Annotated in this window: 48 protein-coding genes (2 of these 48 running past the window's edge); 34 read left to right on the top strand and 14 right to left on the bottom strand. The window is 36.7% G+C overall.

Features of this window, described 5'->3' with window-relative positions; all coding sequences use genetic code 11:
• The 3 genes from ACL9RH_RS12020 to ACL9RH_RS12010 form a co-directional block, all read right to left on the bottom strand.
• Nucleotides 1-589, bottom strand: the 5' portion of a protein-coding gene (locus ACL9RH_RS12020; protein WP_422693603.1) for an endonuclease. The gene continues 944 nt to the left of window position 1, outside the view; the window shows 589 of its 1,533 coding nt (coding positions 1-589); its start codon is at nt 587-589; the stop codon falls past the left edge of the window.
• Between the two features lie 196 nt (nt 590-785).
• Entirely contained in the window at nt 786-1,319 is a 534-nt protein-coding gene (locus ACL9RH_RS12015; RefSeq protein WP_422693602.1) for a DUF4136 domain-containing protein, read from the bottom strand.
• Nucleotide 1,320: 1 nt separating this feature from the next.
• The gene (locus ACL9RH_RS12010; protein WP_047434227.1) at nt 1,321-1,503 is read right to left on the bottom strand and encodes a DUF5522 domain-containing protein; all 183 of its coding nucleotides are present in this window, start codon (nt 1,501-1,503) and stop codon (nt 1,321-1,323) included.
• A 39-nt stretch (nt 1,504-1,542) separates the two neighbouring features.
• Here ACL9RH_RS12010 and ACL9RH_RS12005 point away from each other — a divergent pair, with 39 nt between their 5' ends.
• The 7 genes from ACL9RH_RS12005 to ACL9RH_RS11975 all read left to right on the top strand — a co-directional run bounded on the left by ACL9RH_RS12005 (nt 1,543) and on the right by ACL9RH_RS11975 (nt 9,370).
• Nucleotides 1,543-1,869: a hypothetical protein gene (locus tag ACL9RH_RS12005; RefSeq protein ID WP_422693601.1), complete on the top strand. Its 327-nt coding sequence runs from the start codon at nt 1,543-1,545 to the stop codon at nt 1,867-1,869.
• A 270-nt stretch (nt 1,870-2,139) separates the two neighbouring features.
• Nucleotides 2,140-3,048, top strand: coding sequence for a 1-aminocyclopropane-1-carboxylate deaminase/D-cysteine desulfhydrase (locus tag ACL9RH_RS12000; protein WP_422693600.1), 909 nt, complete (start codon nt 2,140-2,142; stop codon nt 3,046-3,048).
• 15 nt (nt 3,049-3,063) lie between these two features.
• A complete protein-coding gene (locus tag ACL9RH_RS11995; RefSeq protein WP_422693599.1) occupies nt 3,064-4,122 on the top strand; it encodes a glucosaminidase domain-containing protein in 1,059 nt (352 codons plus the stop codon).
• 59 nt (nt 4,123-4,181) lie between these two features.
• The gene (hemL, locus tag ACL9RH_RS11990) at nt 4,182-5,471 is read left to right on the top strand and encodes a glutamate-1-semialdehyde 2,1-aminomutase (protein ID WP_422693598.1); all 1,290 of its coding nucleotides are present in this window, start codon (nt 4,182-4,184) and stop codon (nt 5,469-5,471) included.
• A 202-nt stretch (nt 5,472-5,673) separates the two neighbouring features.
• Nucleotides 5,674-7,008 carry an amidohydrolase gene (locus ACL9RH_RS11985; protein ID WP_422693597.1) on the top strand — a complete coding sequence of 445 codons (1,335 nt, stop codon included), beginning with the start codon at nt 5,674-5,676 and terminating at the stop codon, nt 7,006-7,008.
• A gap of 196 nt (nt 7,009-7,204) precedes the next feature.
• Entirely contained in the window at nt 7,205-8,050 is an 846-nt protein-coding gene (locus ACL9RH_RS11980) for an AraC family transcriptional regulator (protein WP_422693596.1), read from the top strand.
• 81 nt (nt 8,051-8,131) lie between these two features.
• On the top strand, nt 8,132-9,370 hold the full coding sequence (locus ACL9RH_RS11975) for an amidohydrolase (protein ID WP_422693595.1): 1,239 nt from the start codon (nt 8,132-8,134) through the stop codon (nt 9,368-9,370).
• 341 nt (nt 9,371-9,711) lie between these two features.
• Here ACL9RH_RS11975 and ACL9RH_RS11970 read toward each other — a convergent pair whose 3' ends face one another.
• Both ACL9RH_RS11970 and ACL9RH_RS11965 read right to left on the bottom strand, forming a co-directional pair.
• Nucleotides 9,712-11,121, bottom strand: coding sequence for a hypothetical protein (locus ACL9RH_RS11970; protein ID WP_422693594.1), 1,410 nt, complete (start codon nt 11,119-11,121; stop codon nt 9,712-9,714).
• 46 nt (nt 11,122-11,167) lie between these two features.
• Nucleotides 11,168-13,957 (bottom strand): TonB-dependent receptor domain-containing protein, encoded by a 2,790-nt coding sequence (locus ACL9RH_RS11965; RefSeq protein ID WP_422693593.1) that lies wholly within the window; start codon nt 13,955-13,957, stop codon nt 11,168-11,170.
• A 324-nt stretch (nt 13,958-14,281) separates the two neighbouring features.
• Here ACL9RH_RS11965 and ACL9RH_RS11960 point away from each other — a divergent pair, with 324 nt between their 5' ends.
• The 12 genes from ACL9RH_RS11960 (at nt 14,282) to ACL9RH_RS11905 (ending at nt 30,956) form a co-directional block, all read left to right on the top strand.
• Nucleotides 14,282-14,956 carry a response regulator gene (locus ACL9RH_RS11960; protein ID WP_292012013.1) on the top strand — a complete coding sequence of 225 codons (675 nt, stop codon included), beginning with the start codon at nt 14,282-14,284 and terminating at the stop codon, nt 14,954-14,956.
• 48 nt (nt 14,957-15,004) lie between these two features.
• Nucleotides 15,005-16,036, top strand: coding sequence for a sensor histidine kinase (locus ACL9RH_RS11955; protein ID WP_422693592.1), 1,032 nt, complete (start codon nt 15,005-15,007; stop codon nt 16,034-16,036).
• Nucleotides 16,037-16,170: 134 nt separating this feature from the next.
• Nucleotides 16,171-16,770: an IS1096 element passenger TnpR family protein gene (locus ACL9RH_RS11950; RefSeq protein ID WP_422693591.1), complete on the top strand. Its 600-nt coding sequence runs from the start codon at nt 16,171-16,173 to the stop codon at nt 16,768-16,770.
• Between the two features lie 139 nt (nt 16,771-16,909).
• Nucleotides 16,910-18,259: an alpha-amylase family glycosyl hydrolase gene (locus ACL9RH_RS11945; RefSeq protein ID WP_422693590.1), complete on the top strand. Its 1,350-nt coding sequence runs from the start codon at nt 16,910-16,912 to the stop codon at nt 18,257-18,259.
• Nucleotides 18,260-18,404: 145 nt separating this feature from the next.
• Nucleotides 18,405-18,851, top strand: a complete 447-nt coding sequence (locus tag ACL9RH_RS11940) for a hypothetical protein (protein ID WP_422693589.1) — start codon at nt 18,405-18,407, stop codon at nt 18,849-18,851.
• Nucleotides 18,852-18,988: 137 nt separating this feature from the next.
• On the top strand, nt 18,989-19,783 hold the full coding sequence (locus tag ACL9RH_RS11935; RefSeq protein ID WP_422693588.1) for a thymidylate synthase: 795 nt from the start codon (nt 18,989-18,991) through the stop codon (nt 19,781-19,783).
• 102 nt (nt 19,784-19,885) lie between these two features.
• Nucleotides 19,886-21,325, top strand: a complete 1,440-nt coding sequence (locus ACL9RH_RS11930) for a hypothetical protein (RefSeq protein WP_422693587.1) — start codon at nt 19,886-19,888, stop codon at nt 21,323-21,325.
• 133 nt (nt 21,326-21,458) lie between these two features.
• Nucleotides 21,459-21,710: a hypothetical protein gene (locus tag ACL9RH_RS11925; protein WP_422693586.1), complete on the top strand. Its 252-nt coding sequence runs from the start codon at nt 21,459-21,461 to the stop codon at nt 21,708-21,710.
• A 25-nt stretch (nt 21,711-21,735) separates the two neighbouring features.
• Nucleotides 21,736-24,246, top strand: a complete 2,511-nt coding sequence (locus ACL9RH_RS11920; RefSeq protein ID WP_422693585.1) for a M1 family metallopeptidase — start codon at nt 21,736-21,738, stop codon at nt 24,244-24,246.
• Nucleotides 24,247-24,577: 331 nt separating this feature from the next.
• Nucleotides 24,578-25,906: a hydroxymethylglutaryl-CoA synthase family protein gene (locus tag ACL9RH_RS11915; RefSeq protein ID WP_422693584.1), complete on the top strand. Its 1,329-nt coding sequence runs from the start codon at nt 24,578-24,580 to the stop codon at nt 25,904-25,906.
• 556 nt (nt 25,907-26,462) lie between these two features.
• Nucleotides 26,463-29,315, top strand: a complete 2,853-nt coding sequence (locus tag ACL9RH_RS11910; protein WP_422693583.1) for a SusC/RagA family TonB-linked outer membrane protein — start codon at nt 26,463-26,465, stop codon at nt 29,313-29,315.
• A 12-nt stretch (nt 29,316-29,327) separates the two neighbouring features.
• The gene (locus ACL9RH_RS11905) at nt 29,328-30,956 is read left to right on the top strand and encodes a RagB/SusD family nutrient uptake outer membrane protein (protein ID WP_422693582.1); all 1,629 of its coding nucleotides are present in this window, start codon (nt 29,328-29,330) and stop codon (nt 30,954-30,956) included.
• A 69-nt stretch (nt 30,957-31,025) separates the two neighbouring features.
• On the opposite strand, the gene ACL9RH_RS11900 is transcribed toward ACL9RH_RS11905, so the two are convergent.
• Nucleotides 31,026-31,952 (bottom strand): AraC family transcriptional regulator, encoded by a 927-nt coding sequence (locus ACL9RH_RS11900; RefSeq protein WP_422693581.1) that lies wholly within the window; start codon nt 31,950-31,952, stop codon nt 31,026-31,028.
• Between the two features lie 181 nt (nt 31,953-32,133).
• Between ACL9RH_RS11900 and ACL9RH_RS11895 the strand changes: the two genes are divergently transcribed.
• From ACL9RH_RS11895 to ACL9RH_RS11885, 3 genes are all read left to right on the top strand, one after another.
• The gene (locus ACL9RH_RS11895; RefSeq protein WP_422693580.1) at nt 32,134-33,663 is read left to right on the top strand and encodes an aldehyde dehydrogenase family protein; all 1,530 of its coding nucleotides are present in this window, start codon (nt 32,134-32,136) and stop codon (nt 33,661-33,663) included.
• Between the two features lie 259 nt (nt 33,664-33,922).
• Nucleotides 33,923-34,957 carry an alcohol dehydrogenase AdhP gene (adhP, locus tag ACL9RH_RS11890; RefSeq protein WP_422693579.1) on the top strand — a complete coding sequence of 345 codons (1,035 nt, stop codon included), beginning with the start codon at nt 33,923-33,925 and terminating at the stop codon, nt 34,955-34,957.
• Between the two features lie 79 nt (nt 34,958-35,036).
• On the top strand, nt 35,037-35,420 hold the full coding sequence (locus ACL9RH_RS11885) for a DUF779 domain-containing protein (protein WP_422693578.1): 384 nt from the start codon (nt 35,037-35,039) through the stop codon (nt 35,418-35,420).
• Between the two features lie 9 nt (nt 35,421-35,429).
• On the opposite strand, the gene ACL9RH_RS11880 is transcribed toward ACL9RH_RS11885, so the two are convergent.
• Nucleotides 35,430-35,942 carry a hypothetical protein gene (locus ACL9RH_RS11880; RefSeq protein WP_422693577.1) on the bottom strand — a complete coding sequence of 171 codons (513 nt, stop codon included), beginning with the start codon at nt 35,940-35,942 and terminating at the stop codon, nt 35,430-35,432.
• 26 nt (nt 35,943-35,968) lie between these two features.
• The gene (locus ACL9RH_RS11875; protein WP_422693576.1) at nt 35,969-37,168 is read right to left on the bottom strand and encodes a dicarboxylate/amino acid:cation symporter; all 1,200 of its coding nucleotides are present in this window, start codon (nt 37,166-37,168) and stop codon (nt 35,969-35,971) included.
• 93 nt (nt 37,169-37,261) lie between these two features.
• Here ACL9RH_RS11875 and ACL9RH_RS11870 point away from each other — a divergent pair, with 93 nt between their 5' ends.
• From ACL9RH_RS11870 to ACL9RH_RS11860, 3 genes are read left to right on the top strand one after another with little or no spacing between them, the layout of a single operon-like run.
• On the top strand, nt 37,262-38,179 hold the full coding sequence (locus tag ACL9RH_RS11870; protein WP_422693575.1) for a DnaJ C-terminal domain-containing protein: 918 nt from the start codon (nt 37,262-37,264) through the stop codon (nt 38,177-38,179).
• 3 nt (nt 38,180-38,182) lie between these two features.
• Nucleotides 38,183-38,485 carry a chaperone modulator CbpM gene (locus ACL9RH_RS11865; RefSeq protein WP_422693574.1) on the top strand — a complete coding sequence of 101 codons (303 nt, stop codon included), beginning with the start codon at nt 38,183-38,185 and terminating at the stop codon, nt 38,483-38,485.
• A 34-nt stretch (nt 38,486-38,519) separates the two neighbouring features.
• Nucleotides 38,520-39,047, top strand: coding sequence for a hypothetical protein (locus ACL9RH_RS11860; protein ID WP_422693573.1), 528 nt, complete (start codon nt 38,520-38,522; stop codon nt 39,045-39,047).
• A gap of 88 nt (nt 39,048-39,135) precedes the next feature.
• On the opposite strand, the gene ACL9RH_RS11855 is transcribed toward ACL9RH_RS11860, so the two are convergent.
• On the bottom strand, nt 39,136-40,134 hold the full coding sequence (locus ACL9RH_RS11855; RefSeq protein ID WP_422693572.1) for a PLP-dependent cysteine synthase family protein: 999 nt from the start codon (nt 40,132-40,134) through the stop codon (nt 39,136-39,138).
• Nucleotides 40,135-40,264: 130 nt separating this feature from the next.
• Complete coding sequence (locus ACL9RH_RS11850; protein WP_422693571.1) at nt 40,265-41,494, bottom strand: ABC transporter permease; 1,230 nt, start codon at nt 41,492-41,494, stop codon at nt 40,265-40,267.
• 4 nt (nt 41,495-41,498) lie between these two features.
• Here ACL9RH_RS11850 and ACL9RH_RS11845 point away from each other — a divergent pair, with 4 nt between their 5' ends.
• Nucleotides 41,499-42,695 carry an exo-beta-N-acetylmuramidase NamZ family protein gene (locus ACL9RH_RS11845; protein ID WP_422693570.1) on the top strand — a complete coding sequence of 399 codons (1,197 nt, stop codon included), beginning with the start codon at nt 41,499-41,501 and terminating at the stop codon, nt 42,693-42,695.
• Here the strand turns inward: ACL9RH_RS11845 and ACL9RH_RS11840 are convergent, their stop codons facing one another.
• The 3 genes from ACL9RH_RS11840 to ACL9RH_RS11830 are packed head-to-tail and all read right to left on the bottom strand — an operon-like array spanning nt 42,696 to nt 44,724.
• Nucleotides 42,696-42,902 carry a hypothetical protein gene (locus ACL9RH_RS11840; RefSeq protein WP_422693569.1) on the bottom strand — a complete coding sequence of 69 codons (207 nt, stop codon included), beginning with the start codon at nt 42,900-42,902 and terminating at the stop codon, nt 42,696-42,698.
• A gap of 4 nt (nt 42,903-42,906) precedes the next feature.
• Entirely contained in the window at nt 42,907-43,533 is a 627-nt protein-coding gene (locus ACL9RH_RS11835; RefSeq protein WP_422693568.1) for a DUF3575 domain-containing protein, read from the bottom strand.
• A gap of 15 nt (nt 43,534-43,548) precedes the next feature.
• Complete coding sequence (locus ACL9RH_RS11830; protein WP_422693567.1) at nt 43,549-44,724, bottom strand: thioredoxin family protein; 1,176 nt, start codon at nt 44,722-44,724, stop codon at nt 43,549-43,551.
• A gap of 350 nt (nt 44,725-45,074) precedes the next feature.
• On the opposite strand from ACL9RH_RS11830, the gene ACL9RH_RS11825 reads away from it, so the two are divergent.
• The 5 genes from ACL9RH_RS11825 to ACL9RH_RS11805 all read left to right on the top strand — a co-directional run bounded on the left by ACL9RH_RS11825 (nt 45,075) and on the right by ACL9RH_RS11805 (nt 54,863).
• Nucleotides 45,075-46,658, top strand: a complete 1,584-nt coding sequence (locus ACL9RH_RS11825; protein WP_422693566.1) for a histidine kinase — start codon at nt 45,075-45,077, stop codon at nt 46,656-46,658.
• Between the two features lie 111 nt (nt 46,659-46,769).
• Nucleotides 46,770-49,355 carry a zinc-dependent metalloprotease gene (locus ACL9RH_RS11820; protein WP_422693565.1) on the top strand — a complete coding sequence of 862 codons (2,586 nt, stop codon included), beginning with the start codon at nt 46,770-46,772 and terminating at the stop codon, nt 49,353-49,355.
• A 6-nt stretch (nt 49,356-49,361) separates the two neighbouring features.
• Nucleotides 49,362-52,694, top strand: coding sequence for a SusC/RagA family TonB-linked outer membrane protein (locus ACL9RH_RS11815; RefSeq protein WP_422693564.1), 3,333 nt, complete (start codon nt 49,362-49,364; stop codon nt 52,692-52,694).
• A 12-nt stretch (nt 52,695-52,706) separates the two neighbouring features.
• A complete protein-coding gene (locus tag ACL9RH_RS11810; RefSeq protein WP_422693563.1) occupies nt 52,707-54,026 on the top strand; it encodes a RagB/SusD family nutrient uptake outer membrane protein in 1,320 nt (439 codons plus the stop codon).
• Nucleotides 54,027-54,101: 75 nt separating this feature from the next.
• Nucleotides 54,102-54,863, top strand: a complete 762-nt coding sequence (locus tag ACL9RH_RS11805) for a LytR/AlgR family response regulator transcription factor (RefSeq protein ID WP_422693562.1) — start codon at nt 54,102-54,104, stop codon at nt 54,861-54,863.
• A 560-nt stretch (nt 54,864-55,423) separates the two neighbouring features.
• On the opposite strand, the gene ACL9RH_RS11800 is transcribed toward ACL9RH_RS11805, so the two are convergent.
• The gene (locus ACL9RH_RS11800; protein ID WP_422693561.1) at nt 55,424-55,636 is read right to left on the bottom strand and encodes a hypothetical protein; all 213 of its coding nucleotides are present in this window, start codon (nt 55,634-55,636) and stop codon (nt 55,424-55,426) included.
• A gap of 49 nt (nt 55,637-55,685) precedes the next feature.
• On the opposite strand from ACL9RH_RS11800, the gene ACL9RH_RS11795 reads away from it, so the two are divergent.
• The 3 genes from ACL9RH_RS11795 to ACL9RH_RS11785 form a co-directional block, all read left to right on the top strand.
• Nucleotides 55,686-56,129 (top strand): helix-turn-helix domain-containing protein, encoded by a 444-nt coding sequence (locus ACL9RH_RS11795; protein ID WP_422693560.1) that lies wholly within the window; start codon nt 55,686-55,688, stop codon nt 56,127-56,129.
• A 71-nt stretch (nt 56,130-56,200) separates the two neighbouring features.
• Nucleotides 56,201-57,106 carry an ATP-binding cassette domain-containing protein gene (locus ACL9RH_RS11790; RefSeq protein ID WP_422693559.1) on the top strand — a complete coding sequence of 302 codons (906 nt, stop codon included), beginning with the start codon at nt 56,201-56,203 and terminating at the stop codon, nt 57,104-57,106.
• Nucleotides 57,103-57,671, top strand: partial view of an ABC transporter permease gene (locus ACL9RH_RS11785; RefSeq protein ID WP_422693558.1) — the 5' portion only. 217 nt of this gene lie beyond the right edge of the window; the window shows 569 of its 786 coding nt (coding positions 1-569); the start codon lies at nt 57,103-57,105; its stop codon lies beyond the right edge, outside the window. Before ACL9RH_RS11790 ends, ACL9RH_RS11785 begins: the two co-directional genes overlap by 4 nt.

The raw sequence follows: 57,671 nt of genomic DNA, 5'->3' as shown, positions 1-57,671 counted from the left end.
GGTAGCGCGTTACAAAATAGAAAATCATACGGGCTACATCACCTTTAAACTCATCAATCGGTTCAAAAACAGTTCCCGAATATCCTGAAGAAGCAGAAGAACCCAGTTTTGATCCGTTTTTAGAAGTAAAAGTAGCACTTCCCACTTTACCGTAAGGATAGTTGCTTCTCATTCCGTTGACCTTCCCGTCAGTTGCTCGGATAAAGTGAATATCAGCCACCATTGGTGATGCTTCATTGAAGAAACTTTGGGGAATGACGTGCTCTCTGTTGTAGCAGTTTCCTTCAGTGGAATACGTTCCACACTGATTGGTTCCGGGAGTGTACTTATAAGGATCTGCGCCTATTGGTTTTTCAGAATAAATATCAAGAATAGAACCGTCATTTTCATAGTCCCGATCAATATCTGTTGTTTTATAAGCTGTCCACAATCCATTGTACCCTTTGTCCTGGTGACCGTTTGTGATAATCGTGCTTAATGCCGTTTTCAACGCCGCGCCACTCAATCCGTTGGCGGCATTGTAGTATCCTGCAGGAGCCTGTGCATGGGCCAATCCAGCAAATACTGAAAATAAGATGATTTTTTTCATGTCAATACAAGTTTCAGCAAGAATACTACATTTTTATCAATAAGAAATTACATTATTGTTAATTTTAAATGCAACCCATTCAATAATAGGTGAAAAATAAACGGTGGATGATGCATTATGAATACTAGAGTTATGGTCTTCAATAAAAAAGCCGATACAAAAAAATGTACCGGCTATATAATGGATGATTTAAATCTTATTTCTTCTGTGGCTGTGGCGGATAATTTTTCATAATTTCGGCCATGATTTCAGGAATCTGTCTTTGTTTAGATTTTGGAGAATCTACAGATATACCACTTCCGATACCCTGCCATACCAACTTATTGGTTTTAGCATCAATCAGATCCACAATAAGGGCTCCTTCGTTGTAGTTGCTCGTCCATGTTCTGTTCATACCAACACCCCATCCGAATGGGCCACCCCAGCCCCACATTCCGTAAGGAGAAGTTGTATTGATGTCGGTAATTTTCTTATGGTTTGCTTTTACGTTGATAATCAGATCAGGGTTTTCTCCGGATTGAAGTCCTTTACTTTGAAGCTGTCTCGACAGTTCATTCAAAACTCTGTCTTTATCAATATCATTCAGTTTTAGATCATCAATTCTAATCTTATATGTTTTGTAAGAATTGAAATTGGCTGTTTCAGCATAATCTGAGCGTATCTGAAAAGGGCTACAAGAAGTTAATCCCAGTGTAGCAGATGCCAACAAAATAAAAATATATTTTTTCATTTTATTTATTTTTTTTATCACTTTTAATGAATGTATCAGTCTTTTTATCGTACCCGTAAGGACAGTGTCTGCAGCCGCTTTTACAGCAATAACCTCTTTTCAGATGGAACTTTTCTGTAAAAACCTTGTACCCCTGTTCATTATAGTAAAAGTCTTCACCTTCTTTGATATCATAATGGGCCATAAGTTAAATGCAAGTCAAAAAACTTTTTATATTTGTTATATGATAATTGTATGCCAAAAGCCTTTAAAAAAATTAAAAATTAACGGCATTGCTCTTTTTCCCTTTATCTTCATTAGGAGACCCGAAGATAAGGAAAATAATATACTTATCAATCACGAAAAGATCCATTTGCGCCAACAGCTGGAAATGCTCATTATTTTCTTCTACCTATTCTATGTAATCGAGTATTATTACTGGGTTTTTAAGCTTAAAAACGGTGATCTTGCTTACAGGAGAATCTCATTTGAAAGAGAAGCTTACACTAATGAAAATAATCTTAATTATCTCAAAAAAAGAAAATTCTGGAACTTTAGAAAATATTTTTAATATCATAAATTGTGTGTCTCTCATTGTAAAATTTGCATACAGCTTTATGAATTTCAATATTCTATATATAATATACATAAGAATAAAATTTATCAGTGATCCAATAACCCAAAATACATATAATTTTATTCCAATCTAAGAAAGCATAATCTCAAAACCAATCATCTGCGAAAATCTGCGTCATCTGCGGTCAAAAAAGAAACCCTTCGCAACATCAAATCTTTTTCTACTTTTGCAAAGAATAAACCTTCAGTAGTTCAAAAAATCAGAATGCTATTACAACTTCCTACAGAACCTATTCCCATTCAGGAAATTCCTATTCATAAAAATGTAAGACTTTTCATTAAAAGAGAAGACCTTATCCACCCTCAAATTTCAGGAAACAAATACTGGAAGCTTTTCTATAATATCAACCGTTATTTGGAGGGAAATCCTGAGAAACCTTATATCATTACTTTTGGCGGCGCATTTTCCAATCATATTGCGGCTGTTTCTGCAGTAGGAAATCTGGCGGGCGTTCCAACATTGGGAATCATAAGAGGAGAAGAACTGGAGCATAAATGGCGCGATAACCCAACATTAGTTTTTGCGAAAAGAAACGGAATGAACCTGAAATTTGTCACCCGCGAAGAATATCGGCATAAAGAAAAACTGACGGAATTCCTTCAGGATGAGTTCCCGCAGGCTTTAGTGGTTCCGGAGGGAGGCACCAATGATGAGGCTGTAGCAGGGGTGAAAATGATGCTCAATGAACAAACAAAAGATTTTGACTATCTTTGCACCGCAGTCGGAACCGGAGGAACCGTTGCAGGGATTTCAAAGTTTTGTGAAGATAATCAGAAAGTTATAGGATTTAAAGCCGTTGATGATGCTTCACTGGAAAGTAAAATTTTTGAATTAACTTTGAAACAGAACTTTAATCTAATAGATTCAAGTTTTGGTGGTTATGGTAAAATAAGTGATGAAAATATCCATTTTATCAATGATTTTAAAGAGAAATACAATATCCCTTTAGAACCGATTTATACAGGAAAGATGATGAAGAAAGTTTTTGAACTGATTGATGAAGATTATTTTCCTGAAAACAGCAGGATTTTGTGCTTTCATACAGGCGGTTTGCAGGGGATTGAAGGAGCTAATCTGCTTTTAGAAAAACAGAATAGAAATTTAATTATATAAGTAAAATTGAAAAACATGAAAAGACTTTTTCTATCCATAAGCCTTTTAGTTTTATCAAAATTTTCAGCCCAAAGTTGGGCAACCGAAGATCAGTACATTCAGAAATTTGCAAAGTATGCAGTAGAAGAAATGGAAAAATATAAAATTCCGGCTTCTATTACTCTTGCCCAGGGACTTCTGGAAACAGGGGGAGGGCAAAGCAGACTGGCACTGGAAGGTAAAAACCATTTCGGAATCAAATGTAAAGAAGATTGGACGGGGAAAACAATGAAACACACAGATGATGCTCCCAATGAGTGCTTCCGTGTCTATGAAGATCCAAGACAGTCTTACGAAGATCACTCTATATTCTTATCCACCAGAAAGTATTACGCCAATCTTTTTAAACTGGATATGAAAGATTACAGAGCATGGGCCACGGGACTGAAAAAAGCGGGATATGCAACCAATCCACGTTATGCGTCCATTCTGATCACTAAAATTGAAAAGTATAAATTATACGAATACGACAATACCAATTCTAATGAAGTATTGTATGCCGTTCTTAAAATGTATCCGGATCTGAAAGACGACAGAACTTTCATGGCACAGCTGGAACCGTCTAAAGCGGGAAGAAAAGTAAAAGAACCGGTTACCGTAGAAGTTCCTTACAAACAGACCTCTTATGCTCAGCAGCAGAAAAGAGTGGAAAGAATCAAAACGAAAGCGGAAATTCTTAACTCTATTCTTATCAAAAGCCACCCTAATGACGGTTTGAAATATGTCGTAATTCCTGAAGATACCGATATAAAATTCATTGCCAACAAATTTAAAGTTAGCGAAAGCCGACTGATGAAATGGAACGAGCTGGACAATGAAACGTTGAAGAAAAATGATATCGTCTTCCTTGAATCTAAAAACTCTACAGGAAATACAGCCACTTATAAAGCCGAATCTGGGGAAGATATGCATGATATTGCTCAGAAATTCGGAATTAAATTAAATAAATTATATGCTAAAAACAGAATGGATGAAGGACAACAGCCATCTGCAGGGCAACTGATTTACTTAATAGACAAAAAACCTCGAAACTAATTTTGTTGAGAACAGGTTATTATACATAATCGGCCTACCTCTCAATTTTTATATTATATATGAAGTATCAAAGAAGTTCGGCTTTATTTGATGAAGCCTACAAATACATTCCGGGAGGAGTAAACTCACCGGTAAGAGCATTCAAATCCGTAGGAGGAGTGCCTGTTTTTATGAAATCGGCAAAAGGAGCTTACCTTACCGATGCAGACGATAATACCTACATCGATTATATCAATTCTTGGGGGCCTGCTATCTTAGGGCATACACATCCTGAAGTATTGGAAGAGCTTAAAATCCAGGCAGAAAAAGGATTCTCTTTCGGAGCTCCAACAGAACTGGAGACAGAAATTGCCAAATTTATTATTGAAAATGTTCCGAATATAGACCAAATCAGAATGGTTTCTTCAGGAACAGAAGCTTGTATGAGTGCCATCAGACTGGCAAGAGGGTATACAGGAAGAGATAAAATTGTGAAATTTGAAGGATGTTATCATGGGCATTCAGATTCTTTCCTGATCAAGGCAGGTAGCGGTGCGGCAACTTTTGGAAATCCCAATTCTCCGGGAGTAACAGCAGGAACAGCAAAAGATACGTTATTGGCTCGTTATAATGATTTTGAGCAAGTTGAAGACTTGTTCCGTCATAATCAGGGAGAGATTGCTGCGGTAATTATAGAGCCTGTTGCAGGAAATATGGGATGTGTTTTACCTGAAAACGACTTCTTACAGAACTTAAGAAAAATCTGTGACGAAAACGGAGCTTTATTAATCTTTGATGAAGTAATGACCGGTTTCAGATTGGCATTTGGAGGAGCTCAGGAGCTTTTCAACGTAAAAGCAGATTTAGTGACTTACGGAAAAGTAATCGGAGGAGGACTTCCAGTAGGGGCTTTTGCAGGAAGAAACGAAATTATGGATCACCTGGCGCCAAAAGGAGGTGTATATCAGGCAGGTACGTTAAGCGGTAACCCTTTGGCCATGAGAGCTGGGTTAAAAACACTTCAACTGATTAAAAACGATCCTGAATTCTTCAACAGATTAAGCAAGACGACAGAAACCTTAGATTTTGAAATCGGGAAAATTTTAAATGAAAAAGGAATCGCTCATAAAATCAACAGAAAAGGTTCAATGATGTCGGTGTTTTTCCACATCAACAGAGTTTCTAATTTTGATGAAGCTCAGGAAGCTAACCATGCATTGTTCAACAATTTCTTCCATCAAATGCTGCAAAATGGAGTCTATCTTCCACCAAGCGGATATGAAACGTATTTCATCAGTGATGCGATCAAGGATAAAGAAATTGATATGACGCTTGAAGCGGTAAGAAAATTTGAATATTCTAACCTGTAAATAGAATAAGACCGGATTTTTGATCCGGTTTTTTTATGCAAAATAAAAAGGATGTTGAAAAGTTTCTCTTGGCAAAAACGGAACACCAATCAGAACGATCTGACTCATCATCAGGTTAAACTATAAATCATACAGATTTTGTAATAAACCATACACTTTATTGATGGCGGAACTTTATAATTTTGTCATAAATAGATTGGAAATGAAGACTTCAGACAATACCCTATCCCGCAAGGATTTTATAAGAAATTCAGCATTGGCAATGGCGGGGCTTACTTTAATACCCAGTATCATGACAGCATCCCCATTTTTTGAAGAGAAAAATAGTCTGGCAAAAGGAAAGCTAAGCCTTAAAAACGTTCGCCTTGAAACCGGTTTTACCTACGATGAAGGAGAAGTAGCTTCTACCAAAACTGATCTGTTTTATATAGAAATTGAAAACGGAAAGATTACTAAGATAGCTCCTAATCAGCCTAATTCCAAAGCAATAGATGCAAAAGGACTTTTGATGCTGCCTGCATTTAAAGACATGCATATTCACCTGGATAAAACCTTTTATGGAGATCATTGGCAAGCCGTGAGAAAAAGAACCGGAGGGGTAAAAGGAATGATCGAGCTGGAGAAGAAAATTCTCCCTGAAATGTTGAAAAACTCAACATCCAAAGCCGAGAAAATGATTGAATTACTGCAATCAAAAGGAACCTCCTTTGCAAGAAGTCATGTGAATATTGAACCAACTTCCAAACTGCAGTCTTTAAAAAATCTTCAAAAGGCTTTAGATAATAAAAAGAAAGGATTTGGAGCAGAATTGGTAGCATTCCCGCAACATGGTGTATTTTATACAGATTCAGTACCTTATCTTAAAGAGGCTGCAACCATGGATATCGATTTTATTGGTGGAGTAGACCCTTTCAATATAGATGGTGATATTGAAAAAGTAGTGGATTTTACCGTTCAGCTGGCTTTAGATAACAAAAAAGGGATCGATATTCATTTGCATGAAACTGCCGATTCCGGATTGAAAACAGTAGAATATCTGATTAAAAAGGTAAATGAAAATCCTGCATTAAAAGGAAAAACGTATTTGAGCCACTGTTTTATACTGGCCAAACTGGAAGCCGCAAAGCAGGAAGAAATAGCCGAAAAATTAGGAGAAGCACAGATCGGAATTGTTTCCACCATTCCTTTTGGAAGAATGATTATGCCAATTCCCACATTATACAAACATAATGTAACGGTTTTAACCGGTAACGACAGCATTGTAGATCACTGGAATACCTTTGGAACCGGAAGCGTACTTCAGAAAGCCAATCTGATGGCGCAGTTATATGGGTACTCCACCGAATTGATGCTGTCAAGAAGTTTGAAATTGGCAACAGGAAATATACTTCCGTTGGATGACAAAGGAACTCAGCAGTGGCCTAAGTCGGGTGATCAGGCAGATTTTGTTCTGATCGATGCAAGCTGTTCAGCAGAGGCTGTATCAAGAATTTCTGAAGTCAAGTCGCTGGTACATCAGGGAAATGTTGTTTTTTAATTGGAGATTCATAACGGTGAAAGCTTTCGTATTTCTTTTGAAATTCGGATTCTTGGAACGATACCTTTTTTGATTTTTCAAAACGAAATATAATTTAGTGAGTGTTTTTTAGCCACAAAGGGAATCGTAATTTCTTTTGTGGTTATTTTATTTTTTTCTCATAAATTTTATTAATTTTAGAAGAAATACAGGTTGCGTGAGCTATCATACAGAACATTTTCCGGTTTTAGGAATTCATGAGTTTAATGAAAATCAGCTGAAAGGCTGCCATTTGCTGTTCAATGAACTTCATGGTGCACGTTCTATTGATGATCCTCATAAACATGACTTTTTTATCATCAATCTTTTTGAGCATGGAGTAGGTTCACATACCATAGATTTTACAGAATATCAGGTGAAAGACTTCCAGATTCATCTTGTTTTTCCGGATCAGGTTCATCAGTGGGTCATTGAAAAAGAAACTGTGGGATATCAATTGATGATCAGTAGAGATTGGTTCGAAAGTTTTTTGCCTTCATTAAGATTTTCCGCTTCTTATTATCAGAATCACCCTGTTATTAACCTTTCTAAAGATGAGTTTGAGGTGTTCCTATATGAATTTCAGGCTATTCAGAAAGAACTGAATGGAGAGAATGTGTTTTGGGAGCTTATTCAGAAACGTAGCGAGATCATAGGTTTATTGGTAAGTAAAACGATGGAAGGAGCTTTTAAAGATTTTGAAGTCTACAACTCAAACCCTATCATTTCAAAATTTCTACAACTTATTGATCAACATTTCAAAACAGAAAGATCGGTCTCCTTTTATGCGAATAAGCTGAATATTTCTGCTAATTATCTGAATATTGTCTGTAAAAAAAATCTTAATGCTTCCGCTTCATCGCTTATTCAGGATCGTATTTTACTGGAAGCAAAACGTCTTTTAAAAGTTTCTGAAATGTCGGTGAAAGATATTGTGTACGATCTCGGTTTCTATGATCATGCGAGCTTTTCAAAATTCTTTAAAGCGCAGACTGGGATGACTCCTTCCCAGTTCAAGGAATAATTTATACAAAACAAGACATAATTGATACACCGGTTTTCTGATGAAGCCGATGTAATTTTGTAGGGTTAAAAAAGTAAAATCATGCAATTCCCTTATCAATCAGCTGCAAAAGGAAAATATACCCTGAAAAATGTCCGCCTGGAAACAGGTTTTGAATACGAGAATGAAGAGGTAATCGGTACAAAAACAGACCTTTTTAGTATCGAAATTGAAGATGGAAAGATAAAGATGATAAAAGCCAACGATCCTTCTTCCCATGCAATAGATGCAAAAGGGTATCTTATGCTTCCTGCTTTTCGGGATATGCACATTCATTTGGATAAAACATTATATGGACTTCCGTGGCAGGCACTTTCTCCGAAAAGAAGAACAGTAAAAGATATGATTGCCTATGAACAGGAAATTATTCCCAAACTGTTGGAAACATCCGTAGAAAGAGCAGAGCAGCTTATCAGTTTACAGCAACATTACGGGACTCATTTTGCCCGAACACATTTCAATATTGACCCGACTTCAGGCTTGAAGTCTCTTGAACACCTTGAGCAGGCTCTCGAAAATAAAAAAGATTCCTTTAAAGCAGAACTGGTTGCTTTTCCGCAGCATGGAGTTTATTATACAGAAACGGTTCCTTTAATGAAAGAAGCCGCTCAGCTTAAAAGTGTAAGCCTTATTGGCGGATTGGATCCGTTAAGCATTGATGGAAGCATTGAGAAAGTCATGGATTTTACAGTACAGCTTGCCCTGGACCATCATAAAGGAATTGATATTCACCTTCATGAAGTAGGAGAGTCCGGGATGAAAACCATCAATTACCTGATTGATAAAGCGATTGAAAATCCTGCTCTTCAGGGAAAAACATTTGTAAGTCATGCTTTTGCTTTGGCTCATCTTTCGCCTAAAGAAACAGAAAAGATTGCGGAAAGACTGGCAGCAGGAAAGGTTGGAATTGCTTCTTCGGTACCATTTAACAAAACCATTATGCCTATTCCGACTTTGAAAAAATATGGAGTGAATGTATTGATAGGAAATGATAATGTACAGGATTACTGGAGTACGTTCGGATCGGGAAGTATGCTTCAGAAAGCTAATCTGATTGCCGAATTGTATGGTTATGCTACAGAATTGGCATTATCCAGAGCGTTACAGTTTGCGACTCAAAGTACACTTCCTTTGGATGAGAAAGGGAACCAACAGTGGCCTAAAGCTGGTGATGAAGCAGCAGTGGTTCTTGCAGATGCTTCATGTTCGGCGGAAGCTGTTTCCAGAATGTCTGAGATAAAAGGTTTGATGCATAACGGGAATTTGTTCCTGAGAAATTAATTGAAACGTATATATTTTTATACCCTTGTTTTTTGTGAAGCAGTCATCGTGTTTTTGATGGCTGTTTTTTTGTAATTAAGATTTAAAAAATTCAACTTGTTTTAGTTATTTGTAGAGATCAATGGTAAATATGAATATGAGAAATGTTGAATTCATCCTCAGTTGGAAGGCGAATAGTGAGTAGGATGGTGATGGAATTTATGGTGGAAATTTATTCAATGTAAACACTTATTAATATTGAACATTCCTGCTTGGGACGATTATATACAAAAAGCCTTCAGAAAGAGTTCCGAAGGCTTTTGATTTGAAATGAAATCTAACTACTATATTGATGTAAAATATTACAAGTTAAAGTTGGTCCATCCAGCATACCAAGTGTCATTAGCATCTGCAACAGCACCTCTGTACGTTACTTTCTTGAACCAAGTGCTTAGTTTAGCATTGGTGAATATTCCACCTGTTAATAATGGAGATCCCGCAGAAGGCGTAAAGTTTGGCGTAGTTCCTGCAGGAGCCCAAGCACCGGCAAGTTTCAAGTCTGCTGTAGAAGCAAGGATGGTATTTCCTTTAGCATTATACCAGCTTGTAAGATCGTTGATGGTATAACTTGTTGGCGTAGAAGTAGACGGTCCGAATTTTAAAGGAGTTGTGTTTCCTGCTAAAATATTATTCTCGAAGAACAATTTGTTTCCTACGATATTGTTATCTGTTGGTGTTCCTTTAGTAGCATCAATGAATAAACCTACAGGGAACCCTGTGAACGCTGAGTTGAATACAGAGATAGTAGAGTTTCTTCTGATCTGTAATGCATTCTGGAATAATGAGTTGATTGATCCAGGAGCCGCAGAGTTGATTGGCCCGATGATCGTCATGTTCGAGAATGTAGCAGATGTTTGAGGCAGTAGAGGAGAACCGTTTGCATCATTATCAGACTCAAATGCGTTAGAACCTGAAACGTCAGCTACCTGAGGATCTCTTACTGCAATACCGAACTGTACATTTCCTGAGAAACCGTTATCCGTATCGAAATCGTCATCAAGACCTTTGTAAGAAATAAGGTGAGAACAGTTTACGGTACCTCCGAACCACTCGAAGCTGTCATCGTTAGCATAAGCAACTTCTACATAATCTACTGTAGTACCGTTACCAACTCCTCCGAATGTAAGTCCGTTGATCTCTTTGTCTGGTAAGAAAGCGTATCCTGCATATTCAATTCTTACATATTTTAAGATACCACTGTTATCAGCAGCATTCGTTCCTCCGTAAAGTCCAAGACCCTCAGAGTTGTTGATTCCTCCTTCAATTTCTCCAACACCGTTTACACCCCCAAAAGATGCGTTGGTAGGAGCATTTCCTAAGATCACAACACCTGCCCAGTCACCTCTTTTAGGGCTTGGTTTTTCAGATGTGAAGATAATAGGGTTAGCAGCAGTTCCTTCTGCCATTATTTTGCTTCCCTTTGTAATGATAAGAGCACCGTTTTTATCTGCCTCACCTACGATTTTTGTACCAGGCTCGATGGTTAAAGTAGCTCCGTTTGTTACATATACTAATCCTCTTAGTTTATAAATTTTATTAGCTTTAAGGGTAAGATTTGATGTGATTTTTCCTGAAAGAATAAGATTTTCAGTTTCTCCGTTTCCGTTACCTCCATTTTGGATGATGGTAGGTCCATCTTCTTCTATATTTCTACAAGCGGTAGTTGATACTATAGCGCCAAGCATTAAAGAATATAAAACGAACTTTTTCATGTTATAAAGAATTAAATTATTTTTATTAGATTATTTGTTGAGTGAATTAAAAACTGTATCCCAGTGTTAAGCTGATATTGGTTCCTGTAAGTCTTTCAATAGCAAGAGCATCTTTGCCGTCATATTTGCCATTGTCGTTCAGGTCATGGTAGAATTTAGCACGACGGTTCAGGATATCAGAAACATTAAGCTTGATTTCTCCTTTGTTTTTCCAGATTTTCTTAGCTACCTGAAAGTCAAGTAAAGGTCTTGGTGCTTCCCAGATTGGTGGAACCTGATCGTTTCCTACATAAAGGATTCTTCTTCCGATCATGTTGAAAAGTACCGTAGAGCTCCATCCGCTTTTCTCAGCATCATACTGAAGACTTAAGTTGATGGTGTACGGAGACTGCCCCTGCATTGGTCTGTCAATCTTTGTAGCTTCATCCGTTACTCTGTTCTTGATCAATGCGAAGTTTCCACCTAAAGTGAAGTTTTTCAGAGCACTTGTAAAGTCAAGCTTTTTTCTGAATTCAACCTCCAGTCCATAAGCATCCGCCTTATCTACGTTAAGATAGTTGAACGTGTTACTTGTACCTACCCCTGATTGGTTAAAGTACAACTCGATCGGCTTTTTGAAGTTTTTATAGAAACCTGCCACGGAAACGATCTCTCCGTTTCTTGGATAGAATTCCCAACGAAGGTCGGCACTTGTAATTTTCGTTCTTTCAATAGATTTGTTACCAATAACAGTAGCTCCCAGATCGAAATCATAATATGCCAAAGGAGAAACCTCTCTGAATTCCGGTCTTACCACAGTTTGAGAACCTGCAAGACGAATGTTCATTTTAGGATTTACCTTGAATGTTAAGTTTAAGGCTGGTAAGAAGTCGGTTACTCGTGTATTTACAAAACGGTCATCACTTCTTTTTGTGCTTCCCACTAACTGGTCAAAATTCTCAACTCTTAATCCCCAAACAGCTCTTAACCATGGTGTAAAGTTGTTGTCAAACTGTAAATATCCTGCATTAAGGATCGTGTTGGCGATATATCGGTACTGATCTCCGGCGATTTCATCAAATGTAAATCTTCCGTCGTTTCCGAAGTTGTTTGGATTAAAAATAGTCTCAAATGGCTGAGAAAGTAATCCCTGATTATATTTTTCAAGCCTTACAGAGAAAGGTCTTGAGTTGTAAATTCTGTCTTTTACCTGGAATAAATACCCACCTTTGATGGTCTGTTTTTGACCGAACATGGTGAATGTTTTGGAAATATCCCCACCGGCATTATATAAATAGTCGCTTAGTGTAGAGTAGAAAACACTCCCGGATTTCTGAGAAAGACCATTAGAGATCAGTGCCAGATAAGGGCTTCCATCCAAGTTTGTATATTGGTTATACTGCAAACGCTGTAACAATGGAATATACTGATCCAGGATCCCGAAACTTCCGTACCAGTTCACGGTAAATCCGCCCAGAGCATCTATTTTGTGAGTACCATTAATGGTAGAGTTATAGAAAGTAGTTTGTTTGAAACCTATTTCCCTTGCCATAATGTTGGTTCCGTTGATAGGATCAAATTCGAAATCCTTTCCGGTTCTGAAAGACATATGGTTCACCGTATTGCTGGTGATGATATTCTTTAGGGAAATTTTATTGTTGTTGTTAAACTTTAAAGAAAGATTCAACATCCCTCCCAGGATCACATCATTGCTATACTTTTCAGTAAAATAGTCAAAGTTGGTATCTGCAAGTTGATTGTTGATGGTAAAGAAACGGTTGGTAGACTCTGTTCTTCTTTTATTATTACTGTAATTTAACACTGCAATTACTCCTAAATCCTTTCCGAAAAGTTTTGTATTGAAACCTCCGTCCAATTGTAAGCTGATGTTTTCAGGATATCCTACAGTATTATATCCTAAATTCTTTGTGTATCCTTTACCAATTTCAGTTTTCTGAGCTTCTGTTAAAATACTGAAAGCGTTTTTAGCAGGCATATTGGTAGGAAGCTTTCGGGTACCGTCATCAATACCTAAAAAGTCCCATTTTCCGCCTTTCTGCATATAGAATTCCTGGCCCATAGTAGCCGTGTTGCCTCCAACACCTACCTGTACATTCAGGAAATCTTTATTGGGAATATCTTTTGTATTTACCTGGATCAATCCACCTCCCCATTCACCTGTATATTCAGGAATAAAGGTTTTGTTGATCACTAGTGTTTCGATAACGTTCGCTGGAAAAAGGTCAAAAGAGAATGTTTTGCGGTCTGGCTCCGTACTGGAAAGCTGAATACCATTTAACATTGCCTGGTTGTAACGGTCAGATAAACCTCTTACAACAATGTATTTTCCATCGAACAAACTCACTCCCGAAACTCTTTTCAGAACTTCTCCGGTGTTTCTGTCCGGGCTTCTTTTAATGGCTTCAACCCCGATAACCTGAGAAACTACACCGGCATTCTTTTGTAATCCGATAGTAGAAGCGATGGTTTCTTTTCTGGCGTTTGATCTGATGACAACTCCCTCAATTTCTTTTTCTTTGGTAGTTGGCTTGTCCAACACAATATCAAGATGAGTATTACTGTCATTTTTTACAATAACTTCACTAATCTCTTTTTTGTTGTATCCATTAGAACTTACTGTTATAATGTAATTGGTGCCGGGTGATAAGTTGATAGAGTAGTATCCGGAAATGTCAGTGGTTACTTCCTGATCATTTACTTTTACCTTTACACCTTGTATAGGAGTATTGTCTTTCTCGTCCAATACCCTACCTTCCAGAATCTGACTTTGTGCAAACGCATAGCCAGCAGAAAACAAGGCAAGTAGCACAATGCTCTTGTGGAGTTGTTTTTTCATTATTACTTCTTTTACTTCTTTTTCAAGGGCAAAATAAAGGCTAAGATTTTAAGAAAACTTTAGGAGAATTTTAATTAATTGTGAAGTTTGTGTTAATAGATAAGATCTATTGAAAGGGCGTGAAATTCATTTTTTACCGATGCGTTTTTTGTTTTTATTTTATGAAATATTTAGTATATTTGTTTAATATGTATTTATTAAGTGTTTTTATTGTTGATTTTTTAATTTAAAATTAACAATATGTTTTTTAATAATTAGTTAACATAACATAATAACGAAGACCAATGAAAATAGCTATTTTTGTGGGAATTCTTAAACTAGAAGATGAGCAAAAAAATTCTTTTAATAGACGATGAACTGGACATTTTAGAGATTCTGTCTTACAATTTAGAAAAAGAAGGTTATGATATTTATACCGCTACTAATGGTAACGAAGGTATAGAGAAAGCAAAGGAAATTATCCCCGATCTTATCCTGTTAGATGTAATGATGCCTGAAAAAGATGGTATCGAAACCTGTCAGGAACTTCGTAAAGTGAAAGAACTTCAAAAAACACTTATCGTTTTTCTTTCCGCAAGAAGCGAAGAGTTTTCTCAATTGGCAGGTTTCCAGGCAGGTGCTAATGACTACGTGGTAAAACTGATCAAACCGAAAATCCTTATTTCTAAAGTAAACGCCTTATTACAGCTAACCTCTCAGGTTTCTGATAACGCTAAACTTATTGAAATTGGTGATCTTGTTATTGATAAAGACAATTTCAGAGTTTCCAAAAGCGGGCAGCAATTTCTTTTACCTAAAAAAGAGTTTGATTTACTGTATCTATTGGCTTCCAATACTGAAAAAGTTTTCAAAAGAGAAGAAATTCTGGAGAAAGTTTGGGGGAATGATGTGATTGTAGGAGAAAGAACTATTGATGTTCACATCAGAAGATTAAGAGAAAAATTAGGAATCAATACCATTCAGACTTTAAAAGGTATTGGTTATAAACTGATCGTTTAATCATAAAAAAGTTCTAACTTTACGTTCAATCCTTAAAATTTTGTAAAATTGAAATTTTACAGACTTACCCTTGTTGCCTCTTGTCTACTGACATTGGTGATGCTTTTTTTAGTCATCATTTTTGATTCACTAAAAGATATCTATCAGGAGACCCCTTTATTCAAGACCGGTCTTCTGATCTGTGTAATCCTCATATTTATTATCAACTATGTGGTTCTTGAACTTCTTTTCAACTATTACGGAAAGAAGCAGGTAAGAGGACTTTCCGGTATTCTTCCTCAGGAAATGGTTCAGGATAATGATGAAAATATCACCATTAAAGAACTGGGAGAAAGATTCTCGGATCTCAACCAGCAGAGAGCAACGGAAATTGATATGATGAAGGAAATGGAAAGCTACCGTAAAGAATACATCGGAAACGTTTCCCATGAGCTCAAAACCCCTCTTTTTTCTATTCAGGGATATGTAGAAACCCTTAGAGACGGGGGAGTAGACAATCTTACCATCAGAGACAAATACCTCGAAAGAATAGATAAATCTGTCGAAAGACTTATTGCCATTGTTACCGACCTTGATATGATCAACAGGCTGGAAGCAGGCGAAATCAACCTTACCGTTTCAAAATTTGATGTCAATCTTCTGATAAAGGAAATTTTTGACCTTCTTGACCTTGAGGCCGAGAAAAGAAATACAACATTACAGATTCAGACCCTTCATCCGCAGATTTTTGTTGAAGCTGATAAGCAGAAAATTTCCCAGGTTTTTATTAATTTGATTTCCAATGCAATTCATTACGCTAACAGACAGGAAGCAAAAGTCATTGTAAAAACCAGCATCTTGAAAAATAAAGTTTTGATAGAAGTCATCGATAACGGGATGGGGATAAAATCTGAAATTCTTCCAAGAATCTTTGAAAGATTCTACCGGGTAGAAACAAGCCGAAGCAGAAGAGAAGGCGGTTCCGGATTAGGTTTAGCGATCGTAAAGCACATCCTTGAAGCTCACAACGAAAACATTACAGTGGAGAGTGTTTATCTTGAAGGAACAAAATTCAGTTTTATGCTTGAAAAAAGTAAATAAGTTCGGCAAAATGTAAGAAAAAAAAATATTTTAAAAAATCCTCAAATATTTTTTTGTCACCTCTCATTTATTATATATTTGCAACAGAGATTTATCATAATTATAAAGGCAAAAAAGTAATTTAAGAAACTGATATGGTTTACAAAATCCGCGTAATATTAGATGCGAAAGAGGATATTTTCCGTGATATTGAAGTTAAAGGAAAACAAACATTATGGAACTTACATTTAGGAATTAAAAGTGCATTCAGTCTGCAGGGAGATGAGCTTTCTACTTTTAATCTGTTAGAAGATGACGGAACGATAGTAAAAAGTGTTCCGTTGGAAGATATGAGCGATGATGGTGACGGTGAGATTATGTCAGACGTTTACATTGATGAGGCTTTTGAAAGTGTAGGTGACAAAGCACAGTTCCAGTATGGGCTTTTAGATCTTTGGGAATTCTTCTGTGAGCTTATAGAAGTAATTGATGAGACCAAAGGCGTAAACTACCCAATCACCGTATACAGGTTTGGAAATGTCCCTTTGAAGGCACCAAGCAAGAACGGAAGTGCAGGAGGCAGCAAAAAGAAATCAGCAATGCCTTTGGCAGACGATGAATTCGGGTTCGATGATGATTTCGGAGCTGGAGGAAATTTCTCAGACGAGGATGATGACAATTTCGATGATGAGGAAGAAGAAGACTACAACGATGATGTCTTTGATGATGAGGATGACAACGACGATGAAAGATAATCAATACAATATATAGCCCTGGATTTTAATCCGGGGCTTTTTTTGTCTTTTCAATAAATAACCCATCAGCAGGTTTACCTTTTTACAATTTCCCCTTTTCACCCAAAAAACAATCCTTATTTTTGTTAAAAATAGATTAATGAGAAAATTAATTTTATTAGCCATAATTGGTCTGGGAATTGTTTCCTGTACCACTCAAAAAAATACAAAGAAGATGACAGTATTGCCAAAAGAATGGAAACACACCACCAATATCTACGAAGTAAATATCAGACAATATACTCAGGAAGGAACCTTCAGGGCTTTTGCCAAAGAAATGCCCCGACTGAAATCTATGGGAGTTAAAACCCTTTGGTTTATGCCTATTACGCCCATCGCTCAACTGAAGAAAAAAGGTAGTTTGGGTAGTCCTTATGCAGCCGCAGATTACACCTCTGTCAATCCGGAGTTCGGAACCCTGCAGGATTTTAAAGATATGGTGAATGAAGCACACCGATTAGGTTTTAAAGTCATTATCGACTGGGTTGCCAACCATACCGGCTGGGATCATGTCTGGACCAAAACACATCCCGAATTTTATTTGAAGGATGCGGACGGACAATTTCATATTGCTTCAGGAATGGATGATATCATCGAACTGGATTATAAAAACCAGGAAATGCGTCATGCGATGATCGATGCCATGAAGTTTTGGATACAGGAAACAGATATCGATGGTTTCAGATGCGACCTGGCTTCATGGGTAGAAGTAGATTTCTGGGAACAGGCCCGTCCGGAAGTGGAAAAAGTAAAACCTCTTTTCTGGCTGGGAGAATTTGACGAACTGGAAAGCCCGGAGTATGGAAAAGTTTTTGATGCCAGCTATTCCTGGAAGTGGATGCATAAGTCTGCCGATTATTACAAGAAAAATGAACCTCTTCAGGAGCTTAAGGATTTGCTGGTGCAATATTCCAATATCGGAGATGCTTCTATGAGAGCGTGGTTTACTGCAAATCACGATGAAAATTCATGGAATGGAACAGAATACGAAAAATACGGAGTCATTACAAAACCTATGGCGGTATTCTCTGCAACATGGAACGGAGTACCGTTATTGTATTCAGGGCAGGAGCTTCCCAATATGAAAAGACTTGAGTTTTTCGAAAAAGATGTCATTAAATGGACCAATACGTATCAGGTTGCTGATTTTTATAAAACATTATTAGACTTAAAATCTTCCAACCCAGCTTTAAGAGGCGGAGACCCCAATGTAACGACCTATCTACTCAATACAACAGCCAATGATAAAATTCTGGCTTACGTAAGAAAAAATGGAAAAGATGAAGTATTGGTTGTCCTGAATATGTCAAAAGAATCTGTGAACTTTTCAATAGAAGATGAGCACGTATCAGGAACCTTCAGAAATGTTTTTGATAAAACCAGAAGAGATTTCAACAACGGAAAAGATTTCAGCTTCAAAGTTTCAGACTATGCCGTATTTGAAAAATAAGCAGTAAAACCTTTGAAATTCTGACTGGAACTGTAAAGTCTTAATAACTAGTCTTTAAAGGTACTCAATTCCCCTCCGCTGGAGGGGTGTCAAAATTTATGATTTTGACGGGGTGGTTTCTACCATTCATTATAAAACAACGATCATGACAATGAACAAACAGGAGATATTAAATACAATCAATACAAAAATTACAGAAAAGATCCAGTATTTTGAAAATCTGATTGCAGAAACGAGAGCTTCTAATAACGATACCAAAAGCTCCATGGGAGACAAATATGAAACCGGAAGAGAGATGCTTCAGCAGGAGATCAATAATCTTCAGCGGCAGCTTAATGAGACGTTGAACCAACAATCTGTTTTGCAGAAAATCACAGCCGATCCGTCTGAAAAAGTTCAAAACGGAGCATTAGTAAAAACCAATAAAGGAATATTCTATGTTTCTGCTTCATTGGGAGAAATTGTATGGGAAAATCAGAAAATCATGACCGTTTCCGCAGAATCTCCTTTGGTAAAAATGATGTATGGAAAAAAAGCGGGAGAATCTTTTACAATCAATACCGTTCAGCAAAATATAGAAACGATCTGGTAAAATTATTATTAAATCTATACGACAGGTAGCCAGCCGGTTAATAGAAAAATGATATACTACTTATAAAAAGCATTCATGAAAGTGAGTGCTTTTTTTAATGCTTTTTACTAAATTTGGGGCATAAAATTCCTTTCAAAATGCAAAATTACCTGGATCTTTTACAACATATCCTAGACAACGGAACCGATAAAACCGACAGAACCGGTACCGGAACCAGAAGTGTTTTCGGATATCAGCTTAGATATGACCTGTCAAAAGGTTTTCCTTTGGTAACTACTAAAAAGGTGCATTTAAAATCCATTATTTATGAATTGCTGTGGTTTTTGAAAGGAGACACCAATATCAAATATCTAAAGGATAATGGAGTAAGTATTTGGGATGAATGGGCCAACGAACAGGGTGAACTTGGGCCTGTATATGGTGCGCAATGGAGAAGCTGGCAGGGAGCTGACGGTAAAATAGTAGATCAGATTGCCGAAGTGATCGACCAAATCAAAAAGAACCCGGATTCCAGAAGATTGATTGTTTCGGCATGGAACGTTGCTGAAATTCCAAACATGGCACTTGCCCCGTGTCATGCATTATTCCAGTTTTATGTGGCAGATGGTAAACTTTCTCTTCAACTGTATCAGAGAAGTGCTGATGTTTTCCTTGGAGTACCGTTTAATATTGCCAGCTATGCTTTACTATTGATGATGGTAGCCCAGGTTTGTGATCTTGAAGTAGGTGATTATGTTCATAGTTTTGGAGATGTTCATATCTACAACAACCATTTTGAACAGGTAAACAGGCAGCTTTCAAGAGAACCAAGACCACTTCCAACGATGAAGCTGAATCCTGAGATCAAAGATATTTTTGATTTTAACTTTGAAGATTTTACATTGGAAAACTACGATCCGCATCCAGGCATTAAAGCTCCGGTAGCAATTTAACTTCAGAGATATATTGCTGGAATTGTTTTGTAATTACAATATTTCTATTATTTTTGACCCTACCAGAAGATCAATTTCTGTCACAAGTTTTGAAAAAATAATATGAAAGAAAAAATAGGCAATAATTATCTGCTGTTTTTAAATATTCTAGTAGTTGTTTATAGCTTCTACGTTTTTTTGTCTGTTTTTCAGGAGAGAGCAATACTTACAGATGATTTGGCCGGCTTTTATGTATTAGAATCCGTTCCCGCTTCCTATTTCAGTTATCTCTATACTTTTCTCGATTCCCAAATAATGGCTGCCAGACCTGTGTCTGGGATTGTAACAGGGACCTTGACATTTCTTTCAAGGAATAATGACTCCGTTTACTTTCTGGGAATGCTCTTTTTTCCACTTTCACTGATGGCAATATATTGGGTGGGCAGTAAGATTTTGTCAAAAGAATTGGCGGGCCTTATGACTTTGCTGTATTCGTGTTCTCTGATAGGAACAAGCATTCAGTTTTCAACAATTATGCTCAATTCAAATCTGGCGACTATTTTTTTTGCATTAAGCATTTACTATGCCTATATAAGGAAAAGTATATTAATAAGTTCGCTGTTTTTTATCGCTTCTGTTTTCAGTTATGAAATTTTTCTTCCTTTACTGCTTCTTCCCTTGTTTCTTATCAAAGAAAATAAGGACAGAATTATATTTGCTATTCTTACATTAGGAACAATTTTTATTTTCAGAAAGATCATCCAACCCAGTATATTTGTGCACTCTTACCAAAGAGATGAAGTAAGCAAAATATTTGAATATAAAAGAGTCGTTTTTGTGGTAATGTGTGCTGTGAAGATGTTTTTTAGAGATTTTTTTGAAGGAATATATAAAGGAATACTGAACGTGAGAAGAATGAATATCTTCGAAATAGCTTTGTCATTAGCAATTCCATCAGTAGTATATAAAATATTCTCCAATTATGACTTTAAAGGAAAAGAACAGGATTATAAAAAACTAATGATTATTTCCTTCATCTGTATATTAATAGGACTCAGTATCTATTTCTTCTCCTCCTATATTCCAACACTTTTCGGATTTGAAAACCGAAACCTTGGTGCAATAAGACTTTTCTATACTTTATTCATCATTTTTGGCGTGATTTATCTGTCTCTTAAGATGAGTTGGCAAAGCAGAACCATCAGTGTCTTTTTTGCTGGTATTGCCTTTCTTTTCATAATCACCAATATAAGTGTAAAAAGCTCATGGATCTATGCAAGTAAGTTCAATAATGAGATATTCAGTAAGTTGAGTGTAGCGCTCAAAGAAAATAATATTAAAGCCGGAAATGTCTGTGTAGATTATGATGTTTTTAACGAAATAAAAACCAATCCGAACCTTACATTAAGAGAACCTCTTTTCTACAAAAGTTGGGAGAGCCCTATGCTGTGTAAGGTAAACGGTATAGATCCGCAAAAGATTCATGTGTATAATGTGGAAACACAAAAAGACTGTACCATACTATTTCAATATAAAAACGGTAAAATGAACCGCTCAAAATAATCTTTTATTCAAAGATTTGTAATACAAAAACCTGAAACACCCTTTCTTTTAGCAATTGTTTCTGAAATAAGTTTTACATTTGAAAGAAGAACCGTTGTTATTTTAATTTTGAAAATGAATGGAGAAAACGGTCATGAAAAATCAAATCCTTATCACAGAATACATCATGAAATATTTAAAAATAAATATCGAAAACAACATAGACATTGAAGTCTTGAAAAATGCAATTCTTCAGCTGAAAGGTGTGGCTTCTGCAGAAATTGTAGATGATGAAAACCCGGAAAGTGAACTCAAAAAAGCTTTTGCAAAAACAAAAGAACAGCTTAAAAAAGGAGATTATGAAACACTTGTAAATGATATTTTTGATATAATAATAAAGAAATAATTCAAAAAAATAATAAAGTAGACAGATGAAAAAGGCCATTTTATCAATTGCTGTACTGGGAATCTTCTTTTCCGCAAAAGTCACAGCGCAAACCGAAACTTCTGGAAGAGACAAAGTATACAGAGCTACTCATACCAAAGTAACGGAACTGAAGCACACCAAGCTGAAAGTGAATTTTGATTACCAAAAAGAACAGATGAATGGAGAAGAATGGCTTAACGCTTCACCTTATTTTTACCCTACCAACGAACTGACTCTTGACGCAAAAGGAATGCTGATTCATGAAGTGGCTCTTGATAATAACGGGAAAAAATCACCGCTAAAATACGATTATAAAAACGACGTCCTGACAATTACCCTTGATAAAACATATCAGAAAAATCAGGATTATACAGTTTACATCAAATACACCTCTCGCCCGAACGAAGTAAAGCAGGAGGGAAGTATGGCAATTAATGATGCAAAAGGACTTTATTTCATCAATGCACAGGGAACAGATCCTGATCTTCCAACACAGATCTGGACTCAAGGAGAAACAGAATCTTCTTCCGCATGGTTCCCAACTATTGATAAACCCAATCAGAAAACAACCCAGGAAATCTACATGACCGTTCCTGATAAATACGTTACTCTTTCAAACGGAGTTTTAAAAGAATCTCAAAAAGAATCAAAAGGCCTGAGAACAGACCACTGGGTGATGGATAAAAGACATTCTACTTACCTTTTCTTCATGGGAGTAGGAGAATATGCGATCGTAAAAGACAAATGGAAGAATATTCCGGTTGACTATTACGTAGAAAAAGAATACGAACCTTACGCTAAACAGATCTACGGAAATACCCCGGAAATGATTGATTTTTTCTCGAAGAAAATGAATTATGATTATCCTTGGGTGAAATATGCGCAGATTTCAGGGAGAAATTATGTGAGTGGGGCAATGGAAAACACTACGGCAACGCTTCATGGAAGTGATGTTCTTCAAAAACCGGGACAGCTTATTGATGAGAATAAATGGGAAGATACCATTGCTCACGAGCTATTCCATCATTGGTTTGGAGACTTGGTGACAGCAGAAAGCTGGAGTAATCTTACCGTGAATGAATCTTTTGCCAATTATTCAGAATACCTTTGGAATGAACATAAGTATGGAAAAGATCAGGCAGACTATCATTTGATGACTGATGTTAATATGTATATTCATAATCCAGGGGATTTTAAGAAAAACCTGGTAAGATTCAACTATGATTCCCGTGAAGATGTTTTTGATCTTGTAACCTATCAGAAAGGAGGAGGAATTTTGAACATGCTGAGAAACTATCTTGGTGATGATGCCTTCTTTGCAGGAATGAATGATTACCTGAAAACCTATGAATATCAAAACGCAGAAGCGCACCAATTAAGGTTATCCTTTGAAAAAGTTTCAGGGAAAGACCTGAACTGGTTCTTCAATCAATGGTATTTTGGAAGTGGAAACCCGAAAATCAATTACACTTCTACTTTTGAACCTGTGAAAAAGCAGGTTTCTGTAACGATCAATCAAACGCAGGATCAGCCTTTCGAATTTCCTTTGGCTATTGATGTATACGATAACGGAAAACCAAAAAGGTATAATGTTTGGGTAAATGCAGAAGCTAAAAATACATTCAGTTTTGATGTTTCAAAAACACCGGATTTATTGAATATCAATGCAGACGGCGTTTTAGTAGCTGAAATTACAGAAACAAAGACTCCTGAACAGAACTTATTGCAATTTACCAATTCCAAAGAATTTAAAAGCAGATATACGGCTCTAAACGGAATAAAAGATCAGATTGGAAAAAGTCCTGTAGCAGTAAAATTGCTAGCAGCAGCACTGAAAGATCCTTTCTTTAGAGTAAGAATGAAAGCTTTGGGAATGATAGACCTTACCAATGCTGAACAAATGAAAACCTTGGGCGGTGAAGTAGAAAAACTGGCAACAAATGATCCGAAAACCTTAGTTCAGGCTTCAGCAATTGCTGCTTTGGCTAAAACGAAAGACAAAAAATATCTTCCAATCTTTGAAAAAGGAGTAAATGCTGTTTCGAATGCCGTAAAAGCTAATTCTGTAAGTGCTCTTCTTACAATTGATCCTTCAAAAGCAAGTGCTCTGGCGGATAAAATTGATCTTGATGGTGCCTCAGACGAACTTCGCGCGCAAATGCTTCCAATTATTGTGAAGAATAAAGTGACTTCTCAGATGACAAATATTACGCCACTGGCTGCTTTCTATCCGTTCATCAAATTCCAGAATCCGGAATTAGGGAAAGTTGCAGAAGATGGTTTCAACTGGATCATGAGTTCAGATAACCTGAAGGCTACGGAAAGCATTACAAAAATAGCAGGATATGCAAAAAATGAAATGGCTAATAATCCTCAGGCTAAAATGATGATGCTACAGATTCTCAAAGATGGTTTAAGTAAGAAAATGGAACTACTGAGACAGAATCCTCAAAGTGCAGCAAGTATCAATAAACAAATTGATGTACTAAATAAAGCTATTGAAAATTATAAATAAAGGAAACCCGGCCAATTGGCCGGGTTTTTTATGACTGAAAATGAAATACTCATCAAAAAGCTTCAACGAATCAACGAAGTTGAGTCTATTCTTTGCTCTCTTACAATCAGTCGTTCCAAAAATTAAAACTTTGCGACAGAATAACGGTATATAAGTATATCGAGTTTTATGATTTCCTGCCAGATAATTCCTTTCATGAACTATAAACTGTTGGTGTTTTGTAAGTGATATGGGCTTTACAATTGGTTTTTAATAATATGATAAAAATTACTATTTTTTATCACTGTTTTTTGCATTATCTTTCATAAATTCGTTTAAAATTTAGAAAATTATGAGTTTTGGAATTGAAGCGGCAAGCTATTATGTGCCTTCTTTATACTTGGAGATTAAGGATTTAGCAGAAAAAAGAGGAATAGAACCGGCAAAGCTGGAAAAAGGATTAGGGTTACATAAAATGGGGCTTTCGGATGTTCATGAAGACGCCGCTACATTTGCAGCAGAAGCATTGTTGAGACTTATAAAAGATTATAATATCAATCCAAAAGAAATTGCAAGAGTTTACCTGGGAACCGAAAGTGCTGTAGATGCAGCAAAACCTACTGCTTCTTATGCCGTACAGATGGTAGAAAAAGTGTTGGAGGGGGAATTTGGAGCGAGAAGCTTTAAAAACTGTGATGTTCTGGATATGACTTTTGCATGTGTAGGCGGAGTGGATGCTCTTCATAATGCCTTAGATTTTGTAAGGGTAAACCCAGATAAAAAAGCTGTTGTGATTGCCAGCGATTATGCAAAATATGAATTGGCTTCTTCAGGAGAATATACTCAGGGAGGTGGAGCTGTTGCTTTATTGATCTCTTCAAAACCTGATCTTCTTGAAATTGAAAATAACTGGGGAGTAGCTTCGGAAAGTGTTTTCGATTTTTTCAAACCAAGAAGACAATATAAAAAAGTAGACCTGAAGGATGTTCCAGAAGCTTATCCGGACAGAATTGAAATCTTTACAGATGAGCCTGTTTTTGACGGACAGTATTCCAATCAATGTTATCAGGATAGAATCAGAGAGGCATATCATCATTATAAAGAGGTCATTGCGCAGGATAAACCTTATGAAAACTGGAAATATATCATCTTCCACCTTCCGTATGCTTTCCATGGAAAAAGAGTGTTTACTGAAATATACAGCCTTGAAAACGGACTGCCATATGAAACCCAGGAAGAACAAAAAGCAGTCGCAAAATCTGAAAATTATCTGAAGCTGATCAATGATAAGATAGAAAAGACTCAAAGAGCTTCTTCTGAAATAGGAAATATGTATACTGCTTCTATTTTTATGGCACTTCTTTCCGGGCTTCAGACTTCTTTGAACGAAAATGAAGAGCTTACCGGAAAAGAAATTGGGTTTGTAGGATATGGAAGCGGATCGAAATCTAAAGTTTTTGCTGGAAAGGTTTCTGAAAACTGGAAAAAAGTTGTTGAAAAGTGGAATTTGTTTGAAAATATTAATCACCGTACCGCTATCGATTTTGAAACCTATGAAAAACTTCATAGAAAACAACTTGAAGAATCTGTAAACAAAAACTATAAAGGTTTCGGGCTTATCTCAATTGAGACGGATAATCCTGTTTTGATAGGAGCAAGATATTATAGTTATCAGAACTAGTAATATTTTATTCTATGATTATAAAAAGCATTCCAGATTTTGGGATGCTTTTTTTGTTGATTTTTAATCTTTGTGGTATAAAATATTATCATGTTGACTTTTATGTATTTTTAATTTAAAATCAAATTTTAGATAATTTTTTTCTGTTTTGATCTGCTAATACTTTATTGTAAGGAAGGTTTACTGTTTTTTATCATGTCATTCTTAGCAGTATTTGAGAGAAAAAACACAATTAATTCATCATTTTTTTCTTAAAATAAGCATGTATTTTGCGTATAATTTTCACGTAAACATCTTGTTTTAGTTTATATTTTTTACTTCATGACACCAAATGGTGTATTTTAATTTTAATTTTAATATTTGTTAAAATTCTCATAATATTTGAAATGCTTTATTTTTTTTTAAAGTTTTAAAAATTATCGAAGATTTTCTATAAAAATTATCGGGTATTGATGAGAATATCCTTTTCTGATGCGCTTCTTTTAGCTTTTGGGGGATTGATGTTTTTGATATTTATTAACATATTTGTCAATTCAATATATTAAAATTTGTTAATATGAATGTGAAACTGCGTGTTTTAACAGCTGGAGTCTTGTTTTTTACAGGACAGGCTGTATTTGCTCAAGAAAAGGACTCTAAGAACGGTAAGGACAAGGAGACTAAAATTGAGGAAGTAGTTGTTTTAGGATATAGTAAAACAGCTACAAAAGCTAAAACTACAACTTCTTCCGTAACAGTAGGTTCGGAAACGCTGGAAAACAGACCGAATATTTCGGTGCTGAACTCAATTCAGGGAACCGCTCCGGGTATTGTAGTGAATTCCGCTTCTGGTTCTCCAGGTTCAGGAAAGTTCAATATCTTAATTAGAGGTATGAGCTCTCTGAACGGTTCTACAGATCCTTTATACGTAATAGATGGAGTAATTACTTCGGGTTCTCAGTTTAGAAACCTGAACACTTATGATATTGATACTTTCAGTATCCTAAAAGATGCTCAGGCAACAGCTATCTACGGTAACAGAGCTGCAAACGGAGTTGTTGTAATTACAACAAAAGGAGGGAAGTTTAATTCCGGATTAAAGGTTTCTTATGACGCATTAACGTCTTTCAGTAAGATGCCTACGGGTGATTACAATATGTCAAACGGACAACAGTTGCTACAACTTCAAAAGAGTTTAGGAACTGGTAAAGGTGGAACTTTAACACAACAGGAAATTGATAATTGGGGAATCAATACAGACTGGAACAAACAGTTTACTCGTATTGGTATCTCTCAGCAACATAACTTAGCGATCACCGGAGGTGGAGAAAATATTAATAATTTCTTCTCTTTGGGTTATTTGGATAGTGAAGGAACTGTAAGATCTACCGATTTTAAGAGATTTACATTAAGAAATAATCTTAATGGTAAATCTAAAAACGGAAAGTTAACTTTTGGTTCTATCATTGGTTTAGGATACTCTAAAAGAAATCAGTTAGATGATGAGACGAATAGTGGAATTTCTAACAACACTCTTCAGAATCCATTATTTGGTGGAGTACTTTCAAGACCTTATATCGCACCTTCTCCATATGCAAACGGACAAGAGCTATTTAACGCTATTGGTACAGATGCTGCTAATAACAGACAATGGATTCTTCAGGATAACATTAATGGAGGAATTAGAAACAGATTTACTGAATTAAGTATTTCTGCTAATGCCAACGTAAACTATAAGATTACAGATTACCTAAGCGTTGGAAATAGAACAGGTATTGAATATAAAGAATATCAGAGAATTTTTGCAAGATCACCACTAGGATATCTTTCTTTAAGTGTGGCTAATGGGGATGGATCTAAGTATGGAGGAAACGAAGATTTTACAACAACACAAGATCTAACTTTCAACTCTATTACCAATATTTCATTCAATAAATCTTTCGGTGATCATACGATTTCTGCTGCAGCTTATATGGATTATATCAAAGCTCACGTAAGTTCAACTTTCCAGAGACAGAATGGTCTGAATCCATTACAGTGGGAATTTGGTGGAGGAACAGGATATATTCCATTCAACCCTGATACTCCAAATATCTACAGACCATCAGTATCTGCGTCAAAAATTACTGCAGGTACATTGGCTTATTTCGGAACATTAGACTATGATTATAAAGATAAGTATGGAATAAGTGGAGTTGTAAGAAGAGATGGATCTTATCGTTTCCTTCCTACAAACAGATGGGAAACTTTCTGGTCCGTAGCTGCAAGATGGAATATCGACAAAGAAAACTTTATGGCAAATTCTGGTTTCAGATTGCTTAAGTTAAGAGCTTCCATTGGTACTACAGGTAACCAGAACTTAGGAATTGCTGCCGATAATCAAAACCCGTTAGCTTTACTTCCAAATAATTTCCTTGATCTTTACAATGGTTTCTCAGGGTATCAAAATATGTTGGGATATAACTTTGTTAACCTATCCAACCCTTTCTTAAAGTGGGAGCAAGTTAAACAAAGCAATATTGGTTTAGATTATAACTACAAAGGATTGATTGAAGGTAGTGTTGATTATTACCAGAAAAGAACAACCAGAATGTTTAACGATCTTCAAAAATCTTCATCTACGGGTGTTTACTCAATCAGAGGAAACGACGGAGTTCTTGATAATAAAGGGATTGAAGGGTTAATCAGATACAACGCGATCAAAACTGAAAATACAAAACTATCTATTTTCGCAAACGCAGCATATAATTCTAATAAAATTGTATCAATGGGTAGCGAAAACTTAGCGGGTGATGTAGTGAATGCTATTGGTGGTCCTGCAGGACAGTATCAATTGTATCCATATATTGGGGTGAATCCAGATAACGGAAACCTACAGTTCTTGGATAAAAACGGAAACGTTACTGAAGCTCCAACTTCTGCAGATAGAAGATTAACTGGAAAATCAAGATTTGCGAAATTTACAGGAGGGTTTGGATTCAATTTCCAACATAAAGGTTGGTTCCTAGATACATTATTCTCTTTCCAACAGGGAGGATGGATCTATGATAACCTTGAATCTTGGGTGTTTGATCCAAATGCAGTTTCTACAAGAAACCTTTCTGCTGATCTGTTAAACGCATGGACTCCTCAAAATAGAGATACTGATGTGCCTTCACTGACTGCTAAAAACCTAACTTTAGGTTCTTCAGACAGATTCTTGCACAGATCAGACTTTATCAGACTTAAAAATATTTCTATTGGATATAATTTTAGCAAAAATCAATTAGGTAAACTACCGGTAAAAGGTATTAAAGTATTTGTTCAGGCAGAGAATCTTTATACTTGGACGAAATGGAAAGGATTTGATCCGGAGCCAATTACTTCGTATTCACTAAATGTGTACCCTAACCCAAAAACCGTATCGGTAGGTTTAAATGTTGATTTTTAATAGAGAAAAATTATGAAAAGAATTATAAATACAATATTAGTTGTAGCAACTTTATCATCTGCAGCTTTCACATTAAACAGCTGCCAGGATGCACTTGATATCAAGCAGGCAGGTGAATTACAGGAACAGGATCTATATACAAGTGTTTCCAATTTAGGAGAAGTACTTAATGGATCTGTTTATGCTCAGCTTGACCCAATGGATGAGATTTACTTTACAGCTGTGTTTACAGATGAGGTAAAGCCAGGTTCAGGTAGTGGAGGACAGGAATATTCATTACACAGATTTTTTCTTGATGCTGCAAGCCCTGTTATCACGGGAGGGACTGTAGGTACGGCTGCAAGTGACGGAATTTGGTTGAATAACTATAGAGTTATCAACAGAGTTAACAGATTACTTGAAGGAGCAAAGAAAATTACTCCTGTGACTACTAAGGAGAAAGATGACTATAATAAGATTTTAGCACAAGCAAGAGCAATCAGAGCATACTGCTATGTACAGCTGGAAGCTTATTTCTCTAGCGATATGAAGAATCCTAACGCTTTGGGAGTAATGCTTGTGAAAGATGTTCCTTCAACAGAAGCACAATTACCAAGAGTTAAAAATCAGGATATATATGATTTTATCAATGCTGATTTGGATTATGCTAGAAGTATCTTAACGTATTCTACAGTAGCTGATCAGGGAGCAAGATATTTTGCGGATAAAAGTTTTGTAAATGCTTTGACTGCTCGTTTTAATTTGTATAGAGGAAATATGCCTTTAGCAAAACAGTATTCTCAGGACGTTATCTCAAATTCAGGACTGAGTCTTACTGTAGCAACACCTAGTTCTATTTTAATTGATCCTGCTGATCCTACAAAATTTCAGCCTATAGGTAATACAGCTTGGAATACGGCATTTTATGGCGTTGCATCTTCTTTCAACCCATACAGAAACCTTTGGAATGATTCTGCAAAAGGAGAAATTCTTTTCTCTCTAAATAGACTTCCGTTGGGAGCAGGAGGAAGTATCGGTTCAAAATGGAATACAAACCAGTCTACGCTTAATGGTTCTCCAATGTGGTTCTGGGGAAGAAACCTGTATAACTTATTCCAGAATATTCCGGGAGATATCAGAAAGTATGCTTATGTAGATCCAACTTCAAAGCCTAATCCTAATTATGCTACTGTAACAGGAGGAACTACAAGAAATGATGGTTTGGTAATCGATAAATATCCTGGTAAAACGAGTACAGCTACCAGAAATGATGTTAAAGTTTTCAGACTGTCTGAAATGTATTTTATTTTAGCGGAAGCTGAAGCATCAGCTGGAAATCTTTCTACAGCTCAGAATCTGATTCAGCAAGTAAGAGTAGCAAGAAATTATGATGGAAAAGCGGTAACTCCTACTTATTCTACAGCTCAATCAGCATATGCTGATATTTTGAAAGAGCGTAGAGTAGAATTAGCTCTTGAAGGACATCGTTTTCTTGACTTAAAGAGATTAGCTGCTTCTGCAAATGTATCAATGGACAGAAATGTTACCGATGATATTATTGCTGTTGAAAATCTTAAGAATGGGGACTATAGATATACTTTACCTATTCCTATTAAAGAAATGTCGGCAAACCCGAATATGACACAAAATGACGGATACTAATCCTGATTAATTAAATAACCCCTGAAGTTTTGCTTCAGGGGCTTTTTTTCTATTATAATAAATTTTGACTTATTCAAAATATCCTATTCCGTTTTGATAACTTTTAGGGGTTACCCCTACCAATTGCTTAAACACTCGGGTAAAATAATTCGTATCCGAAAATCCTGTCTGGTAAGCAGTTTCTTTAATGCTATTCTGCCCTGCAAGCAGTTCTTTAGCTTTATTAATTCTCTCCTGAAGAATAAAATCATTCGGAGAGGTCCCAAACTCGTCCTTAAACATTTTAAAGAAGTTAGATTTACTTACATAAGCCAACTTGGCAATACTGTCTATAGAAAGTTTCTGGTGCAAATTCCTTCTTATATAATCTACTACAAATCCTATTCTTGATCTGTTTTTTACAATATTTTTTTCCACCATACTCCTTGCCTGCGTCTGCATGAGTCTGATGAGAAGCTCCTTTAATGCAAAATCGGCCATAATATCTTTCTGAGAATTATCATCCATTGCAATTCTCATAATATTATTGGTGGCGGATGCTAACGCTTTATTGTTAAAAAGAAAATATTCATCCAGTTGGATATTCCATTGTGAGGCATCATCTACTTTGGGGAGATGATAGTTTAAATAATTGAGAGAATCTTCTATAAAATCAGGATTTAAGCTTAAAGAAATGCATTGTGTGGGGGTTTCGTCTGCATCAGGAAAATCGATAACCATGGTTTCCCCTGGTGCCACCAAAATACTTTCCCCTGGAAAATAATCGAAATAGCTGGTTTTATTATCCAGTTTCATGTGTTTTTTTCCACGAAGCATGGCTGTAAATGCAATATTTTCAAAATGAAGCTTAACGTCAAAAGCGGCTTTGTGTGTTTCATAAATGCTAAATTCACAGTTGTTTAGAGTGAATTTTGTCTGGTTTTCAACAAGACTCAATAGCTGGTTTTCCTTTCGTAATTCCGGAGTATTTAATAAAATATGACTATTGTTATTCATTTCTAAAATTTTTAAAGAAACACGTTACTCAAATATAGAAAATTTGGCTCTACGTTGCTGTTAAGAAAATTATAAAATTAACGATGTGTACTATTTTCCACCTTTTTTATACGATTGTGCTATTGTTTTTTTGGGTGTACCTGTAATTTGGCATTATCGAAAAAATTAAAACAATACTAATATGAGCACTCTTACAGAACCTAGATCAGCAACTCTATTACAGCGCCCGGAGTTCAAAAGCAAATATGATAATTATATTGACGGAAAATTTACACCCCCCGTTAAAGGACAGTATTTTGATGTTGTTTCTCCCGTAGACGGAAAAATATTTACACAGGTGGCCCACTCCTCCAAAGAAGATTTGGAACTGGCCGTAAATGCTGCCGAAAAAGCTTTTCAGACCTGGAAAAATACATCTTCCACAGAAAGAAGCATCATTCTGAATAAAATTGCAGACAGAATAGAGCAGAACCTGGAATATTTGGCTACCGTAGAAACAATAGATAACGGTAAGGCTGTAAGAGAAACCTTGGCTGCAGATATGCCTTTAGCCATAGATCATTTCAGATATTTCGCATCTGTGATTCGTGCAGAAGAAGGTTCCCATAACGAACTGGATAAAGACACCGTGTCTCTTATCGTACACGAACCTCTGGGAGTTATTGCACAGATTATCCCTTGGAATTTCCCTATTCTTATGGCTGTATGGAAATTGGCACCCGCATTGGCAGCAGGAAATTGTGTAGTTTTAAAACCTGCAGAAAGTACACCAGTTTCTATTATGATAATGATGGAACTCATTGGAGATCTATTACCAGCCGGAGTTGTGAATATTGTCAATGGTTTTGGCGCAGAACTAGGGCGACCTTTAGTAACCAATCCTAAAGTAGCAAAAGCAGCTTTTACAGGTTCCACAGCTACAGGACGTCTTGTGATGCAGTACGCCACAGAAAATATTATTCCGGTAACATTGGAATTGGGAGGGAAATCACCAAACGTTTTCTTCAGTTCAGTAATGGCTGCAGATGACGAATTTTTAGATAAAGCCATTGAAGGAGCTGTTCTTTTTGCCCTTAATCAGGGAGAGATCTGTACCTGTCCTTCAAGATTGCTGGTTCAGGAAGATATTGCAGATGCGTTCATCGAAAAAGTGATAGAAAGAGTAAAAGCTATTAAAGTGGGAAATCCATTAGACAAAACAGTCATGATGGGAGCGCAGGCTTCACAGATTCAGAAGGATAAAATTCTTTCCTATATTCAACTAGGAAAAGAAGAAGGAGCTGAAGTATTGGTGGGAGGAGATGTCAACAATCTTGGAGAAGATCTTGACGAAGGATTCTATATTCAGCCTACTATTTTCAAGGGAAATAATAGAATGAGAATATTTCAGGAAGAGATTTTCGGCCCTGTACTGGCTTTCACCACCTTTAAAGATGAGGAAGAAGCGATCAAAATTGCGAACGATACCATCTATGGACTTGGAGCAGGAGTATGGACGAGAGATGCTCATCAGCTGTATAATGTTCCACGTCAGATCGAAGCAGGAAGAGTTTGGGTAAACCAGTACCATTCCTATCCGGCAGGAGCTCCATTTGGCGGATACAAGCAGTCAGGAATCGGAAGAGAAAACCATAAAATGATGCTGGACCACTACCGTCAGACCAAAAACATGTTGATATCCTACAACAAAAACAAATTAGGATTCTTTTAATTATTAATTTTAGGACGTGCCCGCTTGCCTTGGTTTTTTCCAGGGCAAATCGGTCGGGCTATCCAGGGCTGCACTTCGTTTCGGTGCTTCATTACATTGCGCACCGGCTCGTTCCTCGCCGCCCTTCCTATCCCTCACGCAAAGGAATATCGGGTTTCGGATTCTTTGCTTCTAAACAACACTAATTACCAATCTTTAAATGGTCAATCTGTAAATAAATAAACAGATGGGCTGTAAAACCCAACTCAAAAACGAAAATATGATTCCAAAAACAATGAAAGCGGCGGTAGTCCAAGGCTATGGCCAACCCCTGAAAATAGAAGAAGTTCCAGTAAGAGAACCCGGAAGATATGAAGTCCTTGTAAAAGTGATTGCCTGTGGTGTTTGCCATACAGACCTTCACGCAGTGGATGGCGACTGGCCGGCGAAACCGAAGATGCCGCTTATTCCGGGACATGAAGGAGTAGGAATTGTGGTAGCTTGCGGACCAGAAGCTTTTGTGAAAGAAGGAGATGCAGTAGGTGTTCCATGGTTGTACAGTGCCTGCGGATGCTGTGATTACTGTATTACAGGATGGGAAACCCTTTGTGAAGCTCAGAAGAATGGCGGATATAGTGTAGATGGTGGTTTTGCAGAATACGTAATTGCAGATTCCAGATATGTGGGACATTTAAAGTCTGACGTTAACTTTTTAGAGATTGCTCCCATTCTATGTGCCGGAGTTACCGTTTATAAAGGATTAAAAGAAACCGAAACAAAACCGGGAGAATGGGTGGCCATTTCAGGGATTGGTGGATTGGGACACGTAGCCGTTCAGTATGCTAAAGCGATGGGAATGCATGTGGCAGCAATTGACGTAGCGGATGATAAACTTGATCTGGCTAAGAAATTAGGAGCAGATCTCGTAGTAAATGCTAAAAATACCGACCCTGGAGAATACTTACATAAAGAAGTTGGAGGAATGCATGGTGCGCTTATTACGGCCGTTTCACCTATTGCTTTCAAACAGGGAATAGATGTACTGAGAAGAAAGGGAACTATTGCTCTTAACGGGCTTCCTCCAGGTTCATTCGAACTGCCGATCTTTGAAACTGTTTTAAAGAGAATTACGGTAAGAGGATCTATCGTAGGAACCAGAAAAGATATGCAGGAAGCACTAGACTTTGCTAATGAAGGACTTGTAAAGGCTACTGTAACCGCAGCAAAACTGGAAGACATTAATGATGTTTTCGATAAAATGAAAAAAGGACAAATTGACGGCAGAATCGTTTTGGATATTGCCGGATCAAACTAAATTAAGGATGTATTGCTGATCCCGGTTAAAATTTATTTTACCGGGATCTTTTTATCTTTATCATCTTAAAAATAATAATATGAACGCTACAATATCAAGACTCTCTGCGACAGAAAAAGCCCTTGAAGTGATTCAGGAGCTTGAAGATAAATATGGCCCGCTTATGTTTTATCAGGCTGGAGGATGCTGCGAAGGCACCCAGCCACAATGTTTTGAAAAAGGCGGTTTTTTCCCTCGAATGAATGATGCCATGATTGGAACAATCAACGGACATGAGTTTTGGATAGACCGCGACCTTTTTGAATACTGGAAATACTCACATTTTCTGCTGGATGTTACCGATGGATTTGGTCCGGGAGGTTTCTCACTGGAAACTCCTTTAGGAAAGACTTTTAAAGTTCATTACAGATTGTTTACGCCAGAAGAATATGAAAACCTGGAACCTGTAAAGCGGAGCGAATAACATACGTATTTATGGCTTTTGGGCAATATAAATTAATTCCCTTTCAAATTCATATCTTCCTCTTGAAATTCCTCTTTTTAAAATAAAATATTGGGAGACAGCCACGGCTGAAGCTACTATTGCCACTATAATATTGTCCTTATTATCTTGTAAACTGGCAAAGGCTATTACTGAACAAAAACATAGGATAGCTACCCAGTTAAAGATCTGAAGCCCAGAAGGGAAAAACTCTACCGCAACCAGTGATTTCCCGCTTTTATCAGAAATCGTTCCATGGAACACAGGGTTTGATCTGTTCATATCAAATATTCTCGATCTTCTTTTAATGGTAAAACTGTTGTCTTCAACCATTCCACGATATTCAAACCGTGAAGGAATTGCAGCATCTTTTTCGAATGATATAAATGTTTTGTTGGTTTTATAGGTTATTTTCAAGAGCCTTTGTCTAAGCTCATGGATATCGATATTCAGTTCAATATTGAGTTTTTTATACAAACCAATGCTTTTGAAAAATGAGTTCATGGTTAAAAGGAATAGGTAAACTTCAATCAGACTTTCACAAACCGGTTCACAAACATGGCGGCGACAATATCACCTACGGCATTTAAAACTGTTGCCAAAGGGTCTACCAACGTTCCAATGATCATCACAGCAGGAATGGCTTCCTGTGGTAATTTGTAAACAGAGATCATCAGCATTTCACCAATATATCCTCCGTTGGGAATTCCCCCAGCCACAATGCTCACAAATACAGTAATTCCAAGTGCTAAAAGTAGGTTGGCAGGATCAAAAAAATCTCTTCCGATAATTAAAAAGGCAACATAGATTTTAATAATTGATGACATAGAAGAACCGTTTTTATGCAAAGTCGTTCCAATAGGAATTACCAGATTGGCAATAGAATTCGGAATCCCGATTTTGGAGGCAGCCTGTAAGTTGGCAGGCATTGTTGCAAAACTGCTACACGTGCTTATCGCGGTAAGAGTCGGATAAATCGCATTGGTCCAAAAACTTTTAACGCCTTTCTGCCCATTGGCCATAAAAGCATAAATAGAAAAGAAAACCAAAAAGTAAACAACTCCGGCAACATAATACAATCCTAAAGGTTTTGCGTAAAACCCAAAAAGCTGAGGCCCGAGAGTAGATACCTGATAAGCAAAGTAAGCGCCTAAACCAATGGGAGCCAGTTTCATGACCAATAAAAGAAGTTCTTTCATTACTTCATATCCGGAAGCAATAAAAATCCTGAATGGTTGCCCTTTTTCTCCTGTTTTTCTAGCCGCAAATCCTGTAAGAAAAGCAAATACCAATAATGCCAGCATATTTCTTCGGGAGAAGAGCTCTGTAAATTCTCCTACAGTGAAGAAACTTACAATTCTGTTGCCCCAGGTTTCATTATCTGCTGCTTCGTTGATGATTTCCGAGCTTCCAGAAATTCCTGAGACAGGAAAAAGATAAACCGCACAAATGGTAAAAATTGCAGCCGTTAGAATAAAGAATAAAAAGGTAAGTGCCATCACAAGAATAATTCTTCCAAACTTCGATTGTTGTTCCAAAGAGGCAATAGAGTTGGACACTGCAAAAAATACAAGAGGTACTACACTTACAAAAAGAAGATTGAGGAAAATATCCCCCAATGGTTTAATATACTCTACAATGCCCGGAGCTACAATTCCTATGATGCTTCCAGCGGTAATTCCCAGAAGCAAAAATATAATTCCGGAATAGTTTTTCAATACCTCTTTCATGGGGTTATTTTTATCAAAGATAGGTTTATTTTTAACACTTCATTATGCAATTTTCACACCTAAATTTCATAAATTTGGGTAAACATCGTTTCTATGGCTTATATAGATTACTATAAAATTTTAGGCGTAGATAAAAGCGCAACACAGGATGAGATTAAAAAGGCCTATCGAAAACTGGCCAGAAAACATCATCCTGATCTTAATCCTGACGATAAAGAGTCAGAGAAAAAATTCAAAGAGCTGAACGAAGCCAATGAAGTGCTCAGCAATCCGGAAAATCGCTCTAAATACGATAAATATGGGGAAAACTGGAAGCATGGTGAAGAGTATGAAAAAGCGCAGCAACAGCAAAGACAATATCAACAGCAGCAACAATATTCCAACGGAGGATTCTCCGGTGCAGATTTTGGGGAAGGAGAAGATTTCTCAGATTTCTTCCAAAGTATGTTTGGTGGTGCCGGAGGAGGTTTTGGCAAAAGTTCTAGGGGACGGGCTTCTGGAAAATTCAAAGGACAGGATGTACAGGCGGAACTGAGTTTAAATTTAAGAGACGCTGCAAAAACACATCCTCAGACATTTGAAATCAATGGAAAAAAAGTAAGAATTACAATTCCAGCAGGTGTTTATGACGGACAGCAGATTAAGCTGAAAGGCCATGGAAATCCAGGAGTCAACGGAGGACCTAGCGGAGATCTGTATATTACCTTCAATATTCCTGCGGATCCGGATTTTGAAAGAATAGGAGATGATCTTAAAACTAAAGTGATCATTGATCTTTACACAGCTATTTTAGGAGGCGAGGTAAAAGTCAATACTTTAGAAGGAAGTGTACATCTTAAAGTAAAACCGGAAACCCAAACCGGAATGACCGTAAGGCTTAAAGGAAAAGGATTTCCCGTTTATAAAAAAGAAGGTGAACACGGAGACCTTTTTGTGACGTATGAAGTGAAACTGCCGACCAATCTTACAGAAAAGCAGAAAGAACTTTTTGAACAATTAAAAAATTCCTAAGCGATGAGTGAAAGAATATCACGGGAAGAACTCGTAAAAATTTATAATATAGAGATCACTTTTTTTGATGAGCTGGTAGACTATGGTTTGCTTCATATACAGATTGAAAATGATATTCATTATCTGATGTACGAGGACTTGCCTGATCTGGAAAAATTTGCCAATTGGCATTATGACCTGGAGGTTAACCTTCCCGGCTTGGAAGTCATTCACAATATGCTGAAAAAACTGGATGCCCTGAATAAAAGAAACCGGGAATTAATGAATAAACTTTCTGCCATAAGTGATCAATATGAAGATATTTAGTTTAGTTTTGTAGCTTTTTAAAGCCACCCCTATTATGAGTGAGGAAAAAGTGATTACCCTGAAAACAGACAGAAAGATTTTTGAAGATATTTATTTTAGTGGAAACCAAGGCAGTCTGCTTTTTTCACCTACAACCAAAAGTAAAACCATTACAACTATTGTAGCCGTTGTCATTTTAGGAATTGCTTTTCTATTGAAAGACATCTTGAGTAAGGATAGTGTAGGGGTACTGTATTTTCTGAGTTTTATATTTTTGCTTTGTGCGGTATTTCTATCGGTAAGCATCAATAAAGTTTCCAGATGGAAAAAACAGGTCAACCATTATCTGAATAAGCTAGAAAATTGTAAGATATATGAGATCAGATTTGATCAGAACTTTTTTACAGTAAATATTGACGGAGAAAAAGAAACCAGCGAGTGGAAAGATTTCGAATACTTTGACAGCTCCGCTGAATTTATTTCTCTTGAAGGAAAATATAATTATATGTTTCCCAAAAAATCAATGAGTGAAAAAGAATATAATCTTCTGAAAAAAATCGCTAAAGAAAATATTAAACAATAAAAAAACGGAGCAAAAATAGTTTGCTCCGTTTTTTTATGATTGTGAAAATTCATTAATCGCCTTTATAAGCGCTTTGAACATTCTTGTATTAAGCTTCTTTATTTTCTTCCAGCCAGCCCATTTCCTTCATCCACTCATCATTGTAGATTTTTCCTACATATCTTGAGCCGTGATCGTGAAGTAAAACAACAATAACATCGTCTTTCGTGAACTGATCTTTCATCTGTATCAATGAAGCGATAGCACTTCCTGCAGAATATCCACAGAAAATTCCTTCTTCTTTTGCCAGTTTTCTTGCATAGATGGCACCATCCTTATCGGTAACTTTTTCAAAATGATCAATTACTGACATATCGTAGTTTTCAGGAATGATATCTTCACCAATTCCTTCTGTAATGTAAGTATAAGCATGGTCATAGTGAAGTTCCCCAGTTTCATGGAATTCTTTAAGGATAGACCCATAAGTATCTACACCAATTACTTTGATGTTCGGATTTTTTTCCTTGAAGAATGTTCCACATCCTGTAATTGTACCTCCTGTTCCTGCACCTACAACAAAGTGGGTAAGGTTTCCTTCAGTCTGTTCCCAGATCTCAGGAGCAGTAGACTCGTAATGAGCCGCTCTGTTGGATAAATTGTCGTACTGGTTTACATACCAACCGTTTTCTGTTTCTTTAGCCAGTCTTTTAGAAACTGAATAATAAGAACGAGGGTCAGTAGGTTTTACGTCAGTAGGGCATACAATTACCTCAGCACCTACTGCACGAAGAATATCACATTTTTCTTTTGATTGTTTGGAATTGGTTACAAAAATACATTTATAGCCTTTGATGATGGCAGCAAGTGCCAATCCCATTCCTGTATTTCCGGAAGTTCCTTCAATGATGGTTCCTCCAGGTTTTAATCTGCCGTCTTTCTCAGCATCTTCTATCATTTTAAGAGCCATTCTGTCCTTTACAGAGTTTCCGGGATTGAATGTTTCTACTTTTGCTAAAACTAATGCCGGGAAATCTTCCCCAAGTACTTTGTTAAGTTTTACCAGCGGTGTATTACCTATAGTTTCGAGAATATTTTTTGCGTATTTCATAAATGTCTTATAAGCGCAGCAAAGATAGCGCTTTTAAATGAGTTGCACTGTCGGTGCAATAATGATAATATATAAGTAATATTGAAATAATGGAAAATCAATGCCTACTTATAGGGGATCGTTGATTACATTAGTTATATTTAATAGCTTTCACTGGAGAAATCTTACTGATCAGATAACTTGGAATAATTAAAGCCAAGCCGGAAATAACCAGAATTCCTGCCGAAATAGAAATGATAGCAATAGGATTAAGATCTACAGGAACTGTACTCACATAATAATTTTCCGGATTAAGTTTAATCACTCCAAAGAATTTTTGAATGAGTATAAGCCCTAGCCCGATCGCGTTTCCATACAGTAACCCCGGAATCATAATGATAAGAGTGTAATTGATGAAAGTAGCGCGGATTTGAGAATTGCTCGCACCTAATGTCTTAAGTAAACCAATAGAGTTGGTTCTTTCTATAATAAGGATCAGAAGAACCATGATAATATTGATCACCACAACAATCAGCATGATGATGATGATCAGTGCAATATTGGTGTCAAAAATACTGATCCAGTCTGTGATTTGTGGAAATTTTTCAGTGGCCTTTTCAGCGTAGTTTTTATAGCCGATCAGTTTTTCAATTTGAGGGAAATCAGTATCAATATCGTTAACGTCTTTCAGGAAGATATCAATTCCGCCTATTTCATCAGGTTTCATATCCTGAATTTTTCTTGCATGATTGATTCCTCCGATAACAAACTGTTCATCAATAAGTTTGATGTCTGTTTTGTAAATACCAATCACCCGGAACTTACGGTAAAGCGGTTTCTGATCTGCCTTTAAAAATACGGTAACGATACTGTCTTTAAGTTTAAGATGCAGGTCGTTGGCTACTTTTTGAGAAATAACCACATCATTGTTAAAACCCTTCTCCGTCACTTTTGGAGTTGTACCGGCAATAAGGAATTTTTTAAATCTTAAGCTGTCAAAATCTTTTCCGATTCCTTTAAATATAATCCCGGCGAAATTATGTTCATTACGCATAATCCCGGTAACCGTTACATACTTTTGAACACTTTCCACATCGGGAAGCTCTTTGATCTTAGCAATATTCAGTCCCTGATTATCCAGAACAGAAGTATTATAAGAAGAGTTGGAGCGCGTAGATCTTACCGTAATATGACCACTGAAATCTGCAAGTCTCTCTTTGATAGCTTTCTTGGAACCAAAACCGGTGGCTACAGTAATCAGGGAAACAATGATCCCTAATGCTACAGAAAGCCTGCCAATGAAGATGATAACCCTAGAAAGGTTATTTTTGTTATCTTTGGAAAATGCTATTTTTCTAGAGAAATATAAAGGAAATTTCAAGCTTATGAATTTAGATTTCAAAATTAAAAATTTACTTCTGATTTGCCTAATTTTTTTAGGAGTATTCAATCAATATTATTCTCAAACTCAAGTTCAACCGGATTTTAAAACCGGGGCAGATCAGCCTGAGGTTTATTTACCGCTATTAAAAGGGAAAACCATTGGTGTGGTAACCAATCAGACAGGTTTGATGAGTGACAGAACTCATCTGGTAGATTTTTTAGTGAAAAATGGAGTGAATATCAAAGCTATTTTTGCCCCGGAACATGGTTTTAGAGGAGATGCTGATGCAGGAGCAAAAGTGAAGAATGGAGTAGATGTGAAAACCGGAATTCCTATTATTTCATTATACGCCAGCAACAAGAAGCCTAAACCGGAACAGTTGGCAGGAATTGATATCGTTGTTTTTGATATTCAGGATGTAGGAGTGAGATTCTATACTTATATTTCTACCTTAACTTATTTAATGGAAGCCGGTGCTGAAAATAATGTGGAAGTAATAGTATTAGACCGTCCTAATCCTCATGATGGGTATACTGACGGACCGGTGTTGCGCAAAAAATGGAGCAGCTTTGTAGGAATGCATGAAGTACCGGTAGTTTACGGTCTTACAATAGGAGAGTACGGGAAAATGGTAAATGGCGAGAAATGGCTGAAAAATGGAGTACAGGCAAAATATACGCTGGTTCCGATGAAGAATTACCATAAGAAACAACGTTACGCCATATTGGATAAGCCTTCTCCAAATTTACCAAACGATAAAGCCATCAATCTGTACCCAAGCCTTTGTTTTTTCGAAGGTACGCAGGTTTCTGTAGGAAGAGGAACAGATCTTCCTTTTCAGATCTATGGATCTCCATGGACAGAAAATCTTCCTTATCAGTTTACTCCAAAACCAAGTTATGGCGCCAAAGATCCTTTTCTGAACGGGAAATTATGCTATGGAGAAAACCTTTCCAACTATCCTAAAGATTTAAGAGAATTAAACCTTGAATGGGTAATCAAGGCCTATAAGAATTATAAAAATCCGCAACAGGATTTCTTTTTGAAAAATTTGTGGTTTGATACCTTGTCCGGAACTGATGAACTGAGAAAACAAATTATCGCAGGAAAATCAATTCCGGAAATCAAAGCTTCATGGAAAAAGGATCTTGAAAATTTTGAGAAGATCAGAACCCAATATGTGGTTTATGAAGACTAATTAGTCAAAATTTTGAGGTGGGGTTTTATCGTTCTTGCCTTTATTCAAAATAAAAAGCCCGACGGTTAAACCTACCACACCTGCAAAGGCAGTCAGTAAAGCTCTTTGCAATTTATCAGGAAGATCATTTCCTATATAGTTCATTAGAAAAAGAATCACAAAAGTGATCGCTGAAATGATAATATGATTTTTTCCGAATAGTTTCATTGTACTATTTAAATTTGTAAGATACCATTACACCTCCTCTGTAAGGGATAATTTCTCCACTTTTGTTAAATTTTTCGGCAGCGTCGTAGCGTCTTCCCGTTGTTCTGTCATATCCTTTGTAAAAACTTTGTGAAGTTCCTACAGTGGCATAAATGTCAAGATTCCAGCGATCTGATAATTGAAATTGATATCCACCGGTAACTCCCAACATGATAGAATATCCCTTTTGGTAAAGGTTGGAATTGACAATGAATTCTCCATCATCCTTTTGACTTACCTCATTATTCCAATAATTCCATTTTGAAGCTCTGTATGCAGCGACAGAAAGATTGGCTCCTACATACCAGTGTTTAAAAGCCTCATTGAAATAATATCTTCCTTCAGCAGATACTGAATAAAACTGCAATTCATGGCCTGCAAAAGATTTCCATGGTGAAACAAAAGCATCTCCCTGAAGTGTATATTTTGCACTTAACTGTTTTTCTACTCCTACATTTAAAATTCCTAGCGGAATAAATAAAGCATTTCCTTTTACATATAAACTCTTATTCTGAGTTTGTTCCTGTTCCTGAGCACTTAGAGTTCCTGCAGACAGAAACGCTAAAATGCCTGCTAATAATTTATATTTCATCCTGTTTTGTTATGTCTATTTTATCTGCTTTAATAAGTCATCTGCCAGTTTAGAATCCTGATTGGTCTGAGTTGCCATATTTTTAGACATCTCAGCATAGTTTTTTGCTGTTTCATTATTTCCGGTCAGGTAATAAAGCTTAGCAAGAATATAAGTGTTTTCTGAAGTTTCTCCTCTCATTACAGATTTTTCTGCCCACTCTGTTGCTTTCTTTAAAGAAGCCGGTGTTTTTACATGGTCTGCAAATACCCAGGCAGCTCTTAAAAGTTCAGTAGGATCAAAAGAATCTGCATTCTTATAATAATCTACTGCAGCTTTTTCATATTCTGGAAAATTGCCATTCTGCTCATAATAACTTAGCTTGGTTTGATTGAGCTTTGTAATAGCAGCTTGTTTTCCCACCAATGGCTCTGCTGTTTTCAGAAAATAATCTTCGTTGATTTTTTTGTTTTTATCATCTATAGACTGTTCTACAACTTTTGCCAGCTTTAGCTGCGCATCGAATTCATTGTAAGTGTCTTCAGGCAGATACTTTACAATTTCCGCTTTTCTGGAAGTAAAAACACTGTAATTGTTGTCTTCCGATGATTTTATGAAGTATAGAAGAAACCCGATTTCATCTTTGGTAAGTTCTTCTGTTTTTTTCTTATTTTGAAAATATCTTTCAGAAGCTTTTTTGGCAAATTCGTAGTCTGAATTGGCATTAAGCTTCATAACATTCAACAGGAATTCCGGATCTTTTTCTCCACTGGCAAAACGGTCTTTAAGAGATCCCTTTTTATTCCCCGGAGAATTGATGTCCTGTGCCATTGCTACAAAAAGACCTTCCTCCATATACCCGGTGTTTCTGGATACAATTTCTCCTTCACCATTCAGGAAAAGATAAGTAGGGTAAGAGCGGACTCCAAATTTCGAAGCAATCTCTCGGCCTTCTCCTTTTTCCATATCAAATCTTGCATTCACAAAATTGGTGTTGTAATAATCACTTACCGATTTCTGAGTGAAAACATTTTTTTCCATCATTTTACATGGGCCACACCAGGCAGCATATGCATCAATGAAAACCAATTTCTTTTCTTTTTTAGCTTTTGCAATAATATCTTTGAAAGGCAGCTCCTGAAACTGAATACTCTCTTGAGCTGAGATGGCAATAGAACAAATTATAGATATCCCGGAGATGATCTTCTTCATTTTCAAATAAGATTTATAGGCGAAGATAATTAATTTTCAAAATATAAAACGTTGAATCTGCCACTTGCATTATTTATTAACTAATTTTAAGAGTTTAATCTTGCTGTCTTTTTAATGATTAATACCGCTTACAGATAATAAACGAATTTTTTGAGGAAAAAATATTTCGAAAGAGAAATAAAACCCAAGTAGGAATCTTTTCTAATTGTTTCATGTATTTTTTTCACGTATTTAAAAGAAATATTAAAATTTTTCAATTGTAATTTTATTTCACTTTACGGTCCTGAATTCTTTGTTATATCTTTGCAAATTAATAATTTATCTGTAGAAGGAATCATAATTTAGAAGAATTGAATATTAATTTTAAACATACCTTATCTCAAAAATCCATTTATATTGCCGCTTTATCTGCCTGCTTAATTGCCGTGGTAGCATTTGCTGTTTTGAGTTTTTTAATCACCCGCGACAGTAGAAAAAATACAGAAGATTTTGCCAAAAGAACCTTTTTTCGAAAATATGAATCTATAGAAAATGAATTCAGAAACATTGAAGATTACCAATATTTGCTTCGTGCTCTGATTCAAAAAGATGGTCTGAAAAACTATAAAGACTATTCTTCTGTTTTAAATGAACTGAATAAAAAACGAAATCTACTGCCCTACAGCTGGTATTACTACGATAACAGCAAGACTGGGAAATCGGAAAGCAACAGTCCGTTGTCTGATATTTTCAAAAAATCCGGAAATACAGAAAAAGCCATTACTTTAAAAAACAATGGATCCGGGCATTTTAAAGATTTTCTGATTACCCGGAAAGACAGTATGTACTGGATGAGCTATGATTCTCTGGCTATGCCCGATAAAAATATGCTTTATTACGGTTCTACAGTGAGTTTGGATGATCTGCACCAGTATTTCATCAATGTAGATAAAACGTCCAATACTTATGCCTATGTTTTTACCAAAGAAGGAGTGTGCATTACCCATCCTGAAAAAAAATACCTGGGAAAGAATGTTTTTGAATTTACCGATATCAAACCAAAAGATACCTTATGTAGTGCATTAAAAGCAGGCTATACGCAAAGTACAGCAATTTCCGAATATTTAGGAGTAGAAGTTACCCGTTTTATAAAACCTTTGAAGACTGATAACTTTGAAGGATATACAGTGGTAAACCACGTTAATTTTATTATCGATGAGAATGTGTATAAAGTAAAAGCCTATACAACGTTTATCTTTCTGGCAGCACTGCTTCTGATTGTAGCTGTTTTTATTCTGTTTCAGAGATCTGCAAATATTGCATACAGGGAAAAGGAAAAGATTCAGTCTGAGAAAAATTTGTTATTGATTGAGAATGAAAAAATGCATAAAGCCGAAGTGATTACCCAGCTTCAGCAGCTTAAAAACAATATCAATCCGCACTTCCTTTTCAACTCCTTGAACTCTCTTTATATGTTAATTGGCATCAATAAGGAGAATGCACAGAAGTTTACGATGAATCTTTCTAAGATTTACCGATATCTTATTGTACCGCCAAAGGAAAATATTGTCCCGGTATCGCAGGAGATCAGTTTTATTCAGAAGTATATGGATCTTTTGAAAAGTCGTTTTGATGAAGAGATCAACTTTCAACTGATCATCAATGATGAGAAAAGTTTAGAAAAAAGAATTCCTTACCTGTCTCTTCAAATTGTTACGGAAAATGCTATAAAGCACAATATTGCAACGATAGATCAGCCTTTGGAAATTATCATTATTGTGGATGAAAACGGAATTACCGTAAAAAATACCTTACAGCCAAAAACGGAATCAGTACAGGGTGAAAAGTTTGGAATTGAATATTTGAATCAAATTTATGAATATTTTAGGATTAATTCTCTAAATATATCTGTAGATGGTGAATATTATGTATGTTTTTTGCCATTATTAACGTGAAAATAAAAATCCATTCACTCCCGAAAACTAGCCTCTCACTCCCTAATATTATATAATAATTCACTATACCTATAGCTTTGCTGGCTGAAACTAAGATATTTACTATTTGGAATGAATCGGACTATTTTAATGAAGAATTACAGGCTGGCACTGTATTTAGGACTGGCCGTAGCCTCACCTATGGCGATGGCTCAGAAAAAGGATACTGTAAAAGTCAACAAAGACAAAGCTGATAAGACTGAGGTTTCATCATCAAAGAAAACCAAAAAGATTGAAGACCTGATTAAAAAAGGAACTTATAAAAAGGGACTTTTTAATACCATTCAGGTAAAAACAGATCTTTATTTTGAGATTCCGGACAGTTTGATGGGTCGCCAGTTTTTGGTAGTCAATAAACTGTCTCAGGTACCGATGCAGGTAAATGAGGCGGGGCTGAACAAAGGAATGAACTATGAAAACAAGATCATTTCTTTTCACCGCGATAATGTAGCCAAAAAAGTTTGGGTGAAAACCTCAGACGTAAAAGTGTCATCTCCTAAAAATGATGCGATCACAAAATCTGTAAAAGATAACTTTTCAGAATCTGTGATTGAAGTTTTTGATATTGAAGCTCAAAACAGTGATTCTACGGCGGTAGCAATTAAAGTGAACAAGGTTTTCGACGGAAATCAGAAAAGCTTTAATGATGTTCTTGCCAATGTTGGCTTGGGAGGTTCAGTAAAATCAAACCTTTCTTACATTGAAGGCGTAAAAACTTTCCCTCAGAATCTTGTGGTAAAGTCCCAGCTTACTACTTCTGTGAACGAAGGTGGAGTAGACTTGCCTGTAACACTTGGAGTGACAACCAACCTTGTGCTATTGTCCAAAACACCTATGAAACCAAGACTTTCTGATGCGAGAGTAGGTTTCTTCAGTGAAAAACACTGGGCGTTTAACGACCGTCAGCAGAAGATGGACGAAAAATTCTTCATTACTAGATGGAATCTGGAGCCGAAAGACGAAGACAAAGAAAAATATCTGAGAGGAGAATTAGTAGAGCCGAAGAAGCAGATTGTTTATTATATAGACCCTTCCACTCCAAAACAATGGCGTGAGAAAATAATTGCTGGGGTATATGACTGGCAGGCTGCCTTCGAACAGGCTGGTTTTAAAAATGCGGTGATTGCAAAAATGCCGGATGAGAAAGATGAAGACTTCGATATTGATGATGTAAGGTATTCTGTGATTACCTATGCGGCTTCTCCTAAATCGAATGCAATGGGACCTTCCGTCGTAGACCCTAGAAGTGGAGAAATTATTGAAGCCGATATTATCTGGTGGCATAATGTAATGACTTCTCTTCAGGAATGGATGAGAATTCAGATTGGGCCAATAGATCCAAGAGCAAGAGGAAATAAATTCAGCGATGAATACATGGGAGAGGCGATCAGATTCGTGTCATCTCATGAAGTAGGACATACTTTCGGATTGAAGCATAACATGGGATCTTCTTTCGCATTCCCTGTAGAATCGCTTCGTTCAAAAGAGTTTACCGATAAGATGGGAGGTACAGCTCCTTCTATTATGGATTACGCCCGTTACAATTACGTGGCTCAGCCCGAAGACGGAGTTACCGCAATTACTCCTAAAATCGGAATTTATGATAAATATGCTATAGAGTGGGGTTATCGTTGGTATCCTGATGAGTTTTCAGAGAAGAAAGCCCTTAGAAATTTAATAGAAAAACATGAGGATGATCCTTTGTATTTCTATGGTGAGCAGCAAAGCTCTTTGGAGACTATTGATCCACGCTCACAGTCTGAAGATCTGGGTGACGATGCGATGAAAGCCAGCGAATATGGATTGAAAAATCTGAAAATAGTGGTAGATAATCTTTTAAAATGGACCTATGAAGACGGTAAAGATTATACAGATGCAGGAAAGTTATATCTGGGAGTAATTGGTCAATGGGATTTGTATACAGGTCATGTGATGGCGAATGTAGGAGGGATTTACCTGAATAATACCAATTTCGGAAACAAAAAGAAAGCGTATGAGGCGGTATCTGCTGACACTCAGAAAAGAGCGGTAGATTATCTGGTTAAAAATGCAATTAATCTTCCGGAATGGTTATTCTTTAATCCGATTTCAGAAAAAACTTATCCTGTTAAAAACTCTCCAATGGGTCCATTTGAGCAGACTCCATATACATTAGCCAGAGGAATGCAGTATGCCAATATCTATTCCCTGTTTATGGATGACAGATTGCTTAGGTTACTTGAAAATGAATTAAAGCACGAAGTTTCAGGGTCAAAAGAGAAGATATATACGGTAGAAAACCTTTTTGACCAGGTAAGAGGCGCTATTTTCAATAAAAAAGGAACCCTGACTATTCTTGAAAGGATGACCCAGAAGAACTATGTGGATGCCCTTATCGTTTCTGTGAATAAACTGTTCGAAAAAACAGCAGTGAAAGGCTTGAAAGTAGATAATACCCTAAATATGCCGCTCATCTGTAACTTCCACGGAGAAGAAAGAGAAATCAGAAATATCAATTATTCATCCATGAAAAGAGTGTCTGAAGTAACCACTTATAAGAGAGCGGAACTACAGAAAGTACTGGACCTGCTGAACAGAACCAGATACAAGGGAGATGATGCTTCCAGAGCTCATTACACAGACTTAATTATTCGCATTGAAGAGGCTTTAAATAAATAATCCGCTATGAAAAAAACTCTAATACTTTTACCTCTTTTAGCTGCCAACATAGCGTTAGCCCAGCAAAAGAAAACCATCACCGGAAGAATTGAAGACGGGAACTCGTCTCACATCATTACCGGTGCATCTATAAAGATAGAAACACAGTCTGTTTCTACAAAAACCGAATTAGAAGGAGTTATTGAAAGTGTATCAGTAGGTACAGTGACCGATAAGGACGGAAAATTCATCCTTGAAATACCGGCAGATACCAAATCGGTATTGGTAAGCTACCCGGGATATGAATCAAGAACCATTCAGATTAATGAAGGGCAGACCAATTATACAATACGATTAGTTCCTGAAGTTACTGATAAAAATAAAATCCAGGAAGTAATTATTACTGGATATCAGAAGATTGAAAAACGTAAGCAGACCTCAGCAGTTTCTACGGTTAAGATGGATAACATTAACCAGGCAGGGGTAGCAAGTATCGATCAGATGTTGGCAGGACAGATTGCTGGGGTAGCGGTTACTCCAGAAACAGGAGCGCCGGGAAGCCCTGCAAAGATCAGAATCAGAGGTACGGCTTCACTTTCCGGTCCTCAGGATCCGCTATGGGTAATTGACGGACTTCCTTTAGAAGGGAATGATGTCCCTAATTTTACAGATAAAGATAATATCGACCAGCTTCAGAACTTCTCTATCGCAGGACTGAACCCTAATGATATTGAAGATATTACCATCTTAAAGGATGCTGCAGCAACAGCAATCTATGGAGCTAGAGCAGCAAACGGGGTAATTTCCATCACAACGAAAAAAGGGAAGAAAGGAACCATGAAAATGAACTTTTCAGCAGATACCTTCATTACTTCCCGTCCGGATTTTGGAAAACTGAACCTTCTGAATGCCTCCGAAAAAGTAGACCTGGAACTAATGCTTGCTAAACGTGCAGATCTTACTTACCGTGATGATAAAGGCGAAGTGATGAGAATTCTGATGAAAAACAACCAGCTGGATGCTTTCAGAACTGGAGGTTTGGATGCAATCAGCCTTTTGACGCGTCAACAAATTGATGGCCTAAGAAACAGCAATACAGATTGGGGTAAGCTCTTGTATAGAAATGCAATCAATAAGCAGTATGGAGTAAGTATTTCAGGAGGTAGCGATCGTTCCGATTACTATTTCTCACTTGGATATTATGATGAAGAGGGAACAACCATTGGTACAGGTTTTAAACGTTATAACCTTACCCTGAAGAACAATTATAAGCTAAGCGATAAGTTAAATGCTGGGATCTCCGTTTTCGGAACTCAAAGTGAGAGAGATTCATTCATTACAGATGCCGATGCCAATATCAGCCCTGTTAATTATTCGAGAAATGCCAACCCTTATCTGACTCCTTATAATGCAGACGGAAGCTACAGATATGACAGAGATATTGATGGTTTTGATGACCGATATATTCCTTTCAATTTCCTTGAAGAAAGAGAAAATACAAGGTATAATCTGAAAAACCATTCCCTAAAAGCCATCTTGGATTTAGAATATAAAGCATCTAAAAGCCTTAGATTTACTTCGCAGTTGGGGATTCAGTATGATACCAATGCAACGGAAAAATATGCGGCTCAGAATACCTACTTTACCAGAAAGATGAGAGAAGGAACCCGTTACTATAAAGACGGAGGGTACCATTATTTCTTACCCGATGGTGCTATAAAGCAGAACTGGAGCAACGATTTCTTCCAATACAACTGGAAGCTACAGGGGATGTACAGTACGAAGATCAATTCCGTACATGAAATAGATTTGATGGCAGGAACAGAAATCCGTAAGACAGAAGATAATACAACGATCACAAGAGCTTTTGGATACGATCCTACAACAAGAAGAGCAACGGCAATTGTGTTTCCAACCTCAAGTTTTGCAGCAGAGAGAAAGTACGAAACATACCGTGAAATGCCACCTGTAGAGAATGCGTATGCTTCGATGTTTGCTACGGCTTCTTATACTTATGATCAGAAATATACCTTCTTCGGAAGTGTAAGATATGACGGAACCAACCTGTTCGGAGTTAACAAAAAGTATAAATATCTTCCGATTTGGGCTGTTTCAGGTTCATGGTTGGTATCCAGAGAGAATTTCATGAAGAATGTAGAAGCTGTTTCCAACCTTAGATTGAGAGCTTCATATGGTCTTCAGGGGAATATCGACCGTAACACGTCACCATTCTTTATCGGAGAATACAGTGACGCTACCATCCTTCCGGGAACAAAAGAAAGTATCATCAACGTAATCAGTCCTCCAAACGACAAACTTCGTTGGGAAAAAACAACGAACGTCAACTTTGGTATCGATTTGGGAATGTTCAAAAACCGTATCAACCTTACCGCTGATATCTACAGCAGAAAAGGAACAGATATGATCAGTATGAAAGAAACTCCGCTTGAAACCGGTTTCGAATATACGATGATGAACTGGGGAAGCTTAACCAACAAAGGTTTTGAATTGGCTCTATCCACAAGAAATATCGATAAAGAGAATTTCAAATGGAGTACCACGATCAACTTTGCTCACAACAAGAGTAGAGTATTGAGCGAGCAGCCTCGTGACAATGCTTTGCTTCCTTCAAGAGAAGGTCTTCCGGTAAATGCCGTTTTTGCTTTAAAAACTGCAGGAATGGATGAGCATGGAAACCCATTATTCTGGAAAGGAAACGAAAAAATATCTGCAGCAGACTTCTTTAAGTTATATGATGTATATGCAGACTTCCTTCCAGGACAGCTTGTAGATACTAAACTTTCCAATGCAGAATTGAGAAATATGTTTACCTATATTGGTGACAGAGATCCGAAGTTCACAGGAGGTATTATCAACACATTTAAGGTACGTAACTTTGATCTTACAATTTCTGCAACATTCAACCTGAAGCAGACAGTGATGAGAACCCCTTCTTACCGTGGATCTGAGTTTGATAGAGGCAGAAACTATACCAGAGATGTATACGAAGCAGGAAATACCCTTCCTGGAATCACAAGTCCAGATATGGATGCTAACCCAGATGGATGGATGGCTAATAAATGGTTTACTGGTAACCGTTCCAATGCGTACAGCTTATTAGATGTATGGGCGAAAGAAATCAGCTATGTGAGAATCAGCAGCATCAGATTAGGATATACACTTCCTAAAGAATTCACGGCTCCAATGGGTATCAGTGCATTGAGATTAAGTGTTGAAGGACGTAACCTGTTTGTATTCAGCAATGGGTACAAAGGATATTTTGATCCAGAAACATATGGTAATATCTATGCACAGCCTATTACAAAGTCTGTTACCGTAGGATTTAATGTTTCTTTTTAAAACTTGAAAAAAATGAGAAAAATAACAACATTTGTGGCACTGGCTGTCATCAGCTTTACAAGCATCGGGTGCGATAGATTTTTAGATATACAGCCGGAAGGAAAAGTAATTCCTAAAACGGTTGAAGATTACAGACAGGTACTTACATCTGCCTATTCAAAATATCCTTCCCACAGATCTCTTGTGGCACTTCGTACCGATGAGCTGAATATCGACGAAAATACAAGTGATTTCGTTTCTTACCGAGAAATTGCGATGTGGAAAGATTCCAATACCGACCAGGCAACCACTGAGTTTCCATGGGTGAGTTTTTATTCGGTGGTATTTTACCTGAATCAGATCATCAACGAAGGAACGAAAACGATGCCGGAATCTCCAGAAAAACAGCAGATTTTGGCAGAAGCTTATGCATTGCGTGCCTACACGTATTTTGATATGGTAAACCTTTACGGAAAACCTTACAATAATGCTACCGCTTCTACAGACAGAGGAGTTCCGATTACCCTTGATATTGATCTTGAACAGGTATTGAAACCTTCTACCGTACAGGAAGTTTATAATCAGGTTCATGCAGATATTGCCAAAGCAGAAGGACTTATGGTAGAGCAGAAGCAGGCTGCAGGTCTTAATTACAGATTTTCTAAAGTAGCATTACTGGCGCTTGAAGCGAGAACAGCTCTTTATGAAGGAGATTGGAATAAAGCCGTTAGTTACTCAGATCAGGCACTAGCTATAAAAAGCGACATCAGCAATCTGAATACAACAAGTACGGCACCTAATCATTATGCTTCGGTAGAATCTATTTTGGCATTGGATAATGCGTTTAACAGCTCTGTGCAGAATTTATCTTTTGCTTCTACAGAATTGCTTTCGAAATTTAACAGCACTACAGATAAACGATTTGGGCTTTCTTTTGAAAAGAATGGAAGTAAATATAAAGTAATCAAAGGCGGAAGTTCAGATTTCAGAATCTCTTTCAGAACATCTGAGCTGTATTTTATAAAATCTGAAGCTTTATTAAAATTGAATAGACTTGATGAAGCAAAACAGACACTTCTTACCGTTTTAAAGAACAGATACACGTCGGATGGATATGTTTCTATTCAAAATCAGGTAAATCCAATGAATGCAGCAGATTTCATGAATTTTATTCTGGATGAAAGAGTGAGAGAATTTGCATTGGAAGGTCAGCGTTGGTTCGATTTAAGAAGAGCTAATCAGATACAAATAACGCACACGGTGAACGGTCAGAATTATATTCTTCAACAGAACGATGTAAGATATACCATTGAATTCCCGATGAGTGCAAAGAAAAATAATCCTAATTTATAAGACATTTATATTAACAACCCTTGAAACCGCTAGAGCTTGATCGTTCTAGCGGTTTTTTTGTACTTTTGTACCGTTATGAGAATTGCCATTATAGAAGACGAATTGCTGGCTGTTAACTATCTGAAAGATCTTTTGGATAAGCAGACCATCGTTCCCGTTACTGAGATAGTGGTACTTCGCTCCAAAAAGCAGGCAATAGATTTCTTTGAAACCCAATCGGCGGATCTCCTTTTTATGGATATTCATCTTGGAGATGGGATGAGTCTTGAAATTTTTGAACACGTAGAGCTTTTTACTCCAATTATATTTATCACCGCTTTCGATGAATATGCAATGCAGGTTTTCAAACACTTTACCATAGATTATCTTCTGAAGCCTTTTGAGGAAGAAGATTTGCATAAGGCTTTGCAAAAGTTTATTTCAATACGGAATAACTTCGATCCGGAACCTACCTTAAAATCAATTTCCTCATTACAACAGGGCAACTCCGATGTGATGAAACGTTTCATGGTAAGAGAAGGGAACAAACTTAAATCCATAGACGAGCACAACACGGCTTATTTTTTTGCCTCAGGAAAGTACCTTTTCCTAACGACTAAAGATCATCATACTTATATTTATGATGATACCATTAAAGATATTATTCAGAAGCTAAGCCCTACTGTTTTCTTTAAAATAAACCGTAAGTTTATCATCAACAAAGAAGCGGTTACAGAGATTATTAAACATTCCAGTCAGAAAGTGGAATTGAGGCTTTCTCCGGAACCGGAAGTGAATGCTGAGGTTTTTATCAGTAAAATGCAGATTGCTGAATGTTTACACTGGCTGAATACTTGATTGTTTTATCAAAAAATACCCTTTAAATATTGTTTTAAAAATAGATCTGTCCTTTTATAGGGAAGGTTGTTTATTACTTTGCTTTATGATCTTCAGGAATTATGTGATCTTGAAAGATAAAAAAGAATTCTGTTTGGACGAAAAAATATTCTGATTCTTAGAATATAATGCAAATTATAAATGAATGGTTTAAAATAAATAACTTTAAGCCAAATTTTTTTTGACGTTAGTAAAATTAAAATACAGTATTTTATGTTTTTTACGCAATACAATCCACAATTATTTCTATTGTGTATAACTATTTCGGTATTTACGATTATTCTTATTTACTTTACACAGTTACGCAAAAAAAGAAATATCCGGTCTTTATCCTTGATTCTCGGAGTGCTTACTTTCGCTGGGATGACTAAATATAGACTGGCTACCGGTTGTAATCATTCTGTTTTCATTAACCTTTTTCTGACGATATCGGAGAGCTGCTTGATAGCATATATCAGTACTTATTTTATAAGATACCGGCTCCCGGGACGGAAACGTATATATAATTCAGTTCTTTTATTTTATTCGGTTATATCCTTGATGATTTTCTTTCTGATCGTAAAGCAGTATCCCAATGAGGCTGTATTATGGACTTCTGTTTTTCGGATCTTTACCATCGTTTGGTTTCTGCCATTGCTAATAACGATAAGATTGAAAAAATGGATAAGATTTCCATTGCTTACCCGTTCAGTTCTATATTTGGCGGCATATACAGTGGTGGCCGATATAATCATTTTGACGACAGGAATATTTTCATTAACACTTCCGTTTTTGAAAACAGATATGATTGTTTATTTAATAAGCTACTGGGTTCTGGTGATCTCTTATTTTAAACCTGTAATTCCTATTCCTGTATTTTCTACTGAAATAAAAACTGAAGATTTGCTGCCAAATTCTGTTATTGAAGATTGTCTTGCAAAGCTTAAAGTAGCTTTTGAAGAAAAGAAACTGTATCTGGATCCTGAACTTACTTTACAATCATTGGCTGCTGAAATCAACATTCCTGCCAGAACAATTTCTACTGTGTTGAATAGTACGATGCAAAAAAACTTTAGAGATTATATTAATAGCTATCGTGTTGAAGAAGCCAAAAGATTGCTGGAAGATTACAGAGAGCGTAATCTTACAATTGCTGCTGTGGCCTATGATGCAGGTTTCAATTCCTTAGCCACTTTTCAACGTGTTTTTAAAAAAATGACAGGAAAAACACCCAAGGAATTTACTTAAAATAACTACTCAAAACATGTTTTAAGTAGTTTTCAACTGTACAGCAATATACTTTTGCGTTAAAAAAAAGTATGTACTGCATTGAAACAAAAGACCTTTCTTACAGGTATTCCACAACGGACTCTGTTCTCTCGGGAGCCAACTTACGGGTTCCGGAACAAAGCATTTACGGCTTTCTCGGTGCCAACGGCGCGGGGAAGACAACTACTATGCGTCTTCTTCTAGGCCTTCTTGAAAAACAGTCAGGAGATATTCTGATTTTAGGTGAGCAGCCAGACAAAGATAGGATTCGGATGCTTCGTAAAATCGGATCACTGATTGAATATCCGTCATTTTATGCTCATTTAAGCGCTAGTGAAAATCTTGAGGTATTGAATAAGATTTATCAGTCACCTCATTCATCCTTACAAAGGGCTTTAGAAATTACTGGCCTCGGAAAGACGGGCTCAAAGCCTGTAGGAAAATTCTCCCTGGGTATGAAACAAAGGTTGGGAATTGCCTCGTCACTCGTACATGAACCTTCATTACTAATTCTGGATGAACCAACTAATGGGCTTGATCCTAATGGGATCATTGAAATAAGAGATTTATTTCTCTCCTTAAACCGGCAGGAAGGAATTTCAATTTTTATATCCTCTCATCTACTTTCAGAGATAGAACTTGTAGCGACAGATGTAGGTATTATCCACGAAGGGAAGCTGTTATTTCAGGATTCTATTGAGCGTATGCAGGAAAAAGCCCAAAAACAAATCACTTTTATGACCTCTAATCCTATCAAAACCCAGGAAATATTGAAAAGGTTAGATTCTTCAAGCAAAATTATTGATCAAAAAGTTATTTCAGGACATCTTAGCAATACTCATGTTGCTGAAATCAACAGAATTTTGGTGAATAATGATATTGAGGTTTATCAAATAGTAGCCGACAAAGAAAATTTTGAACAAACATTTATGGACATTATAAACAATATATCATGAATCGAATATTTATACACGCCTTAGAAAGCGAATGGTTAAAAAGAAAAGGGAGTCTTGCATCCCGAATTATTATAATAGGAGCGTGTTTTACACCCATCATTATCATTGCTGCAAGATTAATCAGGTATGATCAGTTAAAGAACATCTACAGTGATCCTTTGTTTTGGGATAAGCTATGGGTTAGTGCATGGGAATCTATGGCGATCTTTTTTCTGCCACTTGGAGCTATATTGTTTACAGCATTGATGACACAGCTTGAATATAGAAATAATGCATGGAAGCAATGGCACACTTTACCACTAGGCTATAGTACTATTTATTTTTCGAAACTTTTGATCATTCTTATCATGATGATTCAATTTATTTTATTATTTACCATTGGTGTAATTCTGTCAGGATTTTTACCTGCCCTCATTACAGGGACTCCTATGTCCTTTTTTTCGATAAATCGAGTCCTTCTTTTTCTTTCTGATGATCTGAAATATTTTGTGTGTCTGTTGCCTGTTGTTATAGTACAGTATATTATTAGTATTCTTAATAGAAACTTTCTGGTAGCAGTGGGTTC

Origin of the sequence: Chryseobacterium sp. Mn2064 (assembly GCF_049319685.1) — a bacterium.
In the GTDB taxonomy this organism is placed as follows: Bacteria; Bacteroidota; Bacteroidia; order Flavobacteriales; family Weeksellaceae; genus Chryseobacterium.
This window is presented reverse-complemented; position numbering and strand designations above follow the sequence as displayed.

Bases quoted from the DNA above. Each gene is read 5' to 3' on its own strand.
- ACL9RH_RS11995 (WP_422693599.1), top strand. From the start codon at position 3,064: ATGAAAAGACTTTTTCTATCCATAAGCCTTTTAGTTTTATCAAAATTT.
- ACL9RH_RS11870 (WP_422693575.1), top strand. From the start codon at position 37,262: ATGGCTTATATAGATTACTATAAAATTTTAGGCGTAGATAAAAGCGCA.
- ACL9RH_RS11820 (WP_422693565.1), top strand. From the start codon at position 46,770: ATGAATCGGACTATTTTAATGAAGAATTACAGGCTGGCACTGTATTTA.
- ACL9RH_RS11865 (WP_422693574.1), top strand. From the start codon at position 38,183: ATGAGTGAAAGAATATCACGGGAAGAACTCGTAAAAATTTATAATATA.
- ACL9RH_RS11905 (WP_422693582.1), top strand. From the start codon at position 29,328: ATGAAAAGAATTATAAATACAATATTAGTTGTAGCAACTTTATCATCT.
- ACL9RH_RS12015 (WP_422693602.1), bottom strand. From the start codon at position 1,319: ATGAAAAAATATATTTTTATTTTGTTGGCATCTGCTACACTGGGATTA.
- ACL9RH_RS12000 (WP_422693600.1), top strand. From the start codon at position 2,140: ATGCTATTACAACTTCCTACAGAACCTATTCCCATTCAGGAAATTCCT.
- ACL9RH_RS11985 (WP_422693597.1), top strand. From the start codon at position 5,674: ATGAAGACTTCAGACAATACCCTATCCCGCAAGGATTTTATAAGAAAT.
- ACL9RH_RS11950 (WP_422693591.1), top strand. From the start codon at position 16,171: ATGGTTTACAAAATCCGCGTAATATTAGATGCGAAAGAGGATATTTTC.
- ACL9RH_RS11835 (WP_422693568.1), bottom strand. From the start codon at position 43,533: ATGAAATATAAATTATTAGCAGGCATTTTAGCGTTTCTGTCTGCAGGA.
- ACL9RH_RS11920 (WP_422693585.1), top strand. From the start codon at position 21,736: ATGAAAAAGGCCATTTTATCAATTGCTGTACTGGGAATCTTCTTTTCC.
- hemL (WP_422693598.1), top strand. From the start codon at position 4,182: ATGAAGTATCAAAGAAGTTCGGCTTTATTTGATGAAGCCTACAAATAC.
- ACL9RH_RS11885 (WP_422693578.1), top strand. From the start codon at position 35,037: ATGAACGCTACAATATCAAGACTCTCTGCGACAGAAAAAGCCCTTGAA.
- ACL9RH_RS11815 (WP_422693564.1), top strand. From the start codon at position 49,362: ATGAAAAAAACTCTAATACTTTTACCTCTTTTAGCTGCCAACATAGCG.
- ACL9RH_RS11875 (WP_422693576.1), bottom strand. From the start codon at position 37,168: ATGAAAGAGGTATTGAAAAACTATTCCGGAATTATATTTTTGCTTCTG.
- ACL9RH_RS11860 (WP_422693573.1), top strand. From the start codon at position 38,520: ATGAGTGAGGAAAAAGTGATTACCCTGAAAACAGACAGAAAGATTTTT.
- ACL9RH_RS11960 (WP_292012013.1), top strand. From the start codon at position 14,282: ATGAGCAAAAAAATTCTTTTAATAGACGATGAACTGGACATTTTAGAG.
- ACL9RH_RS11840 (WP_422693569.1), bottom strand. From the start codon at position 42,902: ATGAAACTATTCGGAAAAAATCATATTATCATTTCAGCGATCACTTTT.
- ACL9RH_RS11940 (WP_422693589.1), top strand. From the start codon at position 18,405: ATGACAATGAACAAACAGGAGATATTAAATACAATCAATACAAAAATT.
- ACL9RH_RS12005 (WP_422693601.1), top strand. From the start codon at position 1,543: ATGATAATTGTATGCCAAAAGCCTTTAAAAAAATTAAAAATTAACGGC.
- ACL9RH_RS11935 (WP_422693588.1), top strand. From the start codon at position 18,989: ATGCAAAATTACCTGGATCTTTTACAACATATCCTAGACAACGGAACC.
- ACL9RH_RS11880 (WP_422693577.1), bottom strand. From the start codon at position 35,942: ATGAACTCATTTTTCAAAAGCATTGGTTTGTATAAAAAACTCAATATT.
- ACL9RH_RS11895 (WP_422693580.1), top strand. From the start codon at position 32,134: ATGAGCACTCTTACAGAACCTAGATCAGCAACTCTATTACAGCGCCCG.
- adhP (WP_422693579.1), top strand. From the start codon at position 33,923: ATGATTCCAAAAACAATGAAAGCGGCGGTAGTCCAAGGCTATGGCCAA.
- ACL9RH_RS11800 (WP_422693561.1), bottom strand. From the start codon at position 55,636: ATGATTATATCGGCCACCACTGTATATGCCGCCAAATATAGAACTGAA.
- ACL9RH_RS11975 (WP_422693595.1), top strand. From the start codon at position 8,132: ATGCAATTCCCTTATCAATCAGCTGCAAAAGGAAAATATACCCTGAAA.
- ACL9RH_RS12010 (WP_047434227.1), bottom strand. From the start codon at position 1,503: ATGGCCCATTATGATATCAAAGAAGGTGAAGACTTTTACTATAATGAA.
- ACL9RH_RS11970 (WP_422693594.1), bottom strand. From the start codon at position 11,121: ATGAAAAAGTTCGTTTTATATTCTTTAATGCTTGGCGCTATAGTATCA.
- ACL9RH_RS11805 (WP_422693562.1), top strand. From the start codon at position 54,102: ATGAGAATTGCCATTATAGAAGACGAATTGCTGGCTGTTAACTATCTG.
- ACL9RH_RS11795 (WP_422693560.1), top strand. From the start codon at position 55,686: ATGATTGTTTATTTAATAAGCTACTGGGTTCTGGTGATCTCTTATTTT.
- ACL9RH_RS11930 (WP_422693587.1), top strand. From the start codon at position 19,886: ATGAAAGAAAAAATAGGCAATAATTATCTGCTGTTTTTAAATATTCTA.
- ACL9RH_RS11965 (WP_422693593.1), bottom strand. From the start codon at position 13,957: ATGAAAAAACAACTCCACAAGAGCATTGTGCTACTTGCCTTGTTTTCT.
- ACL9RH_RS11925 (WP_422693586.1), top strand. From the start codon at position 21,459: ATGAAAAATCAAATCCTTATCACAGAATACATCATGAAATATTTAAAA.
- ACL9RH_RS11810 (WP_422693563.1), top strand. From the start codon at position 52,707: ATGAGAAAAATAACAACATTTGTGGCACTGGCTGTCATCAGCTTTACA.
- ACL9RH_RS11830 (WP_422693567.1), bottom strand. From the start codon at position 44,724: ATGAAGAAGATCATCTCCGGGATATCTATAATTTGTTCTATTGCCATC.
- ACL9RH_RS11915 (WP_422693584.1), top strand. From the start codon at position 24,578: ATGAGTTTTGGAATTGAAGCGGCAAGCTATTATGTGCCTTCTTTATAC.
- ACL9RH_RS11790 (WP_422693559.1), top strand. From the start codon at position 56,201: ATGTACTGCATTGAAACAAAAGACCTTTCTTACAGGTATTCCACAACG.
- ACL9RH_RS11910 (WP_422693583.1), top strand. From the start codon at position 26,463: ATGAATGTGAAACTGCGTGTTTTAACAGCTGGAGTCTTGTTTTTTACA.
- ACL9RH_RS11900 (WP_422693581.1), bottom strand. From the start codon at position 31,952: ATGAATAACAATAGTCATATTTTATTAAATACTCCGGAATTACGAAAG.
- ACL9RH_RS11945 (WP_422693590.1), top strand. From the start codon at position 16,910: ATGAGAAAATTAATTTTATTAGCCATAATTGGTCTGGGAATTGTTTCC.
- ACL9RH_RS11845 (WP_422693570.1), top strand. From the start codon at position 41,499: ATGAATTTAGATTTCAAAATTAAAAATTTACTTCTGATTTGCCTAATT.
- ACL9RH_RS11855 (WP_422693572.1), bottom strand. From the start codon at position 40,134: ATGAAATACGCAAAAAATATTCTCGAAACTATAGGTAATACACCGCTG.